Origin of the sequence: Paenibacillus solisilvae (genome assembly GCF_042656405.1) — a bacterium.
GTDB lineage: Bacteria > Bacillota > Bacilli > Paenibacillales > Paenibacillaceae > Paenibacillus_Z > Paenibacillus_Z solisilvae.
The window spans coordinates 57672-114057 of the sequence record NZ_JBHSOW010000018.1 but is presented as its reverse complement, the minus strand read 5'-3'; the positions used below and the strand labels follow the sequence as shown (position 1 = coordinate 114057).

The 56386-nt window shown below is 50.4% G+C and carries 48 protein-coding genes and 3 pseudogenes; 12 read left to right on the top strand and 39 right to left on the bottom strand.

The window, feature by feature from the left end; translation table 11 throughout:
* Window positions 1-556: 556 nt before the first annotated feature.
* Window positions 557-844, bottom strand: coding sequence for a hypothetical protein (locus tag ACFPYJ_RS05945; protein ID WP_379187137.1), 288 nt, complete (start codon window positions 842-844; stop codon window positions 557-559).
* Window positions 845-1045: 201 nt separating this feature from the next.
* Between ACFPYJ_RS05945 and ACFPYJ_RS05940 the strand changes: the two genes are divergently transcribed.
* Together ACFPYJ_RS05940 and kamA are read left to right on the top strand one after the other, a co-directional pair.
* Entirely contained in the window at window positions 1046-2494 is a 1449-nt protein-coding gene (locus ACFPYJ_RS05940; RefSeq protein WP_379187136.1) for a sigma-54 interaction domain-containing protein, read from the top strand.
* A gap of 119 nt (window positions 2495-2613) precedes the next feature.
* Window positions 2614-4056 carry a lysine 2,3-aminomutase gene (gene kamA / locus ACFPYJ_RS05935; protein ID WP_379187135.1) on the top strand — a complete coding sequence of 481 codons (1443 nt, stop codon included), beginning with the start codon at window positions 2614-2616 and terminating at the stop codon, window positions 4054-4056.
* Between the two features lie 154 nt (window positions 4057-4210).
* Here the strand turns inward: kamA and ACFPYJ_RS05930 are convergent, their stop codons facing one another.
* The 7 genes and pseudogenes from ACFPYJ_RS05930 to ACFPYJ_RS05900 form a co-directional block, all read right to left on the bottom strand.
* Complete coding sequence (locus tag ACFPYJ_RS05930; RefSeq protein WP_379187134.1) at window positions 4211-5629, bottom strand: aldehyde dehydrogenase family protein; 1419 nt, start codon at window positions 5627-5629, stop codon at window positions 4211-4213.
* Between the two features lie 21 nt (window positions 5630-5650).
* Complete coding sequence (gene gabT / locus ACFPYJ_RS05925; protein ID WP_379187142.1) at window positions 5651-7012, bottom strand: 4-aminobutyrate--2-oxoglutarate transaminase; 1362 nt, start codon at window positions 7010-7012, stop codon at window positions 5651-5653.
* 15 nt (window positions 7013-7027) lie between these two features.
* A pseudogene (locus ACFPYJ_RS05920) lies at window positions 7028-8353 on the bottom strand (peptidase); the annotation flags it as partial.
* 10 nt (window positions 8354-8363) lie between these two features.
* Window positions 8364-9026 (bottom strand): 3-oxoacid CoA-transferase subunit B, encoded by a 663-nt coding sequence (locus tag ACFPYJ_RS05915; RefSeq protein ID WP_379187133.1) that lies wholly within the window; start codon window positions 9024-9026, stop codon window positions 8364-8366.
* A complete protein-coding gene (locus ACFPYJ_RS05910) occupies window positions 8993-9703 on the bottom strand; it encodes a CoA transferase subunit A (protein ID WP_379187141.1) in 711 nt (236 codons plus the stop codon). The genes ACFPYJ_RS05915 and ACFPYJ_RS05910 overlap by 34 nt, the downstream gene beginning before the upstream one ends.
* Before the next feature lie 17 nt (window positions 9704-9720).
* On the bottom strand, window positions 9721-11073 hold the full coding sequence (locus ACFPYJ_RS05905) for an aspartate aminotransferase family protein (protein ID WP_379187132.1): 1353 nt from the start codon (window positions 11071-11073) through the stop codon (window positions 9721-9723).
* Between the two features lie 36 nt (window positions 11074-11109).
* Window positions 11110-11373, bottom strand: coding sequence for a YokU family protein (locus tag ACFPYJ_RS05900; protein ID WP_379187131.1), 264 nt, complete (start codon window positions 11371-11373; stop codon window positions 11110-11112).
* Window positions 11374-11573: 200 nt separating this feature from the next.
* Here ACFPYJ_RS05900 and ablB point away from each other — a divergent pair, with 200 nt between their 5' ends.
* On the top strand, window positions 11574-12434 hold the full coding sequence (gene ablB / locus ACFPYJ_RS05895) for a putative beta-lysine N-acetyltransferase (RefSeq protein ID WP_379187130.1): 861 nt from the start codon (window positions 11574-11576) through the stop codon (window positions 12432-12434).
* A gap of 14 nt (window positions 12435-12448) precedes the next feature.
* On the opposite strand, the gene rpoN is transcribed toward ablB, so the two are convergent.
* From rpoN to ACFPYJ_RS05845, 10 genes are all read right to left on the bottom strand, one after another.
* Entirely contained in the window at window positions 12449-13774 is a 1326-nt protein-coding gene (rpoN, locus tag ACFPYJ_RS05890; protein WP_379187129.1) for an RNA polymerase factor sigma-54, read from the bottom strand.
* A gap of 144 nt (window positions 13775-13918) precedes the next feature.
* Window positions 13919-14329 carry an extracellular solute-binding protein gene (locus tag ACFPYJ_RS05885; RefSeq protein ID WP_379187128.1) on the bottom strand — a complete coding sequence of 137 codons (411 nt, stop codon included), beginning with the start codon at window positions 14327-14329 and terminating at the stop codon, window positions 13919-13921.
* Window positions 14330-14522: 193 nt separating this feature from the next.
* Window positions 14523-15176: a glycerol-3-phosphate responsive antiterminator gene (locus ACFPYJ_RS05880; RefSeq protein WP_379187127.1), complete on the bottom strand. Its 654-nt coding sequence runs from the start codon at window positions 15174-15176 to the stop codon at window positions 14523-14525.
* 14 nt (window positions 15177-15190) lie between these two features.
* Window positions 15191-16039: a metallophosphoesterase family protein gene (locus ACFPYJ_RS05875; RefSeq protein ID WP_379187126.1), complete on the bottom strand. Its 849-nt coding sequence runs from the start codon at window positions 16037-16039 to the stop codon at window positions 15191-15193.
* Between the two features lie 180 nt (window positions 16040-16219).
* A complete protein-coding gene (locus tag ACFPYJ_RS05870; RefSeq protein WP_379187125.1) occupies window positions 16220-17134 on the bottom strand; it encodes a patatin-like phospholipase family protein in 915 nt (304 codons plus the stop codon).
* A gap of 157 nt (window positions 17135-17291) precedes the next feature.
* A complete protein-coding gene (locus ACFPYJ_RS05865) occupies window positions 17292-18074 on the bottom strand; it encodes an enoyl-CoA hydratase-related protein (protein ID WP_379187124.1) in 783 nt (260 codons plus the stop codon).
* Between the two features lie 18 nt (window positions 18075-18092).
* Window positions 18093-19637, bottom strand: coding sequence for an acyl-CoA carboxylase subunit beta (locus ACFPYJ_RS05860; RefSeq protein ID WP_379187123.1), 1545 nt, complete (start codon window positions 19635-19637; stop codon window positions 18093-18095).
* Between the two features lie 26 nt (window positions 19638-19663).
* On the bottom strand, window positions 19664-20803 hold the full coding sequence (locus ACFPYJ_RS05855) for an acyl-CoA dehydrogenase (protein ID WP_379187122.1): 1140 nt from the start codon (window positions 20801-20803) through the stop codon (window positions 19664-19666).
* 19 nt (window positions 20804-20822) lie between these two features.
* Window positions 20823-21164, bottom strand: a complete 342-nt coding sequence (locus ACFPYJ_RS05850; protein ID WP_379187121.1) for an AtuA-related protein — start codon at window positions 21162-21164, stop codon at window positions 20823-20825.
* 3 nt (window positions 21165-21167) lie between these two features.
* Window positions 21168-22532 (bottom strand): acyclic terpene utilization AtuA family protein, encoded by a 1365-nt coding sequence (locus tag ACFPYJ_RS05845; protein ID WP_379187120.1) that lies wholly within the window; start codon window positions 22530-22532, stop codon window positions 21168-21170.
* Window positions 22533-22941: 409 nt separating this feature from the next.
* Here ACFPYJ_RS05845 and ACFPYJ_RS05840 point away from each other — a divergent pair, with 409 nt between their 5' ends.
* The 3 genes from ACFPYJ_RS05840 to ACFPYJ_RS05830 all read left to right on the top strand — a co-directional run bounded on the left by ACFPYJ_RS05840 (window position 22942) and on the right by ACFPYJ_RS05830 (window position 24708).
* Window positions 22942-23553, top strand: coding sequence for a DUF4183 domain-containing protein (locus ACFPYJ_RS05840; RefSeq protein ID WP_379187119.1), 612 nt, complete (start codon window positions 22942-22944; stop codon window positions 23551-23553).
* A gap of 89 nt (window positions 23554-23642) precedes the next feature.
* Window positions 23643-23927 (top strand): DUF4183 domain-containing protein, encoded by a 285-nt coding sequence (locus tag ACFPYJ_RS05835; protein WP_379187118.1) that lies wholly within the window; start codon window positions 23643-23645, stop codon window positions 23925-23927.
* Between the two features lie 493 nt (window positions 23928-24420).
* Window positions 24421-24708 (top strand): hypothetical protein, encoded by a 288-nt coding sequence (locus ACFPYJ_RS05830; RefSeq protein ID WP_379187117.1) that lies wholly within the window; start codon window positions 24421-24423, stop codon window positions 24706-24708.
* Window positions 24709-25152: 444 nt separating this feature from the next.
* On the opposite strand, the gene ACFPYJ_RS05825 is transcribed toward ACFPYJ_RS05830, so the two are convergent.
* The 7 genes from ACFPYJ_RS05825 to ACFPYJ_RS05795 all read right to left on the bottom strand — a co-directional run bounded on the left by ACFPYJ_RS05825 (window position 25153) and on the right by ACFPYJ_RS05795 (window position 32864).
* Window positions 25153-25998, bottom strand: a complete 846-nt coding sequence (locus ACFPYJ_RS05825; RefSeq protein ID WP_379187116.1) for an NAD-dependent epimerase/dehydratase family protein — start codon at window positions 25996-25998, stop codon at window positions 25153-25155.
* Complete coding sequence (locus ACFPYJ_RS05820; RefSeq protein ID WP_379187115.1) at window positions 25995-26921, bottom strand: SMP-30/gluconolactonase/LRE family protein; 927 nt, start codon at window positions 26919-26921, stop codon at window positions 25995-25997. The genes ACFPYJ_RS05825 and ACFPYJ_RS05820 overlap by 4 nt, the downstream gene beginning before the upstream one ends.
* Window positions 26922-26949: 28 nt before the next feature.
* Window positions 26950-28173: an enolase C-terminal domain-like protein gene (locus ACFPYJ_RS05815; protein WP_379187114.1), complete on the bottom strand. Its 1224-nt coding sequence runs from the start codon at window positions 28171-28173 to the stop codon at window positions 26950-26952.
* Between the two features lie 177 nt (window positions 28174-28350).
* Window positions 28351-29196: a phytanoyl-CoA dioxygenase family protein gene (locus ACFPYJ_RS05810; protein ID WP_379187113.1), complete on the bottom strand. Its 846-nt coding sequence runs from the start codon at window positions 29194-29196 to the stop codon at window positions 28351-28353.
* Window positions 29197-29229: 33 nt separating this feature from the next.
* On the bottom strand, window positions 29230-30177 hold the full coding sequence (locus ACFPYJ_RS05805) for a carbohydrate ABC transporter permease (protein WP_379187112.1): 948 nt from the start codon (window positions 30175-30177) through the stop codon (window positions 29230-29232).
* Window positions 30171-31148 carry an ABC transporter permease gene (locus ACFPYJ_RS05800; RefSeq protein ID WP_379187111.1) on the bottom strand — a complete coding sequence of 326 codons (978 nt, stop codon included), beginning with the start codon at window positions 31146-31148 and terminating at the stop codon, window positions 30171-30173. Before ACFPYJ_RS05800 ends, ACFPYJ_RS05805 begins: the two co-directional genes overlap by 7 nt.
* A gap of 81 nt (window positions 31149-31229) precedes the next feature.
* The gene (locus tag ACFPYJ_RS05795) at window positions 31230-32864 is read right to left on the bottom strand and encodes an extracellular solute-binding protein (RefSeq protein ID WP_379187110.1); all 1635 of its coding nucleotides are present in this window, start codon (window positions 32862-32864) and stop codon (window positions 31230-31232) included.
* Between the two features lie 609 nt (window positions 32865-33473).
* On the opposite strand from ACFPYJ_RS05795, the gene ACFPYJ_RS05790 reads away from it, so the two are divergent.
* From ACFPYJ_RS05790 to ACFPYJ_RS05775, 4 genes are all read left to right on the top strand, one after another.
* Window positions 33474-34598, top strand: a complete 1125-nt coding sequence (locus ACFPYJ_RS05790) for a GntR family transcriptional regulator (protein WP_379187108.1) — start codon at window positions 33474-33476, stop codon at window positions 34596-34598.
* Window positions 34599-35347: 749 nt separating this feature from the next.
* Window positions 35348-36253, top strand: coding sequence for a Gfo/Idh/MocA family protein (locus tag ACFPYJ_RS05785; RefSeq protein WP_379187107.1), 906 nt, complete (start codon window positions 35348-35350; stop codon window positions 36251-36253).
* A 30-nt stretch (window positions 36254-36283) separates the two neighbouring features.
* On the top strand, window positions 36284-37393 hold the full coding sequence (locus ACFPYJ_RS05780; RefSeq protein WP_379187105.1) for a Gfo/Idh/MocA family protein: 1110 nt from the start codon (window positions 36284-36286) through the stop codon (window positions 37391-37393).
* Between the two features lie 23 nt (window positions 37394-37416).
* Window positions 37417-38541, top strand: coding sequence for a mandelate racemase/muconate lactonizing enzyme family protein (locus ACFPYJ_RS05775; RefSeq protein WP_379187104.1), 1125 nt, complete (start codon window positions 37417-37419; stop codon window positions 38539-38541).
* 211 nt (window positions 38542-38752) lie between these two features.
* Here the strand turns inward: ACFPYJ_RS05775 and ACFPYJ_RS05770 are convergent, their stop codons facing one another.
* On the bottom strand, window positions 38753-39493 hold the full coding sequence (locus ACFPYJ_RS05770; RefSeq protein WP_379187103.1) for a phytanoyl-CoA dioxygenase family protein: 741 nt from the start codon (window positions 39491-39493) through the stop codon (window positions 38753-38755).
* Between the two features lie 133 nt (window positions 39494-39626).
* Here ACFPYJ_RS05770 and ACFPYJ_RS05765 point away from each other — a divergent pair, with 133 nt between their 5' ends.
* Window positions 39627-41228 (top strand): response regulator, encoded by a 1602-nt coding sequence (locus tag ACFPYJ_RS05765; RefSeq protein ID WP_379187102.1) that lies wholly within the window; start codon window positions 39627-39629, stop codon window positions 41226-41228.
* 24 nt (window positions 41229-41252) lie between these two features.
* Here ACFPYJ_RS05765 and ACFPYJ_RS05760 read toward each other — a convergent pair whose 3' ends face one another.
* From ACFPYJ_RS05760 to ACFPYJ_RS05750, 3 genes are all read right to left on the bottom strand, one after another.
* A complete protein-coding gene (locus tag ACFPYJ_RS05760) occupies window positions 41253-42131 on the bottom strand; it encodes a carbohydrate ABC transporter permease (RefSeq protein ID WP_379187101.1) in 879 nt (292 codons plus the stop codon).
* A gap of 10 nt (window positions 42132-42141) precedes the next feature.
* Window positions 42142-43002, bottom strand: coding sequence for an ABC transporter permease (locus ACFPYJ_RS05755; protein ID WP_379187140.1), 861 nt, complete (start codon window positions 43000-43002; stop codon window positions 42142-42144).
* A 212-nt stretch (window positions 43003-43214) separates the two neighbouring features.
* Entirely contained in the window at window positions 43215-44993 is a 1779-nt protein-coding gene (locus tag ACFPYJ_RS05750; RefSeq protein WP_379187100.1) for an extracellular solute-binding protein, read from the bottom strand.
* Between the two features lie 208 nt (window positions 44994-45201).
* Between ACFPYJ_RS05750 and ACFPYJ_RS05745 the strand changes: the two genes are divergently transcribed.
* Window positions 45202-46926, top strand: a complete 1725-nt coding sequence (locus ACFPYJ_RS05745; protein WP_379187099.1) for a sensor histidine kinase — start codon at window positions 45202-45204, stop codon at window positions 46924-46926.
* A gap of 104 nt (window positions 46927-47030) precedes the next feature.
* Here ACFPYJ_RS05745 and ACFPYJ_RS05740 read toward each other — a convergent pair whose 3' ends face one another.
* The 10 genes and pseudogenes from ACFPYJ_RS05740 to ACFPYJ_RS05695 form a co-directional block, all read right to left on the bottom strand.
* Complete coding sequence (locus ACFPYJ_RS05740) at window positions 47031-47420, bottom strand: iron chaperone (RefSeq protein ID WP_379187098.1); 390 nt, start codon at window positions 47418-47420, stop codon at window positions 47031-47033.
* Window positions 47421-47789: 369 nt separating this feature from the next.
* On the bottom strand, window positions 47790-50042 hold the full coding sequence (locus ACFPYJ_RS05735; RefSeq protein WP_379187097.1) for a helix-turn-helix domain-containing protein: 2253 nt from the start codon (window positions 50040-50042) through the stop codon (window positions 47790-47792).
* A gap of 102 nt (window positions 50043-50144) precedes the next feature.
* Entirely contained in the window at window positions 50145-51773 is a 1629-nt protein-coding gene (locus tag ACFPYJ_RS05730; RefSeq protein ID WP_379187096.1) for an extracellular solute-binding protein, read from the bottom strand.
* A gap of 29 nt (window positions 51774-51802) precedes the next feature.
* Entirely contained in the window at window positions 51803-52714 is a 912-nt protein-coding gene (locus ACFPYJ_RS05725; RefSeq protein WP_379187095.1) for a carbohydrate ABC transporter permease, read from the bottom strand.
* Between the two features lie 12 nt (window positions 52715-52726).
* On the bottom strand, window positions 52727-53680 hold the full coding sequence (locus ACFPYJ_RS05720; RefSeq protein ID WP_379187094.1) for an ABC transporter permease: 954 nt from the start codon (window positions 53678-53680) through the stop codon (window positions 52727-52729).
* Between the two features lie 184 nt (window positions 53681-53864).
* A pseudogene (locus ACFPYJ_RS05715) lies at window positions 53865-54293 on the bottom strand (M48 family metallopeptidase); the annotation flags it as partial.
* Between the two features lie 105 nt (window positions 54294-54398).
* Window positions 54399-54830, bottom strand: a complete 432-nt coding sequence (locus ACFPYJ_RS05710; RefSeq protein ID WP_379187093.1) for an SRPBCC domain-containing protein — start codon at window positions 54828-54830, stop codon at window positions 54399-54401.
* Between the two features lie 214 nt (window positions 54831-55044).
* Entirely contained in the window at window positions 55045-55263 is a 219-nt protein-coding gene (locus tag ACFPYJ_RS05705; protein ID WP_379187092.1) for a helix-turn-helix domain-containing protein, read from the bottom strand.
* A gap of 10 nt (window positions 55264-55273) precedes the next feature.
* Window positions 55274-55752: pseudogene (locus ACFPYJ_RS05700) on the bottom strand (DUF2975 domain-containing protein).
* A 17-nt stretch (window positions 55753-55769) separates the two neighbouring features.
* A complete protein-coding gene (locus ACFPYJ_RS05695) occupies window positions 55770-56261 on the bottom strand; it encodes a DUF2975 domain-containing protein (protein WP_379187091.1) in 492 nt (163 codons plus the stop codon).
* Window positions 56262-56386: the final 125 nt, after the last annotated feature.

Sequence of the window (56386 nt, the reverse complement as noted above, 5' to 3'; positions counted from 1 at the left end):
ACTCCAGCGAGTATCGTTTGCGTTTTTCTCCCATTCCACACCTCGACCTTTTTATTTTAAGTATACAGATCTTCCATTAAGGCGTGTCTACTAAATAGTCTAACTGCAATTAAGCTCCATTAGGCTCAATTGAGACGATATAACTGTATGGAATCCAGTATAGAGGCAGGCTCAATCGGATGACACTCTTTTTAACTGTATGAAATCCAGTATAGGTCAAGGGTTATCAGATATTTTATGCCAAAGGGAAGAGCAATGATGGCTGGGATGTCTCAAACCATGTATCAACTTACCCTGCCAGTGTTACTTGCATGAAGATATGCTGAAAAAACCTCTTATTCGTATCGTCAACAACGCCGTGGATTTAAGGTTCCACATGAGTATCTTCAGGCAACGACGGACGAAAAAACGGCTGTACAGGTTCGATGACCTGTACAGCCGTTTTTACCGGCGAAGGCGTGATTGTTAAAATTTTAACCCTTTGAGTCAGCCCTCTTTTAAATTCATTTTTCACTTTTCACATGGCTTCACATGCTCATGCTCATGCTCATGCTCACTATTTACCGGCATGCTCCGCAGTTGCTGTATCCAGCATGGATTGCCAATTCATAAAGCCTGTCTCTCTTGCAACATGACGATCAAACAGCTCATCATGAATGTTGTGGATATCATCCCGTGTCTTTACTTGAAAGTTGCCCTTCTCCAGAAACTCCCCAAAACTCTTAAAACTGGAATGCTTGCTCATGAACGATTCATTAAACAAATCGTCTAAAGAAATATGATCCGGATCTTCTTGAATCGATGTTTGTCCTTGTAATTCCTTCAGCAGTTCATCAAGTGGCATTGGCTTTTGCTTTCTCAGATGATCACCCCTAATTCAGTTTATTTAATTCCAGTATACCTAACTCTTCTTATTATTACCAAGATTTCAGTCATAAATGATCAGCACCGGCAGGATGAGCCGCCCGCGGGTGGAATGTTCTTTTACTCTGCCAAGCCGCATAAGGTGTTAGTTGAAGCATCCTTCGTGAGGCGGGTGAACCTAATGTCCGATCAGAAAGATGAGGGAACCCATTATTTTGAGCAAATGCTGAATATCATCGATGTAGGTGTTCATCTCATTGATAAGAAGGGAATTACCGTTTTTTATAATGAAAAAATGGCTGAAACGGATGGGTTTAACCGGGAGCAGGTTCTAGGGAAAAATGTGTTCGACCTCTTTCCTTCCCTGACCAATGAAACAAGCACGTTCGTTAAGGTTTTGCAGACTGGTAAAGAAATCCGTGAAAAAATACAGACCTATGTGAATGTCAGAGGAAGACGGATCACCACGATTAACAGCACCTACCCTCTTATGGAGGACGGAGAAATCATCGGTGCCTTGGAAGTGGCAAAGGATATTACCAGTATTGTTCATCTCCACGACCAGATACTGGATCTCAGACATCAAATCTACGAATCTCCGCAAAAGGATAAAAAAAAAGCGAGCTCTGCCCCCTATCATTTCAGTGATTTAATTGGAAAGAACGAACCCTTTCTTCATACGGTCTCCTTCGCCAAAAAAGCATCACGTACAAGCTCGCCTGTGCTGATATGCGGACCTACCGGCACCGGAAAAGAATTGCTGGCCCAAAGCATACACAATGCCGGGGCCCGCAGAAGCCGTCCGTTTATTGCCCAAAATTGCGCTGCAGTCCCCCACGAGCTGATGGAAGGAATCATGTTCGGAACCGCAAGAGGAGCGTTTACCGGTGCGATTGACCGTGCCGGCTTATTCGAACAGGCTAATGGGGGGACTCTTTTTTTGGATGAGTTGAACAGCCTGGATTTACTGCTGCAGGCCAAGCTGCTGCGTGTTCTTCAAGACGGCATGGTTCGCCGGATCGGAGGGACCCATGAACAACAAGCGGACGTTCGGATCATAACGGCCATGAATATCGATCCGAGAGAGGCGCTGGAAAAGGGGCTTCTGCGCAGCGATCTATTCTACCGGCTCAATGTCGTCAATCTTTATCTGCCTCCGCTGGTGCAAAGAAAAGAAGACATCCCGCTCCTCACGCAGCATTTCATCGATAAATTTAATACGATGTTCAGCATGAAGATCACAGGAATCACCCCGGCCGCCATGAACCGGTTGACCGGCTACCACTGGCCCGGCAACATTCGCGAATTAAGCCATGCCATCGAATCCACATACAATATGATGGAGCTGGAATGTGAAACCATAGACGAACACCACCTTCCCGTTTCTCTCATGGAGAATCAGGCCAAACCATCAGCTCCCGCTCATTTAACACGTCCGTGGAGCGAACCAATTGCGCCTCTATCCACCGGGAGGCTGACTGACAAGGTTAAACAAATGGAAAGGGAAACGATCGCGAATGCGCTGAAAGACCATCAATACAATATCACGCTCACCGCTCAGGCATTGGGCATCAAGCGCCAAGCCCTGCAATATAAACTGAACCGGTACGGCATCCCGAAAAAACCGTAAACCTCGTCCCTTTGGGCTCCGTCATGGGGCTCTTTATTTTTTGGGGATCACGCCAAGCGATGTTGGCATGCTTTTTGCATCTTCATAAGGTGTATAGGAATCCTTACAGGAGGTGCATGATGGAACGACGAGATTGGAAGCAAATTGAACTGTGGAAAGACGTAACGGATGAGCAGTGGAACGATTGGCTTTGGCAGCTGACGCATACCATCCGGACCCTTGATGATTTGAAGAAAGTAGTGAATTTAACCCCTGATGAAGCGGAAGGTGTCCGCATTTCGACGCAGACGATCCCTTTGAATATCACACCTTACTACGCATCCCTTATGAATCCCGATGACCCGCGCTGCCCGATCCGTATGCAGTCCGTTCCCATCTCCGCCGAATTGCTGAAAACAAAATACGATTTGGAGGATCCCTTGTTCGAGGACGAGGATTCCCCAACGCCCGGCCTAACTCACCGTTACCCTGACCGGGTTCTGTTTCTGGTGACCAATCAATGCTCGATGTACTGCAGATACTGCACGCGCCGCCGTTTCTCCGGTCAGGTGGGTATGGGGGTTCCGAAGAAACAATTGGACGATGCGATCGCTTATATTCGCAATACGCCTGAGGTTCGTGACGTTCTGCTCTCCGGAGGGGACGGATTATTAATTAACGACAACATTTTAGAATATATACTGAAAAATTTGCGGGAAATTCCCCATGTTGAGATCATCCGTATCGGCACAAGGGCCCCGGTTGTTTTTCCGCAGCGGATTACGGAGCATCTGTGCAGCATCATTAAGAAATATCATCCGGTTTGGCTCAATACCCATTTTAATCATCCCTTGGAAATGACGGACGAAGCGAAAAAGTCCTGCGAAATGCTGGCAAACGCCGGAGTTCCCTTAGGCAACCAGTCCGTGATTCTGGCTGGAATCAACGACAGCACTTATATCATGAAAAAGCTCATGCATGATCTCGTGAAAATACGCGTTCGTCCTTATTATATTTATCAATGCGATTTATCCGAAGGAATCGGTCATTTCCGCGCCCCCGTATCCAAAGGACTGGAAATTATCGAGTCGCTGCGCGGCCATACCTCCGGGTATGCGGTGCCGACCTACGTCATCGACGCACCGGGAGGGGGCGGGAAAATTGCGCTTCAGCCAAACTACTTGATTTCGCAAAGCCAGGATAAAGTGATTCTGCGTAATTATGAAGGCGTCATCGTCGGTTATCCCGAGCCGAAAAACTATGTACCGGGCCGTGCAGACGAATATTTCAACGAAATCTACGGGATTGGACAGCAGCCGGAAAGCACAGGCATTATTGCTCTCATGAAAGATGAGAAATTCAATCTGGTGCCTGAGAACCTGCGCCGGATCGGCAGAAGAAAAACGTATCAGGAAACACCGGAGCACGCGTCGCTGAAGGACCGCCGGCAAAAGAGGGACGAAATGAAAGACAAGTTGATGAAAGCACAGCAGAAAGAAAAAGCTCCGGCTCCGGCTTCAGATCCAGCTCCAGCTCCAGCTACTGCTTCAGCTCCAGATCCAGCTCCAAGTACAGAAGAATAAACCACCCTTTACACTAAATTTTCTGCACTCGCGCAGCCTCCCAGCGCGGTGGGGAGACAATATTGACGGCGGTCAGCCACATGATACCCAAAAGACCTTACCCGCAGCGCTGAGATTCACCCGCGCGGGTAAGGTCTTTCTCGCATGAACCGGCTTATTTTTTGAAACAAATCAGTTTCATCTCCGTTAGCTCCAAGATCGCGTACTTTACCCCTTCACGCCCGGTCCCGCTTTCCTTCACGCCTCCATATGGCATGTGATCCACACGGAAGGTGGGAATATCATTAATCATGACTCCCCCTACCTCCAGAGCCTCTGCAGCGGCAAGCGCCGTTCGGAGGTCCGGTGTATAAATGCCCGCTTGCAGTCCATATTTGGAGTCATTAACCAGCTGGATGGCTTCTTCTATCGTGGAAACCTTATTAATCATGACGATTGGGGCAAATACTTCCCGGCATGAGATTTTGGCTGCTGCATCCACATGCAGCAGAACGGTAGGGTGAACGATATTGCCGTCTCTCCTGTTGCCCGCCGCGACTTCGGCGCCAAGCCTTACGGCCTCCGTGATCCATTGCAAGGAACGCTCAGCGTCACGAAGACTGATTAATGCGGACAGGTCCGTCTCAGCATCCAAAGGATCGCCTAATTTCAGCTTCCCGGTCTGCTCGGCGAATTTGCGGACAAACTCATCGAAGAGCCGCTCATGAACATAAATACGCTGCAGCGAGATGCACACCTGCCCTGAAAAGGAAAAAGCCCCCGTAACCGCCCTTGCGATCATCGCATCCAAATCGACCCCTTGATCCACGATTAAAGCGGAATTGGAGCCGAGTTCCAGAGTCACCTTCTTGAGGCCCGCCTTATGGCGGATCGCGATCCCGACATCCGGGCTTCCCGTGAACGTTACGGCTTGAATCCGTTCATCGGTCACTAAGCGCTCACCAATCACACTTCCGCTGCCTGTAACTACGTTCAGCGCTCCCGCCGGAAGACCCGCCTGCTGCAACAGCTCCGCCAGCAGCAAAGCCGTTAACGGCGTTTGACCGGCCGGTTTCAACACGATGGTGTTGCCTGCAGCGAGGGCAGGGCCAACCTTGTGGGCAACCAGATTCATCGGAAAGTTGAATGGAGTAATGGCCGCAACGACCCCTAAGGGCTGGCGGATCGTATAGGCGATACGGTCCTCTCCTCCCGGTGCGGCATCCATCGGGATCGTTTCGCCTTGAATCCGCTTCGCCTCTTCCGCAGCAAACTTGTAGGTCGTGATCGTTCTCTCCACCTCAAGCCTTGCCGTCTTTAACGGTTTAGCGGCTTCGAGTGCGATCAAACGGGCGCATTCCTCCTCCTTATCCCGGATCAAATACGCCAGCCTTTCTAATATCGCCGCCCGTTCATGCGCCGGCATACCGGCCATCAGAGGTCTTGCCCCTTCTGCAGCCTCAATCGCACGATCGACTTCGGCTGCATCCGCATACGCAACCTCTGCAATTTGTTCACCGCTGTACGGGGAGAATAAGGGGCGGTACTCGCCCGCTTCCACCCACTCCCCGCCGATAAACAGCTGCTTCTTCATGCCGCATCTCCCCTTTCTCTGTCAGGTATCGCTTAAGCCATTTCTGAGCGCCTGCTCCAGCACGTCTAACCCTTCGGCAAGCTGCCCGTCCGTGATCACCAGCGGACTTAGAATGCGGATCACGTTGCTGTAAATCCCCGCCCCCATCACAATCACACCATGCTGATGCGCATCCTGCAGTACCCGCGCGGTCAGCTCTTTATCCGGTTCTTTCGTTACCGGATCCTTCACGAGCTCAATCGCGCTCATCGCGCCCAAAGTACGGACGTCCCCAATACGATCCAGCTCCTGCTGCAGCCGGAGGAACCGCCCGCTGACTGCCGCCCCGATCTCCGCCGCCCGTTCAGCCAGCCGCTCTTCCTCCAGCATTTCAATTACTTTCAGAGCAGCGACGCAGCCGAGCGGGCTTCCCCCATAGGTTCCTCCGATTTCGCCGATACCGGGCGCATCCATAATGTCCGAACGGCCGGTTACAGCGCTGAGCGGTAGACCGGCGGCAATCGACTTCGACAACGTCATCAGATCCGGTATGACTCCGTAGTGCTCCATCGCAAAGTTTTTTCCTGTCCGCCCGAACCCGGTTTGTACTTCATCGGCAATAAACAGCATCCCGTACTGCTCGCACAATGCCTTCACGCCTTGAACGAACCGGACGGACGGAATCACGAAGCCGCCTTCTCCTTGAACCGGTTCCATAATGATCGCAGCGACCTCTTCGCCAGGAACCTCCGCCAAGAAAAAGTCCTCGAATTGATGCAGGTGATAATCGTCCACCTCATCCTGAGACATGCCATGAGGCGCCCGGTAATAGTAAGGATAAGGCATTTTATACGTATCCGGCGCAAATGGACCGAAGCCGTTCTTATAGGGCTTCACCTTGCTGGTTAGAGACATCGCCATATAGGTTCTGCCGTGAAAGCCGCGCTCGAAAGAGATAACCGCTCTGCGGCCCGTATATTTACGCGCGATTTTCACCGCATTCTCCACGGCCTCCGCACCGCTGTTCAAGAAGAAGGTTTTCTTCTTATGGTCTCCCGGGGTCATTTGGTTAAGCTTCTCGGCCAATGCCACGTAAGGCTCATACATCACCACATGAAAGCAGGGATGCAGGTATCGGTCCAGCTGAGCCTTGAGCGCCTCCACCACTTTAGGAGGGCAGTGGCCGACATTCAATGATCCGATCGCACCGGCAAAATCGATAAACGTATTCCCGTCGACATCGGTGAGCAGCGCTCCCTCCGCTTTGGCCGCAAAGGTGGGAACCATATTAAAGGGCCCTCTCGGGATATGCTCCATTCGCCGCTTCAGCAGCTGCTGTGCATTCGGCCCCGGCAGCGCAGTCTTCATCTCAATACTTGCCGCCCTCTTCGGGTTCAACTCCATCCTCAGGTCTCCTCCGCTTTCGTCAAGACCGCACCAATGAATCAAGGTCAATGCGATCATCTCCCCTGCCTCAAACACATGATCCAGCACAATATGCTCGTTCGGATAGTGGGCGGCCTGCGTAATGCCCGGGCCGAAAACGATGCACGGCGTCTCGCCCAGCTGTGTGAGCAAGCCACCGTCCGTCCCCCAAGGGGAGGCTTCAATAACAGGCTCCTCCTGCCTGACCTCCCGGTATTGCTGCATGAGAACCTGCATCAATTCATGCCCGGGATCGACGCTTCCCGGTACCCATCTGGCGCCGAACCATTCCACGGTTGGCGGATGCGCTTCAAACCAAGGGTCTTTGTCCTTTAATTGATCCATCCACCTGCACATGTCCGCTTTGGCTTCCTCAAGCTTTTCCTCGGGAGCAACGCCCATTCTTCCCTCCAGCTTCACCGTATCCGGTACGGAAGAAGGCCAGCTTCCTCCCTGGATAATTCCGATATTAATCGGGATGGGAATCGGATTATGAGCGTACAGCGGATCGGTGATCCCGGCATTCCGCTGCTCCTCAAGCTCCCGGATATGCTGCACCACGGTCATGCTCTTCTCGATCGCGCTGACCCCCTCATACCTGGTTCCGCCATGGGCCGAGCGGCCTTCGACCTCAATCCGGAACCACATCGAGCCCTGCTGCTTCGGGAAGATGCGCATATTGGTAGGCTCCGGAATCAGAGCCGCATCGGCGGTATATCCCTTTACAATCGCAGCCAGCGTTCCCGCCCCGCCGCTTTCTTCTTCCACGACGCTTTGGACAATGACATCGCCCTTCAGTCTTATTCCAAGTCCCTGGATCGCCCCGACTGCGAGCAGCAGAGAAGCGATTCCGCCTTTCATATCCGTGGCCCCGCGTCCGAACAGCTTCCCGTCCGCCACGCTGCCGCTAAAGGGAGCATCCTTCCACTGATCCAGATTCCCTTCGGGAACGACATCCATATGTCCGTTGAGTATGATCGAGCGGCCCCCTCCGGCCCCCTTCAAGACGCCGGCTACATTGGGGCTGCCTGCAAACCGGTTGCGGGGGGAATAAAAGAAAGGGTGTTTCTCAAGGACCTCCCCATCCGGCTCCCATACCTCAACTTCCAGCCTCATCTCGCGTAATTTATCGGCAATGAGAAGCTGCGCCTCTTTCTCATTACCCTGCGTGCTCGGAATTCTCACCATGTTCTGCAGAAAAGAGATTTCTTCTTCACGGTGAAGCTGCATCCATTGCCGGATGCGCGCTTGCAGTTCGGTATTCGGATTAGGTTCCAAGGGATTCCCTCCTTCAGGCCTGCATGCGCAAACCGTCTCCATTCATGTCCGGCTATGGAAGGTATGAGATATGCTTCGGGAGGATTAAGGCGGCTTCGGTATGCCTCACAACATCCTCTACGGTATAAGGAGACATGATTTCTTTTAAAAGCAATCCTTGATCGGTTACCTCCATCACGGCCATTTCCGTAATAATCAGCTTGACGCATTCCCGCGCCGTCAGCGGCAGGGCGCATTGTTTCTTCACCTTGGATTCTCCCTGGCGATTGACATGATTCATCAGCACAATGACTTTTTTCGCCTTTTGCGCCAGCTCCATCGCCCCTCCAATGCCTGCCACACGCTTGCCCGGCACGATCCAATTGGCTAAATCCCCCCGCTCGCTGACCTCCAGCGCACCGAGTATCGTGATGTCAATACATCCGCGGCGAATCATGGCAAAAGCAATGGAGCTGTCGCAGTAGGAGGCGCCGTCTACGACCGTAATGGGGAATCCTCCCGCATTGCAAAGAAATGCGTCTTCTTCACCAGGAGCCGGGCCCCCGCCCGCGCCCAAAATTCCATTCTCCGCATGAAAAATAACATGGATGCCTTCGGGAACCAAATCCGCCACCATCGTTGGGATGCCGATCCCAAGATTGACCACCATTCCGTCCCTTAGTTCCTGAGCAGCCCGCCCCGCTATTCGATCGCGGTTGTCCTCTCCCACGCCCATCTCCAATTCACCCCTTTGCCCTGTATCACCATATCCACGAAAATGCCCGGCGTTACAATACGTTCGGGGTCCAGCTCGCCTAACGGAACAATCTCATCGGCTTCCGCAATCGTAATTTGCCCGGCCATAGCTACCAATGGATTTAAGTTTCTTCCGCTTTTATCGAATACGAGATTCCCGAAGGGATCGGCTTTTGCCGCGTGGACAATGGCGACGTCAGCCGTAAGCGCCGGCTCCACCAAATACGTGTGCTCCCCGATGGAAACCGTTTCCTTCCCCTGCTCCATGATTGTGCCGACGCCGACATCCACCAAAATCCCGCCAAGACCGACGCCGCCGGCTCGAATTTTCTCCGCCAGCGTGCCCTGCGGGTAAAAGACCACCTCCATCGAACCCTCCTCCATCCTTTGACCGGCATTCGGATTCGAGCCAATATGGGAGGCAATGACCTTCTTCACCCGGCCTGCCGTAACTAAGCGCCCGATACCGATCTGCGGAAATCCGGTATCATTCCCAATGAGGGTCAGATCTTTCGTCCCCATTTGCAGGATGCCTTCGATGATCGCAGGAGGCGTCCCGATGCCGCCAAACCCGCCATACATCAGCGTGCAGCCATCGGTAATGACCTGCAGCGCCTCCTCCAGTGTCCTTATCTTGCTTGAACCGCTTCCAGGCATGTTCAGAGCTGAGCCCATCATATCTCCCCCCTGTCAAATCCGCTAATCTCCTGCAGGACTTCCCGGACCGTTTCTTCGAGCAGCTGCACGAGCAGGTCGATTTCCGCTTCGGTAATGGTGAGCGGCGGAGCCACAATGACGGCATCCCCTGCGCCGTCCACCCCACCTGCCGCCGGGTATACGAGAAGACCTTTGTGAAAGGCTTTGTCGATGATCCGGGAGGTCAGGCCGAGCCCGGCCGGGAACGGCAGCTTGCTGATCCGATCGGAAACAAATTCCACAGCCAGGAGGAGGCCTGCGCCCCGAACATCGCCGATAGGCTCGAATTGCTCAGCCAACCGTTCCAGCCGCGCCAGCAAATAGCTCCCCTTGACCTTGGCGGCCTCGACCAATTGATGTTTCTCCATATAGTCCAGAACCGCCAGGGAAACCGCTGCCGACTGCGGATTTGCGCTGTACGTATGGCCGGACATGATGCTTTTGGATCCCTTCAAGATGGGCTCCATCACGTGATCTTTGACCAGTGCGGCCGCCATCGGCGTATATCCGGCGCTCATTCCTTTGCCCAGAGCCATCAGATCCGGTTCAACGCCGGAATGCTGCATGGCGAACATGGCTCCTGTACGGGCAATGCCGGTCATGACCTCATCGGCGATGAATAAGATCTCATGACGGTTACAGATCTCCTTGATCCTCTTGAAATATCCTTCGGGCGGTACAACAGCTCCGCCTGCAGCTCCAATGACCGGCTCCGCAATGAATGCGGCGATATGCTCGGCCCCGATCCGCTTGATGGCGGTTTCCAAATCATCCGCACACGCAAGCCCACATGCCGGGTAAGTCTTATTCAACGGACAACGGTAGCAATAAGGAGGCGCGACGACAGGGAAATCCTCCAGCAGCGGAATAAATCTTCTTCTTCTAAGTACATGGCCTGACATGGAGAGAGCGCCCATTGTTATTCCGTGATAGCTCATCCGGCGCGAGAGAACCTTATTTTTCCCTAGTCGCCCCTTCTCCTGCCAATGCTGGATGGCAATCTTCATCGCCGTCTCCGTTGCTTCGGAGCCGCTGTTCACGAAGAAAGACCAGTAATCGCCGCCTGGCGCCAAATCACTCAGCTTCTTCGCCAGCCGCTCGGCCGGCTCGCTGGTAAATTGGGAACGGTAAACAAAGGAAACCTTGCCGGCCTGCTCAAGCATCGCATCAATGATTTCCTGAACCCCATGCCCGATTCCCGCCGTCACCGCCCCCGACGAAGCATCCAAATAGGCTTTGCCCTGATCATCGTACAAATAAACGCCTTTACCATATTGAATGGTGGGATAATGGTGATCCAATACCGGTTTGATTAAATGCTCCCGCTTCATAAGGGCACCCCCCACTGATCTGCAGCAGCGCCGCTTTTATTTGAGAAAGATGTTCTTGATCCGGGGAGCCTTCATCAGCTCTTCATAGCGGAATCTGGTTCCAAGCGCAGACACATCATGCCAATATAAGGCCTCTTCAATTTGCTGGGAGACGGCTTCGGTAACATAGGTGAGGCAGTTGGGGCACTCGATCGCAGGGACCTCCAAAATCTCCACCGCGAGCTTGCCGTCCGGCATGATCCAGTAGCAATCCTTGACGCTTTCGCGGGCATCCTCCGTTTCACACCATATACAATTCATATCCTTGCGTCCTCCTTCATATGGGTATAGAACATTGACTGGGCTGCTACATTACGATGCAAAATGGATGCCAACTTGGGATGGAAGGCAGCTGCGCTTCTGCCTTGATCGTTCGCCGCTCGGTGAACCGCCAATTATTTTGCGGCTGCTTATTTTTTTGCAGCAAAAACTTCATGCGTTTGATTAAGGGGGAAGCCAACATGCCGGGGGATCTGCCCTACTATGTGAATCAGGCCGAGAACAGCAGCATTTATCAGATCACCTACTGCCTTGATTTCTTTAACAAAAGATTGAGGGTCGACGACTATCAGGGAAATGTCGATGCCATCTGCAAGCGGACAGCCGAAATCGCCCAAACCCATGCTCTAACCAAGATATTCATTAAATCGCGCGAGAATGATTGGCAGGCCTTTTTATCCAAAGGCTGCATGCTTGAAGGGATTTATAAAGGATATTTTCGCGGAAGCGATGCTTACTGCATGGCGATCTATACGGATCTTGAGCGCCGGACCAGCGATTATTGGATGGAAGAGGATCGAATATTAAACCAGGTGCTCGCTCTCCCCCTTAGGCCGGAGCGTCCCGCAGAGCCGGAGAACTGTACACTGCGGATCGCCCGTACGGAGGATGCCGGGCAGCTCTCCGCTTTATACGGCCAAATCTTCCAAACCTATCCGACGCCGATGAATGATCCCTTGTACGTCGAACAAACCATACGGGAGGGAACCATCTATTATTTGCTGGAATCGCCGGTTCAGCTGATCAGCGCTGCGTCTGCGGAGATCAATACGATCTACTGCAATGCGGAAATGACCGATTGCGCCACACTGCCCGCCTATCGGAATCAAGGACATATGAGATTGCTCATGCATGCCTTGGAAGAGGACTTAATCAGCCGGAATATCACCTGCGCGTATTCGTTATCCAGAGCCCTTTCCGTAGGCATGAATGCGGTTTTCTTCCAGATGGGGTACCGTTATTACGGCAGATTAACGAAAAATTGCGATATCTATGACAAATTCGAGGATATGAATTTGTGGGTCAAATCGCTGAAGGGATAAACCGCCCCCTTCACCTAGGTTCGTTTCCTTCTCACCGAAGAAGCAATGCCGATCTCCTCCCGGTACTTGGTCACGGTCCGGCGGGAAATTTGAATGCCTTCCTGCCTCATCAGATCGGCCAGCCTTTGATCGGAATAAGGTTTTGCACGGTTTTCCCCATGGATCCATTCCTTAATTCTCGCCTTTACACGTTCCGGGGATGTTAAATCGCCGTGGTCCGTCTGCAGGCCGGAGGGAAAGAAGTACTTCAGCTCGAAGACGCCCCATGGCGTTTGCGCATATTTGCCGGCCGTCGCCCGGCTGACCGTCGACTCGTGCACGTTCAATTTATCGGCTATTTGCTTCAAGGTCATCGGTTTAAGACAGGCAGCCCCCTTCCGGAAAAACTCGGACTGTTCCTCTACGATCGCTTGCGCAACACGAAATATCGTCCAACGTCTTTGTTCCAGGCACTTCATGAAGAACCTCGCTGAATGCAGTTTATTGGATAGGAACCTTCGTGCCTCGTCAGGTTCCCGGCTTTCCTTAACGATGCGCTCGTAGTATTCATTAATGGATAGGCGGGGCGACGCGGCATGATGCATCCATACATCGAACTGTTCGCCCGCCTTCTCGACCTTCACGTCCGGAATCACATAGTGGACTTCTGCTTTGTGAAAAGCTGCGCCGGGCCGCGGATTCAATCCCTTGATTACATCGATCGCAGCCTGAATTTCTTGTGAAGACACCTGCAGAGCCGCCGATAATCGATGAATACGGTAATCGGCCACATCCTTAAGATGATGCTGGACTAATAAGGCTGCTAAAGGGGAAGCTTCCGATGATGACTGGACCTGAAGCAGCAGGCATTCCCGCAGATTTCTCGCTCCCACGCCAACCGGCTCAAAGCTCTGCAGGATTCGAAGCGCCTGCTCCGTTTGATCCGGCTCTGCCTGAAGCACGTCGGAAATTTCACTCAAGGAAATTGCGAGATAGCCGTTGTTATCCAGATTGCCAATCATAAACACGATCATACGGCGAACCGTATGCGGGATATCCTTGATGAAGCCGAGCTGCTCCTTTAGATGCCTTTCCAGGGAAACGTCATTCCATGCGGCTTGATGCAGCGGGTCATACACCCGGCCGTTTCTGCTCATTCCAAGGTTATATTTGGGATATCCGCTGTACACCCCCCATTCGTTCCCGGCGAATTCCAGCACCGGGTTCTCATCGAGCTCCTGCCGGACAGCATCCAGCAGTTCCGGTGTCGGGAGCTGGAGGAGCTTGATCGCCTGCCGCAGCTGCGGCGTCATCATTAATTTTGCAGCCTGCTGCTGGACCAATCCGTATCCCGGGCGCATAGACATCACCCCTTTTGTGCTTGTGCTTCTATGTTTATTCAAGGAAGGCATGAATAGATATACAAAAAAGACACCTGCTTCAATTACACAAGTGTCTTTGGGCTCCAGGCACAGGTCACCATGCTTACCCCGGATAATTCGTAATTAAGTCGTCAGCTCTTGCAGCATGCCGGAGCGGGCAAATACGCCGGTGGATGCGATCTCAAGGTCGGTTACAGCCGGCGCGTCTCCCGCTGCGAATGCTGCCTGTACTTTGGCATGAAGATCGTCATAGTTGCCTTGGTGCTCGGCAATGACTTCGATTTTATCCTGCGATTCGTTGAATGCCTTGACCATGTGCAGCTTCGCTTCCTCAACCTTTTCGCCGAACGCGTACCAGTACTTTATGGTGATTTTGCCGGCTGCTGCGGCTGCTGCGGAATCCGTGCTCTCCGTTTTCGCCCCGCTGCTGGCGCTGCCATTGCTGTCATTTGTGCTGTCAGATCCAGATCCGCAAGCCGCCAGTACCACCGGCATAACCATTGCAAGCGAAAGTGCAGTAAGCTTCTTGACCATTGTTCAATCCTCCACCTTTTCTTTTTAAATTAGGCAGGCAGCAAAAAAGAAACCTTAATCCAGCCAGGGACATTGACGTCCGCAGCGGATAAGGTTTCTCCATTACTCCAACCGATTGCTATTTACTTGTCAACATGAATGATACAAGGCGACTATTAACGCTGTGTTATCCGATTATGTAGAATATATAAACTCATCCTGGAGCCTTGAGACTTATATGATAAGCCTGACTTCCTTCTTGCCTGGCAGAGGGATCCAGGCCTGTCCACAGCTCGGGCCTCGATGACGAGATGGCCGTCGCCCCATGACTCAAGCATTCCTGCGCATGACTTTGCTCAACCAATAAGCCGCCGGTAATAATAGGGATAGAGGTGAATGACTTCACCCTGCCGATCATGTCGGGAATTCGGGCAGGCATCACTTCGATAATGTCAGGCTCGATCTGGCAGAGACTCTTGGCGATATTGTCCAGCCCTTCGGTGTCGACGAGGAAGAAGCGCTGAATGGTGATCAGACCTGTTTTCTTCGCGGTTTTCACCACATTGGTTTTCGTCGAAATAATGCCGGACGGCTTGATGGCTTTCGCCAAATATTCGAGACCATAGAAGTCCGTGCTGAGCCCGCCAATCTTCTCGAGGTGCAGGAAGACCGGCAGCTGATGCTCCTTGAACACATCGACGTAGCCTTTTACGACACCGATGTGACCCGTTAAAAGAAAGATGCCGCTTAATTGGTTGCGAAGCGACAGAGCGACTTCGATATGTCTCGGATCTTTGATGGAAGCGATCCTCCTGTGCATGGCGAGACCTTTAAAGAAGGTGTCATGGTTCATCAGCGGGCTCTTCATCTCAGCTTGCCTCCTCACCTTATTTCAGGCTGCACCGCGCTCAGCAGGGGGATAACGAGCTGGCGATCCGCGTCTTTGCCCCGGGCGTCCGGGTTATGGCTGAAATGCTTCATATGCTGATGCAGCAAGGGGGCGTGCTCCAGAACGTCTGCATCCGTAATATCTACTGCAGAGATTCGAATCTCATCTTCCGCGAATTCCACAATCCGGAAGCCGTGCTGATCCAGACAGGCGGATAGCTGCACAAATGTCCAATTGTTCTGCGCTGCAATCGAATCCACATGCGTGTGGCCATTGAAATAGATGCCGACCCCTTTCTTACGGTTCAAAATGCGCCGCATGTCAATGCCCGGATGGATGGAGGCTTTCTCCCTCTCCGATCTTACTGTCGTGTTATAGACGGGATGATGGCCGAAGACAAGGAGCGGCTTCGCCCCGGAGGCTTCAACCATTTCTTCCAGCCACTCTAGCTGTTCATCGTCAATCCAGCCGCCCCAGTCCTCCAAATCCATTTCTTTGGCCGTGTCCAGAAACACCAGCATCGCAGTATCGGTGTCAATGCTGTGATAGCGCTGCTGGCCCGTAATCTCCAGCACTTCCCTTCTCGTCTGCGCATAGAGATCATGGTTGCCCAGCACATGGATAAAATTTCGATCCTTACGCCGCAACAGCCCGTATACCTCCTGCAGCTCCACAGATGATCCGAAATTCGTCAGGTCTCCAAGCGATATATGCAAATCGGCATCCGTATCCAGAAAATGTCCAAGCAAGGTGTGATAGAAAGCAGTCCGAGCCTCAAGCAATCCCGGAATCGACTTATCGATTTCGTGATAATGCAAATCCCCCATCAGAACTAACCTCATCCTTGTTCTCCTCCTTTGTTCATACAAATTTGCCTTCCCTTCTTAGGGTATAGGCCAAATATTGTTTATCCGTTAAATGAGGAAGTAGTTTTTGTAAAGGCGTGTGCAAGGTATGATGGCTGCAAAGCCGGGCATTGGGCTGACAGGGCTGGAGTAATGATCTCAAGTTTCTTGTCCATGTCAGCTTCGAAATTCCTTCACGTATTTCGCATGATCCCAGCCTTCCAGAAATTTACGGGCTGTTTCCTGTCCGGATTGAACCAGAAAATCTCTGTCTTCCCCGCTCAGATCAAACTGAGTGGCCGTTACCTGGCCTGTTGGGATAAATACCGTCCGTATCCTGGCATGTTTGTCCACATGCCGTTGGTCATGGGCTTTAAGCATCGTCTGGAACATGGCGCGGAACATGGAGAAAGGACCATGAATGTCATGAAAAGGGGCTTCCGTAGGTTCGCCTAATAACCGGAATCCGAACGTGGGCCACCGCGGAATCCCTTCTACATCAAAGATCCAGATTGGATAATTGCTGAGCAGCCCCCCATCCAGGATATAATACGGCTCTCTGCTGATCCTCGTCTTGAGCCGGTACGGCTGAAAGAAGTAGGGAAGCGTGGTGCTCATCCTGACTGCGGCGGCAATCGGAAACTGAGAAGGAGAAATCCGGTAGCGCGACAGGTCGTCCGGCAGGACCAGCATCCTTCCGCTGCTGATATCGGAAGCAATAATTTTCAGCTTTCCCTCCGGCAGATCGCCGAAGGTGGATACCCCTTTTTGCCCCAGCCAGTACGTTAGCTTGTCTTCGAGCGGTGTGTTTAAATAGATTCCTGACCGGAATAGAAGCGGAAGCGCTTTACCGACAAGGGGCAAATCATGTATCCATGTTTTGCCGAGCAACCGGGAGTAATCGAGCGTACTCATGATCTCCATTAATTCCCCGGCGCTATATCCGCAGGCCAGAAGCGCAGCCACGACGGAACCGGCGGACGTTCCAGCCAAACGCTGCCACTGGTATCCGCTGTCCTCAAGCACCTGAATAGCGCCAATAAATGCGATCCCCCTAACGCCCCCGCCTTCAAACACAGCATCCGCTTTCATATGACAGCACTCCTTCTTTCGATAGCATTATGAAGAGGAAGAGGAGAGAGGAGAGCTAATAAGGCAGCCGTGTACAGATCGGTCTGTATGCGGCTGCCTATTATACCCAAATGAATGCATCTCGGCAGCCTCAGTGCCTTAGACCCTCATTTTTCGCCTATTCTCCGTTAAAACGAGGCGTGCGTTTGTCTCGGAACGCTTCGAGCGCCTCCAGCCGGTCCTTTGTCGGAATAATGGCTTCATAGGCTTTGAATTCCACATCCATTCCCGTTTGCAGATCGGAATTCAAACCTTTGTCAATCGCATACTTGGCTTGATAGACCGCCAAGGGTGCATTGACAAGGATCTCCGCGGCCAGCCTTTCGCTGATCTCCTTAAGCTGCTGGAGGTCCTCGGCAACCCCGTTTAACAGCCCCAGCGCATACGCCTGCTCCGTCGTAATTTTCCGTGCAGTCAGAATAAGCTCCTTCGCTTTGGCTGCTCCGATAAGACGCGGCAGCCGCTGCGTTCCTCCTGCGCCGGGTATGATACCCAGACTGACCTCCGTCAGCCCCATCTTCGCCGCACGGATCGAATAACGGAAGTCACAGGCTAATGCAAGCTCCAAGCCTCCTCCGAATGCATAGCCGTTTATCGCTGCAATCGTAGGCTGCGGCAGCCGTTCAAGCGCGTTCAGCACCTCTCTGATCTTCATTACGCTTCCGCGTATTTGCGATTCGACCAGCAATCTGCGCTCCTTTAAATCCGCGCCTGCGCAGAATGCCCGGCCCTCACCCTCTATGATCACGACACGGATATCGCGCGGATGGCGTTCAATCGTCTCGAGAATCTCTCCAAGCAGAGCCAGCATGGAATCATTAATCGCATTCAAATCCTTCGGGCGATTGAGCCGGATATAACCGATATGTCCCTGCTGTTCCAACAGCACCGGCTTATTCATCCTGCTTACCACCGCCCCTTAAACCGGATAAACCGGATGCTTTCGCTCTGCGAACAAGGCGCTTTTCGAGGCATAAACCTCAAAGCGTTTGATCAATTCCCTTCGCAGGGATTGGGCGGGAATAATCCCGTCGATGACCATATCGGAGGCCAGCTGATACAGGTCGATATCTTTGCGGTATTCTTCCCGCTTGCCGGCGATGAATCCGGCTCTTTCCGATTCCGGCAGCTCGGCAATTTTATTCGCGTACACGGCGTTAACCGCCGCTTCAGCCCCCATCACGGCAATTTGGGCGGAAGGCAAAGCCAGGCAGCAGTCGGGTTCGAACGCAGGTCCGGCCATGGCATATAAGCCCGCTCCGTAAGCTTTGCGGACAATAACGGAAATTTTGGGCACCGTTGCTTCGGATACCGCAGCAATCATTTTCGCGCCATGCCGGATAATTCCCGCCTGCTCAACCGCCGTGCCCACCATAAAGCCCGGAACATCAGCGAGAAATAAGAGCGGAATATGAAAGGCATCGCATAAACAGATAAATTTAGCAGCCTTATCGGCAGAGTCGTGGAACAATATTCCGCCCTTCACCCGCGGTTGATTGGCGATGATCCCCACCGGTTTCCCGGCCAATCGCGCTAATCCGGTAATGAGTTCCTTGGCGAACAGCTTCTTGATTTCAAAAAAGGAGTTTTCGTCGATAATCCGGTCAATGAAGTCATACATATCAAAGGGCGTGTACTGATTGTCAGGGATAATGTCATTGAGCGTTTTGTCCGAATCTGCAGGCGGCTGCGGCTGCCGGGCAGGAGGTTTTTCCGTGAAATTAGGGGGGAAATAAGCCAGATACTTTCGGGCAAGCTCAATCGCTTCTTCTTCGCTGCGGGCCAAGACATCCCCGCAGCCGGACACGGAGCAGTGCATTTTGGCACCGCCAAGCTGTTCCAGGCTTGCCTTCTCCCCGGTAACGATTTCCACGATGCGCGGAGAGCCGAGATACATCGATGCATTTCCCTCGACCATGATCACCATATCGCAAAACGCGGGAATATAGGCTCCCCCTGCTGCAGACGGGCCGAACAAGATGCAGATCTGCGGGATTTTCCCCGATAGCTTCACCTGATTGTAAAAGATTCTCCCTGCGCCGCGGCGACCGGGGTACATCTCAACCTGATCCGTAATCCGCGCCCCCGACGAATCGACGAGATACAGCAGCGGCACCCGTAATTTATCCGCGGTTTCCTGCATCCGGATCATCTTCTCAACCGTTCTGGCTCCCCATGAACCGGCTTTGACTGTCGAATCGTTTGCAATCACGCACACCGTCTGTCCGTGAATCTTGCCAATGGCCGTTACGACTCCATCGGCAGGCAGACCCTGTTCCATACAGCTTGCAAATAAGGCATCCTCGAGCTCGAAATCCGGATCTAGCAATAGCTTCAGCCGGTCGCGGACGAACCGCTTTCCCTGCTCCGCATTTTTCTCATGATATTTGGAGGCGCCTCCCTGTTTGATCTGTTCGATCTGCTCCTGCAGCATGTCTTTCCCCGAATCGGGTCCACTCTCCATCTTCTACGAACTCCCCTCTGACAGGCTTAACATCCGATTTGAGCGGCAATTACCATCCGCTGAACCTCCGAGGTTCCTTCACCGATTTCAAGCAGCTTCGCATCACGGAAGGCGCGCTCCACCTCATACTCTCTCATGTAGCCATAGCCGCCATGAATCTGGACAGCCTGATCGCAAACCTTCATACACATCTCCGAAGCAAACAATTTGGCCATCGCAGCCTCTTTCTTAAACGTCTTCCCTTGATCCTTCAGCCAGGCTGCCTTATATACCATGTTGCGGGCAACCTCAATGTTCATCGCCATATCCGCCAGTTTGAACTGGATCGCCTGAAAGGCAGCAAGGGCACTCCCGAATTGTTTCCGCTGTTTGGCGTAGCGGAGCGATTTCTCGAAGGCGCCTTGGGCAATGCCCACCGCCATGGCCCCGATTCCTATTCTTCCGCCATCCAGGACGGCCAGAAACTGTTTGAAGCCATTGCCTTCGATGCCCAGCAGATTTTCTCCGGGTACGGCCACTTGATCCAGGACAAGCTCCGTTGTATTGGAGGCGTGCAGCCCCATTTTCTCGTAATGATTCAGCACCGTAAAACCTGGAGCGTCCGTAGGCACGATAAAAGCGCTAATACCGCTCGTTCCTCTGGAACGGTCCGTTAAAGCCGTCAGGGCGAGGTTGCGTGAATAACCCGCATTGGTAATAAAACATTTGGAGCCGTTGATCACCCAGTTATCCCCGTCCAGGACAGCTGTTGTCCGGGTTCCTCCCGCGTCAGATCCGGCATTCGGTTCAGTCAGCCCGAAAGCGCCCAAATATTCGCCTTTACACAGCGGCGTCAGATACCTGGCCTTCTGCTCCTCGGTTCCAAATAGAGCCAGAGGCGCTCCCCCTAAGGAGATATGAGCGGAGTAGGTGATTCCAGTGGAGGCACAAACCCGGCTCAGCTCTTCCACGACAACAGCGAAGCTTACCGTATCTGCTCCGGCACCCCCATACTGTTCAGGGAAAGGAAGCCCCATTAACCCGAGTTTTGCCAGCTTCTCAAAGATTTCAATCGGAAATGCGCCTGTCCGGTCCCTCTCCAGCGCACCCGGGGCAACCTCTGCTTCTGCGAAGTCATGGATTAATTCTCTGATCATCGATTGCTCTGCCGTTAATTCGAAATTCATCGCCCGTCAACCTCTCTATTTATGACTTGGAGAGATGATCCGTATCCCCGATTTCGATTTCCAACCGCATTAAATTGGACGCATAGCATTTGCCGAGATTATCCATTCTCATGGTCGCGGAGCCTCCCCCGTTTAGAGCCTCCTTACACACAAAATTCATTGCTTTAAGGTTCGGCACTACATAACGGGTCACTTCCCCATGCACCAATCCGGCAAAATGCGCCTTGACCCTCTCCGCGCTGACTTCTCTGACCAGCACCTCAAATATGGCCTCGCTTGCCGCAAAAACGGCAATATTGATCGTATTTCCCTTATCGCCGGAACGCGCCTGCGCAACATGCCGAAGCTGAACCCGTGCCATTGCCTACACCTCCAGGACGTTCACATGGACCCTGCTCTCAACGAGGCTCCGCGGAACCAGACAGGACCACATGCCAAGCAGCTCCCGCGGCTTCATCATGCCGAGGAATGCTCCCATTGCAGGAGGACCGCTCAGCATAAGCGGGGGAACCAGTCTGCCGAGCTTGGCTGCTTCATCCCGGCTTCCGGTTCGCACCGCGATGCGCACGTACACTTCATTCAACTCTTCCGCCGGTAATGTCGCCAGCGGCCCGTGCAAGGAATCGTATCCGAGATAATCCGTACGGACTTCGTCATAATGCAGTCCAATCCGCTGTATTTGCTGACGTATGATGCGGTCTGCCGTCTGTGCCTTGGCGAGTGCATCCGGCCATGAATATCCCCAGATGGCCTGCCCGAGCCAGCCGTCCGCATAGCCCATCACCACTTTCAGCGTTTCGGGTCGTTTCGTTCCACGGGCGCCTGTAACACGTACCCGGTTCGGGCCAATATCCTGCAGCTGAACGCCCGTAAGATCCAATACAACATCCGGGCTGACATAAGCGGACGGGTCATGAATCTCATACAGGAGCTGTTCCTTTACCGTATCGACGGAAACAAGCCCTCCGGCTCCCTCCGTCTTGGTAAGGACAAATTCCCCGTCTTCCAAGACTTCTGCAACCGGGAAGCCGATGGTGTCCAAACCGGCTACGGACTGCCAGTCGCCACTGAAGTTCCCTCCCGATGCCTGGCCGGAACACTCCAGGAGATGGCCCATAAGCAATCCTTGTGCCAGCCTGCTTAAGTCCTCTTGTCCCCAACCAAATTCATGGATAAGCGGCGCAAGGAACAGAGCGGAATCGGTCATACGCCCGGTTATGATCACGTCAGCCCCCTGCTGCAGCGCCTCCACAACGGGTTTAGTGCCCAAATAAGCGTTGGCAAACCTAATACGGTCCATGATGGATTCCACATCTCTGCCGTCTTCCATGTGGGCAAGCGTTACCCCTTGGGTTCTCCATTGCTGCAGTTCATCCCGGACATCATCACCTGTTACGACCGCCAGTTTAAGTCCTTTCAGTCCCAGCTCCTCAGCAATCCGCTGCGCTTCAAGCTGGGCTCCGACCGGATTCATCCCCCCGGCATTCGTGATGATCTTGATTCCCTTCTCCTTCACATAAGGGAGCAGTTCCCTCATCGTTAGGGAGATGTCTCCTGCATACCCCTTAGCCGCGTCCCTTTGCCGGTCTTTCTGCAGGATGGCCAGTGTTAATTCAGCGAGACAATCGAAGCAAAGATACTGGATATCCCCCCGCTTCGCCGTTTCAATCGCAGGTAAAATGGAATCCCCATAAAATCCTTGCCCCGCCCCAATGCGTATTTTTTTCATTCGATCCCCCTTTCGAGAGCTCATCATCGTTTCATTTGCTTGCTATAACCATTGTATGGCGCGGCTGAACGCCCTATTCGGTTTTGATTGGCAGCATAAAAAAAGAGCCGAAGGGCTCTCCAATCCGTTAGGCTTTGTTAAACTTTGTTGACCCGAAAAGTAAAATGTAAATGGTCTTGAGATTCAAGCGCAATATTTGCTAATTTCTCTTCTGTGACAAGCTAACGAAATTCGGGCGCAGACATTTTCACAAAATCAATGTATGCCTATTTTTTGGAAATATAGGTCTCAGTCTACCAGATATTGGTTAAATGACCATTCTTCAAAGTGTTTGATGACATAATATAGGCAGAGGATTACCAATTGAAAATAAACGACGCAGATTTTCTGATGTTGGGAGGGATCTTATTTGAAGGACTTAAAAGACCGTAAAAAAAGACGGTGTAAATCTCTCCTCTTGAAAAGAAAAAAAATGGCCGTCAGTAAAATTTGTGCTCCTAAAAGGAAAAATAATCGTAAAAAGCTTAAGGTCATCAGAGGGAAATGTGTACGAAAGAAAGCCGGACGTCATGTTAATGTTCCTGCCTTGCAAGGAGTACAGCCTGCAGATCTTCGAGGAGAGCAAGGATTTACGGGTCCCCAAGGGGAACAAGGGTTACAAGGTCCCCCGGGTCCTCAAGGGCCTCAAGGTACTCAAGGGCCACCAGGACCCTTTCCCAACGTCACTATTATACCTGTAGTTAATAGATATATTTATATTCTGAGCTCAGATTTAGTCTTGACGTCCCCTGCAGCTTTTTCGGCGAATCTGTTTATAGACGACGCTGGAAATATTATTTCCGTTTTTTCAGGCCTCGGACCAAATAGTTTTAATAATCTTTTCATTAATGGGATATTACAAGAGGGAAACGTATATAGCATAAGCCCAAATACATTGACCTTGAACCCCCAAGGCAGCACAATTTATTCGGGCACGCCGATTACTCTTGAGACCATACAATTCATTGCTCAAGTCTCGTAAAAATGGGGCTGGTTACTCAATTAATTGATTCGCCCTTCCCCTATTAAATATTAAGCATCTAATAGACATAGAAAGAGAGGTGATAGAAGATGCCGATTACGAAACCCTTTATTGCTGGTAGAAGGTTTACTTCCACAATAGGAGCAGGGACAGGTACTGGCGCGACGTTTGCGATTGCAGCTACAGCATTCACAACTGACACCGGTGCAGCCGCTACAGTATTCCCAACTTCTCCAGCGTATTACAATCTTTACATTAACGCGATGCTTCAGACTGCCGATACTTCAACAGCTACCACTACGACGCTTACCATTCCAGGTGGAGACGTACTTGATCCTGCAACCCCAATTATAGTTGAGTTTATTGTAACTTAATCCGAACTACCGTATTGCCGGCAGTTATTATGTTCAAAACACCAACTTTTGAGTACATGTCTGACCGGTGTTATTGAGCTAACGGAACAAGATAGCTTAACTACAAACTACAATAAGGCAGCCGAAACCAGCCGGCTGCCTTTTCCACGCTATTCCAGCTAATAGCTTGGTTGGAATCATCTTTTTGAAATCCTGATGACTTTCATGACGGATCATATCCTTATGTATTGGAACTACACGAGGATATATTCTATTTTAGAAATGAAAAGAAAGGATTCGTTTTGGATTTAGGATGGTACCCATCCATGAGTCCAAAAGGTGCGTATACATTATATTTAGTAAAAATAGGTGACGAAGATACTGGACCCGAGTATTGGACCAACCCTATTTTGAAATATCGAGAACTTTAAGCACATATATTCGCAACTGGTTGAATACAATGGCAAATAAGTCGGGTAAAACCATTTCTATTCACATCAGGAGGTTGATCGAATTGCTGAAAGCAGTGTTTGTCAACTTGGACGCAGGGGAAATGGTGCTGAAGCTGGAGAAGGATAGCGCTCCCAAAAAGATTGAGTACAGCAAGTTTGAGCGGCTGGAAATGGTGAAAGAGACGGTGAAAAGGCTGCTCAGGACCGTTGAGGTGAAGGTTATCAAGGTGCATGTCAGAGGCATGGAGGACCCAGTCGTCATTGCCAGCAACAAGGTTGGAGATTATGATTACATCGAGCAATATTTAATGAAGATTGCCGAGAAATATGAGATAGCTGTCGTGCAATAATTGTTATCAAAGTTCGCCTCATCCTGACTTCCCAGCCGGATGGGGCTTTTTTTTGTTCTTGTCATCCGACAGCGGATAGCGATATCGATGGTGGTAAGATTGAAAGCTTCGGCGATAAAATTCAAACAGCGATGAAAAAAATGTAACGAACAAGGACGCTTCCAGGGCTTTTTGCGAAAATGGTGACCTGAACTGCCTGATCAAGATAGTTCAATTAACCGCCTTATTAGTAGGCGGTTTTTTTGGTCAAATATCAACATCAAGATTAAACATAGCCATCCATTAAACCACTTTATGCAGGTAAAGGTTAGGTGCCTTCGGACGGAACAATCCGTTTAACGATGGGAATATAAAAATGCCGCCCATTCACATGATCATGCGAATAGGCGGCATTCTTATGGCTTAGTGTTTATAGCTGAAGACGATTGGGAGAACGGTTCTCCGTCAGGCAAAATCCCGCCAAGTATGCACCGGCTCCCAGCCCAGGACCTCTCTGGCCAGCCGGTTGCTGACCAGCGCGGTATATCCGGAGAGGTCCTCCCTAATATCCTTGATCTCAGGAAAATAGCGTGCAATAAGCTCCGGCGTTTCCACATCGGACAGCGTAATGCCGGAGGTGATGTTCAGCCCCTGTGAGGTTGGAACGTCCGCTTCCAACGCAAGCCGGCATGCCGAAGCGGCATCACGCACATCAACATGGCTGTATAAATTCCGCTTGAAATTGGCGGCATCCGCCTGCAGCCTGCGGACGATATGCGGCCATTCCTGCTCGGAAATGATCGTCGAGAAGCGAAGCGGCACGATCTGCATGCCCGAGCTTCGGTTAAACATCTCCGCCGTCATTTCATTTAATACCTTAGACATCCCGTACGTCTCTTGCGGAAGCTGCGGATGCTTCTCATCCACCGGCAGGTAGTCCGGAACAAAAGGATGCTTCGCCCAATAAAAGCCGTACGACGACTCGCTTGAGCCGATCACCGCCCTGCGCATGCCGAGCGCTTCGGCGGCCTCCAGCACGTTATAAGTCGACATGACGTTGTTGGCAAAGATTCTGCCGTGCGTATAGGTCGTGAGTCCGGGAATCGCAGCGAGGTGGATCACCGCATCCGTTCCCTTGAGCGCGCCATAAGCCTCCCCGGCATCGGTCAGCTGTGCATTCATGTAAGTGCACCTAAGCCCTTCAGGCGCTTTACTGTCAACAACGGTCACTTCATAGCCGTGTGCGATTAAATCCTCCGCCACGCATCGTCCAAGCTTGCCGCTTCCCCCGGTTACCGCGATATGCTTCATACCGTACCCTCCCTATCCTTGCTGCGCATGACCGATATTCCGGGAATGGATAGATCAGCCGCATACACCGAGGTATTAGCGGTTATGTATAAGGTTCGACGATCAGCCCCGCCCCAGCCCAGATTGGCCGCCGGTTCCGGAACAAGCAACACGCCAAGCGCTTCCCCGGCCGGGTTGTACACCCAGATCCCGCCTGGACCGGTAGCATAAACGTTCCCCTCCGTATCGACCTTCATGCCGTCGGGGCCGCCCGCTCCAACCGTAGAATCCATCCGGGCAAACAAACGATAATGGCTGAGCGTTCCCTCAGCAGTCACATCGAACGCGAACAGGTCCTGTGTCGATGAATCATTTACGTACAGGATGCTCTCATCAGGCGAAAAGGCGAGCCCATTCGGGCGGTGCAGACCCTCGTACAGGAGCTCCAGTTCACTGCTGTCCGGGTTCAGCCGGTAAACTCCCTGGCAGGGCTGCTCCTGCTCCGAAGGATCGGACAATCCGTAAGGCGGATCGGTAAAGTAGATCATGCCATCCGACTTGACGACGATGTCGTTCGGGCTGTTGAGCCGTTTACCCCCGAAGCTCTCAACTAGCGTGCGGATCCTGCCGTCATCATCCGTGATGGATACTCTGCGATTGCCATGCTCACAGGCCAGCAGCCGACCGCTGCGGTCCAGCGTCAACCCGTTGCTGTTTCCGCTGGGTTCGCGGAATAGCTGAAGGCCGTCCCGTGAATCCCAGCTATATATTCGGTTCGCGGGAATGTCGCTAAAATAAAGCTTCGCTTGCTCACGGTCCCATATCGGCCCCTCCGTGAACTGGAAACCGTCCGCAATCTTACGGACGGAGGTGCCTTCGGGCACAATCCGGCTCCATTCGGAGTGAAAGCGTAATGTACGCGGTTGTTCCTGATGCTCCGTCATCCAAGTGAGCCTCCTTTTTAATCTGTAATTAAGGGCGTACGATCGTGCCGTCCGCCTTCCGGTCGATTGGATACGGCTTATGATAGATCCGTGTCTTAATCTCCGGATTCACGAGCTTCGCTGCCTTCTCCTCATCGATATCTATGCCCAGCCCAGGCCGTTCATTCGCATAGAGATGTCCATCCTTAAGAACCGCATGCCCTGGGAAGGCTTCCAGCTCCTCTGCCCGGAATGTATTCTCTTCCTGGATGCCGAAGTTCCAGATGGCCATATCAAGATGCATGGCCGCAGCCTGATTGACCGGATCGTTGTCCCCTCCTTCCTGCCATGCCGTGCGCACGCCATAGGCTTCCGCAAAGGCGGCGATTTTGCGGCAGGCTGATATACCGCCCCCTTTGGATACGCGGACACGGATATAATCGATTAACCGCTCTTGAATGAGCGGCATCCATTCATGCGGGCTTGTGAACAGCTCTCCCATCGCCTGCGGCGTTGTGCTCTGCTGCCGAATCGAGCGGAACCAGGCGATCTGTTCAGGCGGGAGCACATCTTCAAGGAAGAACAAGCGATAGGGCTCCAGCCGCTTGGATAGGATCACCGCACCCTGCGGGCTAAGATGCTCGTGCACGTCATGCGTGAATTTGGCCTCCGCACCGAACCGTGCGCGAAGCTCCTCAAACATGTTCGGTATCGCCTCCAAATAGGCCTCTTCGTCAAAGACGGCCTTGGCCGGCCAAGCATTTGCCGGCCTCTTCGCCAGTTCGGCGGGGATGAAGCCGCCGCCGCCATAGCTGCCCAGCTGGCAGCGGACCACCGAATAGCCTTCTTCCATATAACGGGTGATATCCTCTGTCAGCTCACCGATATCCCTTCCGCTTGCATGCGCATAACAGGGCACTGCCGAGCGGCTTGGGCCGCCGAGCAGCCGGTGCACCGGCATGCCGGCTTCCTTGCCCTTGATGTCCCAGAGCGCCATATCGATCGCGCCAATTGCAGTCATCAGAGCGGAACCGTTGCGCCAGTACCCGCTCTGGTACATGGACTGCCAGATGTCTTCGATCGCTCCGGCATCGCGTCCGATCAGCGTTGGCGCAAGCAGTTCCTCGATGACGGCAGCGATTGCGCTTGGATTGAAATAATCGTTCGCCGACCCGATTCCGTACAGCCCATCCTGATCCGTCTCCACCTTCACGATCGTCCAGCTTGCATCATGGCGCGTGCGAATAAGCCTGATCCGATTAATCTTGGTCATTTCACTAACCTCCCGATTGTCACATCTTCGATTTGCAGTCATTCAAGCTTCCACACAAATTAATTATCTCCGCGGGGAGCACCGGTATGGCTGAGACTGCCATAACCGCCTTATTGAGGCGGGACCTTATCGGAAAAAGGCCGCTGCCTCAGCGGCCCAAATCGCGATTATATGTGGCTACTTGATCATATGAACCGGATAATAAGGAGGCACCGGCTTCGTATAATTGTCCCGCGCGAATTTGATTTGGTTAGGCGTCCATTGCGAATAAAACAAGCGGGTGTCATGATCATCGCTAAGCGCCAGCACCTCAGGCACCGTCGCCCAGTTTGTCAGCGGATAGCTCGACGCCCGGGAATGGTAGTTATGCATCGTCCGCCGGCCGTGCGTACAATCCGCTCTTCCGCCCTTGCGCGTGTGATACGTCGTAATATTGTACAGCACTGCGGTGCCGGCTTTGCCCCGGATCGGGACCTCCTGGTAAGCTTCCCCCTGCTTCTCCTTCGCTTCGGCCAGCGTACCATACGTATGGCTGTTCGGTACCAAGCAGAAGGCCGGGCAGCAATCGTGGACATCCGACAAGTAATAGATGACACAGGTATACGTGCTGATATAGGGATTCTCAGGATCGTAGATCTTCCCTCCTATCGTGCCGTAATAGCTGATGTCGCGGTGGAAATTCATCTCGCTGCTGCTCGCCCGATCCGCGGAAACATCCCGGAAATCGAATTGGGCAAAGCGCGCCTCTTGGAGCAATACTTCTTGAATGAGCGGGAAAATCTTGGGATGGCGTATGAATTTATCCATCTCCAGCGGATGCTTCTCGAGGAAGCTGCCTGTACCGACTGCACCTTCTATCGGCTTATGCCAGTGCTCCGGGGATTCTTTCAATGAAGCCTCCACCAGGTTGTTCAAGTAGTCAAGCTCCTCCTGCGACAAAGCGTTCGGAATGACGGCGAAGCCATTCTCCTTGTAGTGCGCCAGAATTTCCTCTTTCGTCGTTTGAACAGCGTTGTTAGACATCGTTTTCAGCCTCTCTTTCACTTTGTAAGATGGTTAACCTTTGACGGAACCAAGCATGATACCTTTCACAAAATACTTCTGTAAGAAGGGATAAACAACGAGAATCGGCACGATTGCGAATATGATGGTTGCTGCCTTAATATTTTCCGGCTGAACGATTAATCTGCTCGAATCATTTAATGTACTTGTGTTCTGCGTTCCCATATTAAGCATGTTGAAATCAATAATGATCGAGCGCAGCACCATCTGGAGCGGCCACTTGCTGTTATCGCTGATGAAGAACAGCCCGGAGAAGAAATCGTTCCAATGCCCGACCGCATAGAACAAGCCGACCGTCGCAATAACGGGTTTTGAGAGCGGCAGGATAACACTCCACAGCACGCGCATATCCGAAGCCCCGTCGATCCGGGCTGACTCCTCCAGACTCTCCGGGATGCTCCAGAAGAAGTTGCGCATCAGGATCAGGTTAAAGGGTGCGACCAGCTGCGGGATAATCAACACCCAAATGCTGTTGAGGAGCCCGATATTTTTGAGCAAAATGTACATCGGGATAAGCCCTGCGCCAAACAGCATCGGGATAATCACGATCCATAACAAGAAACGATGGCCCGGGATTTGCGTCTTCGACAAGCCATAGGCACCCGTTGCCGTGAACACAAGATTGAGGAAGGTGCCCACAACGGTGACGAATACCGTAATGCCAAACGCTTTCAACAGGACTTGTGTATTGAAAATGTATTTATACGATTCAAACGTGAACGATTTGGGCCAAAGCATCATCGGATTCTTGTAGATCTCATGCGCTTCACTGAAGGAAATCGCCAATACATTCACCATCGGCATCAAGGTAATCAAGCCCGCACCGATGAGAATGAGATAGATGAGGCCCTGCGCCCACCATGGATTCGCATCCAAGCTTCTTTGCTTGATTATCTTCAGGTGCCTGGCGGGCTGCGCTGCTTGGGCAGATTGTTCTACCATAATGATTTCTCCCCCATCCTGCGTATGATCGTATTCGCTGTGATGATGAGGATCATCCCTATGATGCCTTTGAACAAACCTACAGCTGTTGCGAGCTCGAATTGCGATTGCAGAATCCCTAACCGGTACACATACGTATCGATGATGTCCCCGACATCATATAAAGCAGGATTAAGGAACATGAAGATTTGGTCGAAGCCGGCATCCAGTATGCCTGCAAGCTGCAAGCAGAACAGCAGGGCGATAATCGGCCTGATTCCCGGCAGCGTAATATGCCAAATTTGCCTCAGCTTCCCGGCTCCGTCAATTTTGGCCGCTTCGTACAGCTGCGAGTCGATGCCGGACAAGGCTGCCAAATAGATGATCGCTCCCCAGCCGAATTCCTTCAGGATCGCCGTTATGACGACAAGTGTACGGAATACGTCCGGATTGGTTGTAAAATTGAATTTCTCCAATCCTGTGTTTGCCAGCACCAGATTGATAATGCCGCTTGGGCCGATAAAGTTGTAGATGATCCCTGCGAATACAACCCACGACAGGAAGTGGGGGAAGTACGTGATGGTTTGAATGAACCGCTTAAACCAGATGTTCCTCACTTCATTCAGCATCAAAGCGAACAGAATCGGAATCGGGAAGCCGAATAACAGGCGGTACATACTGATAATGACCGTGTTCTTGAGAAGCGCCGGAAATTTCTCCGAGGTAAACATCGCTTCGAAGTGTTTAAAGCCGACCCATGGGCTGTCCATGATCCCAGCTATGATTTTATAATCCTTAAATGCGATCGTGATGCCGTAGAAGGGCGCGTAAGTAAAAATGGCAAAATAGATAATGGTTGGCAGAATCAGAAGGTAAATAAATCGCGACTTCCAAATCCGTGTACCCAGTCTGCGGCTTTTGTTTTTCATTCCGTTAGGGTTATAAGGCATCCCCAGGTTACCGTGAGGAGTATAGACGGATTTCGCGCTCATGGAATCACTCCTTTCATCGGAACGTGCCGGCAAAACACTGGAATAGGGCATTTCAGCCGCCCTATTCCAGTAACCGGCCCTTTAATCTACATAGTTCGGTTCGGACTTATCCTTCTGCATTTCATTGACCTCATCGATAATCTTCTGCCCGCCCGCGTCCAGCCATTTCTTGTAGGCTTCCTTATACGCTTCTTTAGTGAGCTTCATGTCCGTCAGGATACTTCCATCTACCTTCGCCATGTAATCCTCCCAAATCTGCGGCCCAATCTCCGCCTGGGTCGGAGAAGTCACGGTCGGATCTTTATAATCGTTGTAAGGCGTTGCGGCATATTTCTCGAACATGCCCTTGTAATATTCGAACTTATCCTGGATCCCTGCGCCGATAAAAGACAGCTCCTGCGCTTCCCAGTCCAGCTTCTCGCTCATCGGATCAATGAACTTGAGCGGTTCGATCTGAGCGGCCTTATAGTCATCTTCCCGCTGCTCATCAGGAATCGGCACTTTTTGCCCTTCCGGATTCACGGTGTACGTCTTTCCTTCAATGCCATATCTTCTGAGCTCGGATCCTTCGGTTAACGTCCAGTTCAGGAACTTGAAGAATTGTGCTGCTTTATCCTTAGCCTTCACATTAATGTAGAAGCCCCGGTCCTGAGGAAACACAACACGCGTTCCGCCCTTCTCGCCATTCAGGCCGGTTAGCGGAGACATGATCTTAATGTCTGCGCTCGGCACAGTCTTCTTCAGCTCGGGATAGAGGGATTGAAGATTTCCGCCAAGAATAACGGCCGCACGGCCGGCTTTGAATTTCGTCTCTCCGAAGGAAGCATCCGGATTGACGCCTGCTTCTTCATCGAACAATCCGCGCTTCTTCATATCCTGCAGCCAAAATTTGAAATTCAGATGCTCCTCCTGCATTTCCTGGGGAACGATCTTATTCGGATCCTCTTTGGAGGGCGCCCAGCCGGAGGCGGAGCCAAACGATGTACCCAAATCCTTCGCCGCCCAGTAGGGATTCGTATTTCCGTGAGTCATCGGCACGATATCCTTGCCGCTGGCCTTAATTTTCTCCAATGCGGATTGGAGCTCGGCAATAGAAGTCGGCTCAGCAATGCCAAGCTCGTCGAAGATATCGGCACGGTAATTGATAAAGAACGGAACGACCGGATAAATCAAGTTCGGGATGAAGTAGATATCCCCTTTATCATCGGCCATCTTATCCCAGATCCCAGCCGGAACCGCGTCTTTTATAGCCGGGTATTGCTCCAGATAATCGTTGATCTTCAGGAATGCGCCTTGATCCTGCAGATCCTTCCAGAATGGATCTACCGGACCCCAGCCCCAGATAACGTCAGGCATATTACCGCCTGCTGCCGTCGTCTTGATGGTGGCGTCATAGTCAACGACGGGAATAATTCTTACATCGATTTCTACATTGCCTTGTTTAAATAATTCCTTCTCATATGCGCCGCCCTTGGTATAGGTGGCAGGTCCCCATGTAGGCCTTGAATAACTGAATTTAAGCGGCCCCGTATCACCGCTGCTATTCCCGTCTTTCCCATTTCCCTCCGTCGCTGCCCCATTTGTGCTTCCCTCTGCTGATGAGCCTGAATTGTTGTTACTGGTACAACCGGTGATTAGACTGAGCAACATGATAACTACGAGAGACAACAATCCGGCTTTCCTCAATTGTTTCTTTTCCGTTTTCTGTTGATCCATGTTCATCCTCCTTAGTTGTGTTCAACAAACTTCCTAGTCACAGCTTGAAGCACCAGCAGAAACGGCTGCACCGCCAAGCAGCGGCATGCATCGCTTCCCAATCCGAAGAACGATAGCCCCCTTATTCGAAATCTGTTCGATTTATGAAATATTCCGGATGCGGAACGTTTCAACATTTCTAGGAATGCGCTTACATTTCGGAAAGAAAAAACAACCTGTTCAGCAGTAGAGAATCAAGGATCGTAGATGAGTACGCTTACACAGATGGTTGGAAGCTGCAGATAAGAAGATGACGGAAAAGCGCGGCGAGGATGTGCAGCATAGACCTTGTTATGCTTGATATATACTTGTAATGCTCAAATATAAACTTATTATGTACTTGGCATGAATAATAGCATTATAGGGAATCAGTTGTAAATGGCGGTTTATCCCCATTTTGTCTGAGTTTAGCAAGAAAACCTGCATGTATTGAGCTGTCTCGTATCAAATGCTCCATTTTCGAACGATATGCGTTATTTTCACCTATTACCCCAGGTTTATCTTTACAATTTTCATACCAACCTATAAGATGTTATATAACAAGTTCAAATAAGACATGGGGTTGCAAAGATGGCAAAAAACGTTCAGCACCTATCTCTCTATGAGCAAATCAAACATCATCTCCTTGCGGAGATCGAGCTGGAGCATTGGAAGCCCCATGACAAGCTTCCATCGGAGAATGAGCTGACCAAGCAATTTTCTGTAAGCCGTATTACCGTTAAGAAGGCGATGTCCGATCTGGTTGAGCAAGGGATCATATACCGCGTCCAAGGGAAAGGCACCTATGTATCCGCACCTGACTCCGGGTCCGCCGCGGGCGAAGCCCCCATTCACCCGCAGGAAACGCAGTCCGTCGCCCTGCTGCTCCCTTTCATCAACAACCAGCATAACGCCCTGCTGCTCAATGGTGTCGAAAGCATTCTCTCGGAAGCCGGGTATTCCCTGCTCTTTTGCAATACGGAGAACTCCATTGAGAAGGAAGAACGCATCATTCGGGAGATGGTTGAACGCCAAGTAGCAGGCATGATCGTCTACCCTGTCGACGGCGAGTCGTATAATCGCGAAATTCTTCAGCTTACGCTCGATTCATTCCCTCTTGTTGTTATGGACCGCTATTTGCGCGGAATCGACACGAATTGCGTATGTCCGGATAACTTAAGAGGCGCCCAGGAAGGCGTCAACTATTTGATCTCTCTCGGGCACCGCAATATCGGGTTTCTATCCACGGTAATTACCGGCACCAGCAGCATAGAGGACCGCTTAGCGGGCTACGAGAAAGCGCTGGCGGAGCACCATATCCCGATCGACCGCCGCTACCGGTATGTCGATATTGAGCTCGGCGAACCCAAACCCATCAAGGAGAAAATCCGCGATTTTCTGGAGCGGAACCCCGAATTGACGGCGATCTTCGCCATTAACCCGGGACTTGGACTTCAGGCCATAAAAGTGGCTTCGGAGATGGGCATTCGCGTGCCGGAAGACCTGTCCCTTATTTTTTTCGATGATTTCGAGTTCTCTGAATTCTACACCGTAAGGCCGACCTTCATCAGCCAGGAGGAGAATGTGCTCGGTAAAGAAGCCGCTAAGCTGCTCATCTCCATCATGGAGAATCCGGAGCAGGACACGCAGAAACTGTTCTTCCCGCCGAAATTAATCATCCGGGAATCGACCGCGAAGCCTGGCAGCGGCAGATAATGGTTCCTTGACGAATCGGCTCGTTAAAAGGCGAAAGGCTGTCCCAAATCTTAACGAAAATGGGGCAAACCCGTATTGCACTTGTGTGAACGACTTGCAGCATTCGCGGTTTAATTCTGCATGGTGCGCAGCTCCCGGCGCGTGGCAGGCCGATAGGTGTCGACAGTCAACCGCATGACGCATGCGCATCGTTACTGGATTTTTACAACTTTTTCGGGCTTTAGATGCACGAACGAGCGCTATACTGGATTTTTACAGCTATTTCGGGCTTTTAGATGTACGAACGAGTACTATACCGGAAATTTCCAGTTATAAATGCCAAATTGGGCTCCAAAAGGCTCATTTGGGGCGATATAGCTGTATGGAATGCAGTATAGAGACCGTTTTAATCGGATGGAAGTCTTTTAACTGTACGAATTCCAGTATAGGCTGGGGTGTAACCAGTATCTGGTGCTAAAATGGGGTTGCCCCTAAGCCTTTATGGCTTTTGGGACAGCCCCTTTTGGTATGAACAATTCTATAGATTATGGGGTCGGTCTGCTGTTAGCTGCAGCTCCGCGGCTGAGCGCCCGATTCGATTTGCCTTTATTTGTGTAGAGGCAATCGATTCCCTGTCCGTATTGGACCGACAGTCGTTTTCGGCAAAAATTCGATGAATTTCTACAAAGACACCGCAAACTGTAACCGTTATCATCAAACTGAATGGCCATCAAGCGAAACTTAAAACGTATTTTAAGGAGGGGAATGGGTTGGTTCAACCCTTAAAACTCGGAATGCTCGGACTTGACACTTCTCATGTCTCCGCGTTCGCCAAGCTGCTGAACGATCCAACAGATCCGTACCATGTTCCCGGAGGCATTATCACGGCCGCGTATTCCGGCGGTTCCAACGACCTGGAAGCCAGCTTCAAGCGGGTCGACGGGTTTACCGAGGAGCTCCGCGGACGTTATGGAGTCACGATCATGGAATCTCCGGAACAGGTTGCAGCGCATTGTGACGCCCTGTTCATATCGAGCGTAGACGGCCGCACGCATTACGATTATTTGAAACAAATCGCCGAATACGGGAAACCGGTATTTGTCGACAAGCCCTTCACGATCAGCAGCGAAGAGGCGAAACAGATGTTCGAGCTTGCGGGCCTCCACCGCATCCCGATCATGAGCTGCTCGTCGCTGCGTTATGCGGACGCGCTGACGGAATGCTTGAACGCCTGCAAACAGGAAGAGATTATCGGCGCAGATACATACGGCCCTATGTACACAGAACCGACCCATCCGGGACTGTTCTGGTACGGCATTCATTCCGTTGAAATGCTGTTTGCCATCCTAGGCAAACGCTGCCTGCGGGTGAGCGCCCGCACGAATGACGATCACGACCTGATCACCGGTGAGTGGGAGGACGGCAGAATCGGCACCGTAAGAGGCAACCGCAGAGGCAACGGAAACTTCGGAGCGCTCGTCCACTGTCTGAATACGACCAAATTTGCCGATGTCTACGCGTATCCGAAGCCGTATTACGCCAGCATGCTGGAGAAGATCATGCGTATGTTCACGGAGGGAACCTCCGAGATCGATCCGGATGAAACGATTGCGATCATCCGGTTTATTGAGGCTGCGAACGAAAGCAGGGAGACTGGAAACACTGTCAGCTTGTAATAGGCTGCTTTATTGAGGAGGAGAAAGTTTATGACCCCTAACAAATTTGGAGTCGGCATTATCGGCTGCGGCGCCATTTCCGGTTATCATGTCAAAGCCTATGCCGAGTTTCCTGAATGTGAATTGAAGGCCGTCGCGGACATTTCATTGGATAAGGCGCGTCAGCTTGCCGCTTCGGCTGGAGACGGCGTCGAGGCATACGAAAGCTTCCAGGCCCTGCTGGCCCGGGACGATATCGATATCGTCTCGATCTGTACGCCGCCCTTCGCGCACAAGGAGACGGTCATCGCATCGCTTCTGGCCGGCAAGCATGTGCTGTGCGAGAAGCCGTTCGCGCCTTCGCTGCAGGATTGCGATGAAATGATTGAAGCAGCCCGGAAGACTGGCCGAAAGCTGGCCGTGACGTTCCAATACCGGTACCGCAAAGACTTCAACCAGATGAAGCGCATCGTCGATTCAGGCGTCATGGGACCGCCGGTCTTCGCTCAAATGAACGGGCTGTATTGGCGCGGCGACGATTATTACAACGTGCCTTGGCGCGGAAAGTTCGAAACGGAATGCGGCGGCGTGACGATGAACCATGCGATTCATCCGTTGGACGTTTTCCTGTGGATCATGGGGGATCTGCAAAGCGTGACTGCCACTGCCCACACAGTCGCCCACCAAATTGAAGTCGAGGATATGTCGACGGCGACCGCCACGTTCAAGAACGGGGCGACCGCACAGCTCACCTGCACCTTGAATTCGGTCAAGCAGGACATCTCGCTGACGGTATCCGGCAAAACGAAGGCAATCGGCGTAACGGGCGCCTTCTCGGAGCAGCCGCTATCGTACCATGCGGTCAAGGATAACGGCGGCGGGTTCTCCATACCTGACCCGGAAGGGGCTGCCGAGCTGCAGCAAGCCGCTTCCGAAGTTACGCATGGAACGGAGGATCATACGGGACCGATCGGCGATCTGCTCGCCGCCATCCGGGAAGACCGCGAGCCGGTCGTGAACGGTCTGGAAGGCCGCCGTACCATTGAAGCCATTACGGCGATTTACAAATCGGCGGCTGCCGGTACGAAGGTGACGCTGCCCCTGGCCAAGGATGATCCTTGGTATACCACAGACGGAATATTACGGAACGTGAAACGCTGACCAGCGACGAAAGAGGGATCGGTATGTTGATATCGGAAGTGAACGTATACCCGCTTGAAATTCCATTCCGCGGCGAGTTTCATATTTCAAGAGGAAAAGTGGGCGGAGGAAGCGCCAAGCGAACCGTCGTGCTCGTCAAGATGACGGACGAGGACGGGAACGTCGGATGGGGGGAAGGCTCGCCGAGCTATCTCTGGTCTTCGGAAACGATCGAGAGCGTCGTGTCGACGCTAAGGAATTACTTGATTCCTGCGATTATCGGAGCGCCCGTCGATGATATCGACGGGCTGCACCAGCGCATGGAACGCGCGACCGGACCTGCCGTGTCTACAGCCCATCCCATTGCCAAATGCGCGCTCGACACCGCCTTGCACGATCTGATCGGACATAAGCGCGGTTTGAATATCGCTCAATTGATAGGCTATCAACGCGCAGATAGCGTTGCGATGAGCTGGACGGTAAGCGCCAAATCTTTGGAGAAGGCGGAAGACGCAATTCGGGAAGGGCTGGACGCCGGATACGCCCACTTCAACGTGAAACTGGGTGTGGAGCCGCGTTATGACGTGCAGCTGTGCGAACTGGTTAAGAAGCTGGCGCCGAACTCCTTTCTGTGGGGGGATGCTAACGGAGGCTACACGCTCGCGCAGGCATCCCGGCTGATCACTTCCCTCGAAGATGCGGGACTCGATCTCATGGAGCAGCCCTTCCCCTCCAACCATTGGAGCGCATGGCGGGAGTTCAAGTGGCGCACCAGCATTCCTCTCGGCGCCGATGAACCGATATTATGCTCTCGCGACCTGATCGAATGGGTTCGTCAGGATTTGATCGATGTCTACGTAGCCAAGGTAACGAGGACCGGCGGGTTGTTCCCGGCAAGGCTTAGCTTGGAATTCGCGGAGCATGCGGGACTTACGACCGTGTTCAGCGGTCTGACGGAAACCAGTGTCGGTCTGGCCGCTCATCTGCAGCTCGCCTGTGCGTTTGGCAACCCGCTCCCGTGCGCTTGGAACGGACCTCAGTTTCTGGCGGATGACGTGACGGTTGACCGTTTGCACGTAGAGAACGGCAGGCTGAAGCTCCCCAGCGGTCCGGGACTCGGTGTCACGATTGATGAAGAGAAAGTTTCGTATTACAGCGTAGAGAAATAAGCCGAAGGTTGGCCATTCATTTCCAGCAGAAGGCCTGTCCTTCATTCGAATGGGAGTCAATCGGTTAGGAACCCGCCGCTTGCCGATAGTATCAGCGATGAAGATGCTTGAGTAAATAAATAATGCGTTGGCGAGAGAATTGTTACTTTCTCAACCAACGCATTAAATATAAGGACCTCTGCAATCCTTTCATCCACCGCATGTTCCTCAATTATGGCAGTTGCACCCACTCCTCCGCCCCGACCGGACAAGATTTGTAGTATTTCAACTGTCCTCCCTGAAGTTGTGGATTACCTGTCGCGTTATAACAAACGATGAACGAACGGCGGTGATAATCCGATACATTCGCAGCGGAACTGTGCAAGAGATTGCTATGAAAGAACAGTGCCGAGCCCGGTTCCATCTCAGCGTGCACAAGATCAAGCATCGACTCCACTTGATTGATGCGGTTCACATCCGCTCCGGTTTGTTCGCCTACCCTTCCATGCTCCAACCTGCCGAGCTTATGGGAACCTCGAAGCACTTGTAAGCATCCATTCTCGCGGGTGGCAGCGTCCAGCGCAATAAATACGCTTATCATATTCGGATAAATAAACCCCTGATCGTACCAATAGCCATAATCTTGGTGCCACTCCCAAGCCCCGCCGGAATGTGCCTCTTTCAGCATTACTTTACCATGAAAAAAGGCTGCGTCTTCACCTAATAGAATACGCACTCCGTTGACCAACCGAGGGCAGATAGAAACATTGGACCACATATCAGATCCGAGTTCGTGCCATATAGAAAGTCTTGCTTTTCGACCCGAACTGTCATTACTGCTATACATAGAAGAAGCCACTCGATCTCCGCCTTCCACTTCGCGGATCATTCTATCAAGTTCCTCTTTGGAAAAAAGCTTATTCACCAACAAATATCCGTCTCTTTGATAACGAGCCACTTCTTCATGCGTCATTAGCATTTGAATCCTCCTCGTAGAAGTTGAGTAACAGAAATACATATTTCAGCAAGGTTTCATTCGAATAAAGGTATTCACGCCCGCGAGTCGAAATTATGGATAAATATTGATCAACCGGAGGCGATTCTGCTTGTTTCAATTGATGATTGTAGACGATGAACCGGATCATGTCGACAGCTTAGCTGACAACATTCCTTGGAGCGATCATGATATTCATCACGTGTTCAAAGCTTATTCCGGCGACTCGGCCATTGAGATCATCCGTACCCATTCGGTGGATATCATTATCTCGGATATCCGGATGCCAGAAATGTCCGGTCTTGAATTGATCGAAAAGATTCATGCCGTCTCGCCAAAAACAAGATGCATCATTCTAACGGGGTATTCCGATTTTTCGTATGCGCAGCAAGCCATCAGGAACAAGACCGACGACTATTTACTGAAGCCGATTCGTTACGATCATTTGGTCGCATCCGTTCAGAAAGTGATGGACTCGATCAAACGGCAATGGGAAGAAGCTAGTTCCTACCAAAGGGCAATCTACACGCTGCAGGAGCATATCCCTGTGTTAAAGGAAAAATTACTGTTAGAATTAATCAAGGGAAAACGGTATTCCCGGGAAACGCTGCAAGCCAAACTGAAGCTTTACGACATTCCTTATCAAATCGACGACCTGTTTTGCTTCATGCTGATCCGGATGGAAGACAGTTTTACACCGTACGATATAAACGGGCTGTCCCTTCTGGAATATGGCATTTGCAATATTGCTAAGGAGACGTTTGAAAATCATTTTGACATCTGGCATACCAAAGATGAATTTGATTACCTTGCTTTCCTAGTGAGATTCAATAATGGGGACCGGTCGAAATACCCTCTTCTGGAAGAGAAAGCGGTACAGCTGCAAAACAACGTCCACACCTTCTTACATTGCGACATATCCATCCTGTTAAGCCCTAGCGGCACGTTCCCCGAGGAGGTGCGGACTCACTATCAGACTGCAATTTCCGGAATGATGAAGCATATCGGTAGCGAAAACGGACTATTCACGGCCATGACGGAAACATCCGGACCTTATCCGGTGCAGTATATGAAAAGCTTGTATGATCCCCCCACGCTCCATCATTTGCTGGAGAGCGGTGGCTGGGACTCAGCTGAAGAAAAGATTGAACGGATTTGCGGTGAATTGAATTCGGCTTATGAGTCAACGGAGCTTATTTTGGAGGCGTTCTTTGTCATCTCATCGGCATTCTCCTATATTCTGCATAAAAACAACCGCAAGTTTTCAGACCTCCTCGACGAGGATTATATGCGAACGATCAGCAAGCTGCCGGCAATGTCCATACAGAAGCTGCAAGACTGGTCACTCTATGTCCTCCATGAATTGATCGAGGTTCTTAACGCAGAGAAGAATGATCATCGTGCAGCCGTCATCAATAAAGTTAAGGAATTTATCGGCCAGAATATGATGAAGGATCTTTCCCTGCAGATGCTCGCAAACCATGTCTACCTGCATCCGGTGTACTTGTCGAAAATATTCAAGCTCGAAACCGGCGAAAAATTAGTGCTCTACATTTCTCGTGTCAAAATGGGACATGCGGCTCACCTGTTGAAAACCACCGATTCAAAAATTTTCGAGATTTGCGATGAATTGGGCTACTACAACAGGTCTTATTTCATCCAGCAGTTTAAAAAGCATTACGGCCTGACCCCGCAGGAATACCGCAAAAATTAGAACTTGGACATTCCTCCCACCCTACTATTCCTTCACCGCGCCCAACACAATGCCCTTTACGAAATATCGCTGCAGAAACGGGTAAACCAACAGTATGGGCATCGCTCCGATAAAAATTTGCGCGGCTTTGACAGTCCGGTTAGAAATGTCTTGCAGGTTTTTCGGATCGAAGTTCATTTTCGTAAAATCCTGCTGTACGATGATCGTCTGGAGAAAGGTCGCCAAAGGATAGTTATCCGCCCTCGAAATATAAATCATTCCGTCGAACCAGGAGTTCCAGTGGGACACCATTGTAAACAGCGTCAGTGTCGCAATGGCGGGTGTAGAGAGTGGAATAAAAACGGTAAGCAACGTTTTGAAATGTCCGGCCCCGTCGATGAGCGCGGCTTCCTCCAGCTCTTTGGGAATCGTACGAAAAAAATTCATCAGCAGGATCAAGTTCCACACATTAACGACACCCGGCAGAACCAGCGCCCAAATCGTATTCATCATATGCAGATTTTGAATCAGAATATAGCTAGGGATAATTCCTCCGCTAAACAGCAAAGTAAAAATAAAATACCAGGTGTACACCGATCGCCCCTTCAGCACTCGGTCATCTTTGGATAGGGCATAGGCAGACAGGGTAATAAAGAACATACTGAGTACGGTGCCGAGAATCGTCCTTTCTCCGGAAATGATCAAAGACCGGAGAAAAAACCGGTTATCTATTGTTTTCGCATAAGCATCCATCGTGAAATCGATCGGCCAGAAGTTCACCAGGTTTGCTCCGGCAGGTGCCGAGCCGCTTAACGAAACGGCAAGCACATGAATGAGCGGCAGTATGCAGAGAAGCGATAGAGCAAACAGAAACGTGTAATTGACGACCGAGAAGGCTTTATAAGATTTCGTTTTATAATACATAGCACCCTCCCTAGAACACTCTGTAGTTGGCAAATTTATAGGCCAATCGGTAAGAGAGGATGATCAGCAGCATCCCAACAACCGACTTGAACATGCCGATCGCCGTGGAGAAGCTGAAGTCCCCATTTACAATGCCCATCCGGTACACGAACGTGTCGATAATATCGCCTTTTTCATAAACCATGGGATTGTACAGGTTGAAAATCTGATCGAATCCGGCATTCAGAATGTTCCCGAGTGACAATGTGATGACGACGACGATAATCGGAATGATGGAAGGAAATGTGATATGAAGTGTCTGCTTCCACCGATTCGCTCCGTCCACCTCTGCTGCCTCGTATAAAGCGGGATTGATTCCCGCTAATGAAGCAAGAAAGATAATGGTGCCGAAACCGAACTCCTTCCAGATGTCGCTGAGAATAACGGTAAACCGAAACCAGTTGCCGTTCCCTAGAAAGAAGATCGGTTCAATGCCAAACCAGCTGCTGAGGACCCGGTTTATAAGCCCTCCGTCAACCGATAATAAATCGATCAGAATACCGCCAAGGATAACCCAAGACAGAAAATGAGGCAGATAAACAAGTGTTTGCACCGTCCGTTTGAACACCGCTTTACGCATTTCATTCAGCAGCACTGCAAAAAAAATGCTGGCGAATGTAGTGAATACGATTTTCAATAAAGCGATTAAGAAGGTATTCCAAATGACCTGTTTGCTGTCACGGTAATCGAACATAAATTGAAAATGAGCCAGTCCAACCCATTCAGACTTTATGAATCCAAGCCAAGGCTTGTAATCCTGAAACGCAATGACCAGTCCAGCGATCGGTACGTAACTGAACACGAAAGTAAAAAAAACGGCAGGTAGCAGCATAAGATGCAACGGCCATGCGTTTTTATGTGTTTTTCTTTTTCTTTTCCATTTTATTTGAGTACGGATTGCCGTTTGGCTTGAATTTGCCGTCATATCGGTTTGATTCGTCACCATCGTTCCGGACCTCCTCCCTTCCTGCGCGTTCTAGTTAAAGCATGGGCCGGGCAATGCCGAAAGTTTCGCCCAGCCCATACTACATGACGTTTATCCTGTTATTGCGAGACGGATTGATACCATTCGTTCACTTCTTGGGTCACCGCATCTCCGCCAGTAGAATTCCATTCATTCACAAACGTATCGAATTGGCTGACCGGAGCGTTTCCGAAAATAATTTTGCTGAACGTTTCCTGTTTGATTTTTTCAAGAAGCTCCCACTTCTTCTTCATGGTCGGTGTAGGTGCTCCGTTGAAGACATTTACTTTAGAGGCCTCCGCCTGCTCTACGATTTTTCCGTAACCTTGGACCTGATCCTCCGGATGGTCTTTATAAAACATGTCGTTGGGCGTTGTCAGCGGTTCTCCTTTGTAGCGCTTAATCATCGGCTCTACGCTGGCTTCCGGTATGAGCGGCATTTCCCAGAACAGGAAATATTTCTTGGCATCGATGTAGCCGCCTGGAATATCCTCGTTCTTTCTGGAAGGTTGACCGTCCTTCATAGCCCAGTCATAGTTCTCGAAGTAGCCGTGCTCAAACTCGCTGCCTGCCCTTGGAATCGCCAGGTTCTCAAACAAATAGTTCATATAGACGAAGAGCGCTTCAAGCGTTCTAGGTTCAATATCCTTGTTGATCAGGATTGCGTAGCCGCCTTGAACCGTGCCGTTGCGTCCCGCTTGGCCGTCCGGCCCTGTCGGAATATTGAAAGGCTTCATCTTCGCCGTCGGATCATTTTTGACAAGATCCGGGAACGGATACCATGGGAGCCACTGCGGACCGGCAATCATGCCGATGTTTCCTTTGCTAATGACTTCGGCTACTTTGCCCCCATCGTACAATCCCGTATCTCTAGGTAAAAAGCCTTTATCATACCACTGCTTAAGCTTCTCCAAACCTGCTTTCATTTCCGGCTGAACAGAGCCGAATCCGACTTTACCGTCAGCGGTCATATTCCATTGTTCGGGAACAACGCCATAGGCTCCGAAAATCCAAGATGCATTGCCGATTCCGTCGCTCAAACTCGCCTTCGGCGCGATGACAAGGCCGTACGTGTCTTTCTTGCCATCGTTGTCCGGATCTTGATTCGTGAACGCATCCATAATATGTTCAACATCGTCCATCGTTTGCGGAGCCTTTAGATTCAATTTGTCCAGCCAGTCCTGCCGGATCCAGAGTACCGGATCGGAACCGTAGCCGTAGCTTAAGAGAGGTATGCCGTACTTTTTACCGTCTTTCTTGAAGGGGTTCCATGTATAGGAATACTCCTCCAAAGCCTTTTTCCACATCGGGGCTGCTTTCTGTTCGAATTTGTCTCCGATGTCCATAAATTTGCCGGAAGAAATGAGGTCCTGAGCCAAGTTCACATCGAACACAATCATGACGTCAGGCATTGGCTCATTGGATGAGAGCGCAAGTCTCAATTTCGTCTTGTAGGCATCGTTCTGATCCGTTACCGACCACAAATTTTTGATGTTGATGCCGAAGCGTTCCTTCGCCCACTTCGTATGCACGTTGTCGTCGACATTCTCGCCGTCTCTGAATGTCACGCCGGGAGCGACGCCCCTGACAGTGGTGATAGTTACTTCCGGATTGAATTTCCCGGTTAAAAGGCCGTCAACTACGGTTGCGTTCTCTTCTGTCTTGTTATCCTGCGTCTTGTTATCCTGCGTACCCACTTCGTTAGCTTTCGTATCGGTACCGTTGTCCGTCAAATCTCCCGTTTGTTCGGTGCTTGAATTCTTCTGTTCGGCATTATCGGGGAAACCACTGCAGGCCGTAAATAAGGTCATAGAGCTTAATAACAAAACGAGAACAATGATAAATGGCCTTTTACGCATACCCTCACTCCTTCAAAATCGTTATCGAACAGAACCTATTCTTATAATATTAAAGCGCTTACAGCATTAATAGTTCAAATTTTCAATAAAGTGTCACTATTTAAAGAAGTTGCCTGCTCAGCCTACCTTACTGTGCTTCAGCAGGAAGAAAGGAACTAACGTCGAATGATGTGAGGAAGCGAATGAAGCGGTCGGGGGCTGTACGTCTATGAAGGAAAACGCGAAGCACTTGAATACGTTCCATAAAGTGAACCTGATTATTTTTCTGCTGCTCATCCCGATTAATATCCTCTACTGGTTTTCCAATCAGGCGAGCATAGATGTAGTGAAAAGCGTGCAGAAGCAATCTGGTCTTAACCAAATGATCTATTTGGTAAACCAGCTTGACGGGAATGTGAACCAATTGTCTAAAGTGCTGGTGACGTTAAGCAGTGACCCGAACATTATCGATTTTGCCTATCTCGAGCGGTTAAAATCTTTCGAGCAGATGGAGCTTGCCAATACCATTGAGAGAAAACTAATGCTGCAAAGCGTATCCAGCCCATTTACGAACCATCTCAGCGCTTATTCCATCTCTGCCAAGCAGGCCGTGGGCACCTACCCCCAAGCGGAATTCAACAGTCTCGATTTGCTCGACTCCCTTTCCGAGGCGTGGAAATTCAAGAGAAATACGGGAATCGGCGAAGACTGGCAATATTATTTTGAACGCTTCCTGTTCTCCCCTTATTCCCGCGGCAACCAGTTGGACGATACGAACATCATTCTACGGGCGAGCTTTTCTCCCGAGAACATCCGGAAGATGATTAATGAATATACGAATGGGCAGCAAACCGAAGCGTATTTCTACTCCCAGGGTCATGCCCCGATCATGGGACAAACTGCTGATAAAACGATGGTGGAGCAGCTTACATCCATCCTGAAAGCGAAGTCGATCCCGGATGCCGGAAGCCAAATCATAAAGCTGCAAAATGGAAAATATGTGGTCCATTACGTGAAATCCAAAACTTTAAGATGGTATATGATCGGATATACGCCCTTGGATCATGTTCTAGAGCCGATTACGCGAAACCGCGACTTATTCTACTTGTCGATCTTTCTCCTGCTTGTAACGGGAATCGCGGCCTCCTTCATGCTTTACAGGAACGTTCAATTGCCGATAAAAAGGCTGATCTGGGGGGTTAGCCAGCTCAAGCAAGGAAACTATGCCGTCCGGATCCATGGTAAAAGCAAAAATGAGTTCGATTTCTTAATTGGCAGCTTCAACGATATGGCGGAACAAATCGAGGAGCTTATTGAGAACGTTTATAAGGAAAAGCTGCATTCGCGTGAAGCCACTTTAAAACAGCTTCAGTCGCAAATAAATCCTCATTTCTTATACAACTGTCTGTTTTTCATTCAAAATATGTCAAGGTCCGGAAACGACGAAGCCGTGGAAGCTATGGCTTTGAGTTTGGCCGAATTTTTCCGCTATACGACAAGAGTGGACAAACGTACGGCTCCTCTTCGTGATGAGCTGAAGCTCATCACCAACTATTTAGTCATTCAAGAATTAAGGATGAAACGGCTTCAGTACACGATCGATATTTCCGAGGAAATGCTGGATTTGGAGCTGCCCTGTTTGTTTCTTCAGCCTTTCGTGGAAAACTCCGCCTTGCACGGCTTCGAAATGAAGAACGGCCCTTGTATGATCATCATTACGGGAACAATCCACAATGAGGAGAAGAAAATAGTCATTGAAGATAACGGAAAAGGGCTCACACAGGAGCAGATTGAGCAGCTTAACGAGAAAATCCGTATGCCGCTGAATAAGGATATGGGCTATGCGATATGGAACGTATATCAAAGGCTTGTATGGGAATTCGGCGATAGCGCAGACATCCTGTTCTCTTCATCAGAATTGGGCGGTATACGAGCTGAAATTCACTGGAAGTGATAAAGGGCGCCGCTTGCCTGTATTTTCAGCGATGATCATGCATGCAAGCCGGGGGTTCCGTCGATTTCAAGCTTGGAAGGTGATTTCGCAAGTTATTTGGAGTCTTAGTTCTTCTTTTTAATTTTGCTAGCTGCCCGTTCAATATTCTCAGCAGCTCTAAATTTAACGATCTCGCTTATTAATTCATAAGGCAGCGGCTGATCTAACGGAAACTGTATCGATCCTTTTGCCCCTTTATAGTTCGATAATTCATGTTTAAATGCCTGTATTCCGCTTGGAGCCGGATAAAATCCGATATGATTCTTGTAAGCGGCAAAATGCACCAAATTTCCATGCAGCGCAAAAGTGGGCATTTGATAGCTTATCTTTTCCTGCGCTTCCGGTGCAGACTCTTTTATCACTTGTCTTACCTTTTCAAGCAATTCCTGGACCTCGGGAGGGAATTTCGAGATGTATTCATTAATGGAATCCGAAGTCATTTTGTTTTTTTCCATGACTTGTCCTTTCATTAACCCTTTTAATAAGCAGTAGGGAGGATACGTTCAGAGAATCATAGCTGCTGTTCAGGGGCGGAAACTCTATTGACTCCCGTATTGTTGCTTATCTTCATGATAACAGAATTGGAAAGAAAGGAAAAAAGAGCCGTACTCTTTGGGTAAAAGAGAACAGCCCCGTTTGCATACACCTCGATTGAATTTACAGCTTCGCCAAAATTGCCAAGCAAGTACTGCTTTGTCTTCGCTTCTTCGTATTCGCTTCTTCGTATTCGCTTCTTCGTATTCGCTTCTTCGTATTCGCTTCTTCGTATTCGCTTCTTCGTATTCCCATGCTCAGTTGGCGTTTCTTCGGCCTAATCCAGCCCTTTAAGCGTAATGCTTATCCGATTTCTGCGTATATTCATTCGGCTTGATTCCCTCATAACGGACAAAGGCACGCTTGAACGAATAGACATTCTCGTAACCTACGCGGGACGCGACTTTGTCGATCTCGCAAGGCTGCTCCCTAAGCAGCTCCTTGGCCCTCTCCATCCGCAGCCGGCATAAATAATCATAGAAATTGACGCCTGCCACCTCCTTGAACGTCTTCGATACACCGGATACCGACATCTCGAATATAGCTGCAAGCGTCTTGAGCGACACGTCCGTTTCGGTATAATTCATCTTGACATAGTGAAGGAGTTTGCCGCCGATCTCCATTGCCGACGGGGTGTTGGAATATTGGATCCGTTCACATATGACCGTCCCCACTTCGAACACATAACCCCACATAGGCCCGATATTCTCCGTATCCACCCGGCTCCCGAACTGCTTGGCATAGATGCCCGCATCGATGTTGAGCTCGGTGAGTACCCTGAGCATCGTTTCGAGCAGTAAGGAGACGAGCCTGATGATGCTTGCCGCGGGCAGGTTGCGCCGCTCGTTCTCCGCTCTGATCTCGCTTAGAATATGGATGGATGTATCCAGGTTTCCCACTTTCAAGTTATTGATCAGCTGGACTTCCCAGTCCGTCGGATAATAATAGTGGACCTCCGGGTGAACCGCTTCCTCCTGCCTTTCCTGAACGTGCCCGCGCATGAAGACCGCCATCTGCAGGCTTTCATTGGCCGCGTAATACGACTTGCTGATCCCGATCAGTCCTTGCTCGACCGCGCCGTGCCAAATGTCGGGCTGAACCTGACAGGCCCGCTCGATGCCTGCCGCTATATCTGATGCGATGCGCCCCATCACCTCATGGTCTGCGAATGGCTGCGCCAGCGATACGATGATGGCTTTGTCCGCATCCGTCACTTCGAACAGCTCATAGTCCAGGGAGCAGCGCTTGAATACTTGTTCGGCGACGATAATGGTAATCAACTCGATCTGCTGGATCCTGGCGATATCCGTGCAATCGTGAAAGCTGTCAAACCGCAGCAGCATCGTGCAATAATACATATCGTTGGTATAGCCGACTCCGAATTTCCGGAAGTCGACCATCTGCTGGTCGGCTGTAAAATAGCCCTTCAGCAAGCGAAGCAGCAGGTTCGAGCGTGCAGCAAGCTCATAATCGGACACCGCCCGCTGGAGCGATTGATTCTCATGAATCAGCTGTTCAAATGAATTCTCGATCCGGTTGTATTCACAGCCGGATCGTGCCGGCTCCGCATCCGGATCGTCCCGCAGCGCAATGGAGAGCTTGTTCAGCAAAGCGGCAAGCGGACGATAGCTGATCTTGGCCAATCCGTAAGCGGCCAAGGTACCGACTACGATAGAGATGAGGATGGCAAGGAGAGAGCCGACCAAATTTTTCACTCCGATCAAACTGTCGTCGTAATAGGAGATCGTGTACTGCCAATCGCTTGCCTGGGAGTTGATCTTAAGCTCGCCTTGTGTTCTTTCTTCTCTACTCGGATCGCTTAAGCTGCTCCTAACTTGCTTGTAGACGATTGCATCGTTCACAGAGATGGTGAAATCAATGGAATCGATACCGCCAAACCGGTTCAAAAACTCGGACAGATACGCATTATCGATGAACAGAACCAGCGTGGCCCGCGGATGGCCCACAACCTCCAAGCTCTGCAGAACGGGAATGACCTTCTTTACGGTTCCCCAGGCACGGACGGATATCGGCATGCCGATATCAAAGAAACGGTATAAGCTGACATCATCCAAGAGATTTCGCTGCACGGCATCATCAAACACGGCAACATCCGAGAAAAAGTCATTCTCGGCATAAGAACCCCATGGCGTCAACACCAGATGCTTCTCGGGATAGATGACCGCCCCGAAGGATACGATGTCCAGCGATCCGATCAGGTTTTGAAGATCCTTCTTGATATCCAGCATGTTCAAGACATCGAAGTCCTGGTCGAATACATTGCTGCTCTCCATCCTTTTCCGAACCCATGACTCCTGGCTCAGCACTTTACCCGCGTTTTGCAGCTCATTCAATTTGTTGTCCATGAGATCCGAGGTCCGCTGTGCGTCTGTCATGTGCTTCTCATACAGCCGATCCTGCTCTTCCTTCACGTTACGATGCATGTTAACCGTGCTGAACACCAAGATGGGAATCATCAGAATTCCAAAATAAGACAAGAACGTCTTCTGAAAGGTGCCGCTTGCCAAACGCCACTTGAGCATGGTAAATTCCGCCTCCCTCAATCGACCGCTATGGGCAAAGGGCAAATCGGACCTGGAACGGGATCTGCCCCTTGCTCATGAATTCATCGCGTGCTCCAATTGTTACTGGATGCTGTTATACCGGTCAAGCAGCTTCTGTTCGATCTCGATCAGCTGATCCAGTCCGAGTTTCTTCAGCTCGGCGATATATTGATCCCAATCGTCAAGTGAGCTTTGACCCAGCGCCAGCTTCGTGGCCAGCTCCGTGGAGTACGTCGTCAGATTGGTTAAGATTTTGGTCTTGGTCTCCAGCTGCTTCTCATCGGGAATGGACAGGTAGTTGTCATTTGAGCTTACATAATAGGGCTTGTAGGTAAGAATCTGCATTTCATTGTCGGTCTTCTGCTGAGGAACACGGGACAATTCAAATTCCAGGTTCGGGAACTGGACGCGCGGGAATACCGTGCCGCCGTACAGCAGTGCGCCCTGGACCTGCTTCGATTTGGCCAGCTCCTGATCATTGCCGTTGTTCATGAACGTCTTGGCGCCGTTCTCGTCTAATTTATAGGTCTGATCTTTAATGCCCCAGTAAAGCAAATCGGCGTATTCCTTCGAATAGACCACATCGAAGAATTTGATGGCAGCCTCAACGTCCTTGGCATCCTTCGTAATCGCGTACTTCTCCCACACCAGATAAGGAGGCTCGATTTGGGCGGCCGGGGTAATGCCGTCAACCGCTTTCAGAGGCATCAGCGGGAGATAGCTTCCACCGCTCTGAACGTTCAGCTCCGACCACATTTCCAGATTGTAGCTATTGAAGGAGGAGATTTTATTTTCGATCATTTTTTGTTCCCTTTGTTCGCCGTTCGCTGCGATCAGATTCGTATCGAGGATGTCTTCCTTCACCATTCGCTGCAAATACCGGAAGTAATCCTTGACTCCCTCCTGATACCACGGGGAGACGATTTTTTTGTTCTCGACATCGACCGCTGTAATGTTGGTGCCAAGGCCGAACCACTGGGCGATCGATTCCGAGAAGGAGCCGGGATTGTAGAGAAGCACCTCATCCTTCTGGCCGTTGCCGTTCGCGTCTTTCTCGCGCATCAGCTTGAGCGTATTCAGGTATTCATCGGCGGTGGTGGGTACCGGGAGGTTCAGCTTGTCGAGCCAGTCTTTGCGCAGCAGCATCGTTAAGGAGACAGGCGCGGGCTGCTTGTCTTGGTACAGTTTTTTGTGAAGACTGCTGAACCAGTACATCTTGCCGTCAGGGGACGTCGTCGTCTTCTTGGCGAACGGGAACTCCTCTTCATACATCTTCTTGATATTACCGTTGCTGTATTTCTCAATAAGCGGATTCAAGTCGAGCAGCGCCCCCTGCTTGGCCAGATTAAGCACCGTCGTATTATCGAGCGCGGAGATGTTTACGATATCGGGCAGCTTGCTGCCTGAAGCCATTCTCGTCTTGATAACGACGCTGTACTGCTCACTGGGAACCAGCTCGTAATCCAGATTCAGCCCTGCACCGGTCAGCATCTTGTCGAGTTCCGTCCACACGGGATATTTCGCCCGCTCATCGAACTTGATGAACCGGCTCGTGCCGGCGGGACCGAGCAGCCGAAGCTTGCTGAGCTGCTGTCCGTCTGCGGAGGAGACATTGCCCTCTTCATTGTTGCTGCCGCAGGCGCTGACAGTCACGGTTAAAGCCAGGGCCACTTGGCATAATAAGAGCTTTTTCATCCAATTTATCTTCATAGATATCCTCCTTGAAAATGGGTTAAGGCCTATTCCTTCAACGAACCGAGAAGCGCCCCCTTGATGAAATATTTCTGAAAGAAGGGGTAGGTGAAGATGACAGGCAGCGCAGTGAACACAATAATCGAATATTTCAGCTGTATGTTCGACAGAATGTTGGTCATGGCATTGTGGGAATCTTCCATCGTCATGGCTTTCAGGTCTACGGTCTGCTGGACGATGACACGGTACAGATACATCTGCAGCGGATGCAGCTTCTCGTTGGGCAGGTAGACAAGCGCGTCGAACCAGCTGTTCCAGATCCCGACGATGCTGTATATGGCGATAACCGCCATAATCGGCTTGGATACGGGCAGAATGATCCGGAAGAGAAGCTGCCAGTGGGAGGCGCCGTCCATGAAGGCGGACTCCTTCAATCCCTCCGGAATCGACATAAAGAATGTCCGGACGAGGATAATGTTCCATATGCTGACCGCGCCGGGGATAATGACTGCGAATACCGTATTATAAAGCCCCAGATTGTTCACGAGAAGGAAGGACGGAATCAGGCCGCCCCCGAAGTACATCGGGATAAGCAGATAGGCAACGACCCATTTGCGCCCATTCAAATGGCGGACCGTTAACGGATATGCACCCAGCATGGCCGTAAGGCAGTTCAGAAGTGTACCGCTTACAACATAGATGATGGTATTGGAATACGCCCACCACATCTGCTTGTCCTTGACGATCAGCTCATAAGAGCCGAGGAAGAAGCCTTTGGGATACCAGAACACGTTCATCGCCGCTACCTCGCTCGGCGAGCTAATGGACATAATGATGACCAGATAGAACGGATACAGCGTAATGAGACAAACCGCAAGCACAATGGCATAAATGATAATATCCACAACGGTCGAGCCTTGCCGGATGGCGTTCGGATTTTTTCTGACCCAGGTGCTCATCGTACTCCTCCTTTACCACAAGGCATAATCAGAATATTTGCGGCTCAGCTTGTTCGCCACGAACAGCAGCGAGATATTAATCAGGGAGATGAACAGTCCGATCGCCGTTCCCGAGCTGAAATTGCCTCCCAGGAGTCCGTCGCGGTACAAATAAGTTCCGATGACATCGGCAGTCTCGTACAGAATCGGATTGTAGATCAATAGGATGAATTCGCTGTTCGCCGTCAGCAGATTGCCGACTGCGAAGATAAGCAGAATGAAGATGGTAGGCCGAATGGAGGGAAGCGTAATATGTATGATCTGCTTGAACCGGTTGGCTCCATCCATCTTTGCCGCTTCGTACATATGGGGGTCGATCGACGATATGGCCGACATATACAGAATGCTGCCCCAGCCGAAGGACTTCCAAATGGTCGTTATCGTATAGATGGCGGGAAAATAGCCCGGCTCGGTATTGAGCGAAAGCGGCGAACCGCCAAACAGCTTGATGATGGCATTGATGATTCCATCCGTATTGATGAAGGATAAGACCATGCCCGCTACGACCACATTGGAGATGAAGTGAGGCAGGTAGCTGGCTGTCTGCACGTACTTCTTGAAGAAGCCGTTCCTCAGCTCATTCATCAGCAGCGCGAACAGGATCGGCACCCAGAAGCCAAAGACGAGCGACAGGAAGCTGAGCGTGAACGTATTGCGCATTAAGCGCAAGAAATACGGACCGCTAAAAAAGTTGGTAAAATGCTTGAAGCCTACCCAGTCCACAACCCCGCTAAGGGAAATGAACGAGTTTCCCGGGGAGTAATTCTGAAAGGCGATGACGATTCCGTACATCGGAATGTAGCTGAACACGAAGATATGCAGCAGCACGGGAAGCATGATCAAGTAGAGCTGGATATTCTCCTGAAAGCGAAACGAAGGTTGTTTTTTCGACTTTGCATTCACTTTCGTAAGCGCAACTGCTTTCATGTAGGTTGAAGTCTCCTCTCCCAATATGATGACGGTTCATCCGGGCCCGGTTCCGTACATTTCATGGTAGAGACTCCCTCATTAGAAGGCAACAAACATTTTTTGAATGCGTTCGCAATTTTTTCGCGTTGCAATAATAGGGTCAAATCTGTTTACAAAAACAAAAAAAAGGCAGAATCTCTGCCTAATCGAGCGGGAATATCATGATCAACTGACCATAGGTTTCTAAGTACGCCTGCTTCTCTTTGTAGTCCGGCATTATGCTTCCCACACGTCTCCAGAAGGAGCGATCATGGTTCATATGAAGCAGATGACACAGCTCATGGATGATGACATAGTCAATCACTTCGACAGGAGCCATGGCTAAACGATAGTTAAACGTAACCTTCTTACTTGAGCTGCAGCTGCCCCATTTGGTCTTCGACTCTACGACCTCAATGGATTTCGGTTTGACTCTCAGCTGTGCTTGATAATCTTTTATCCGTTCGCCAACTATTTTCTTACAGCTTGAGAAATAGAACTTCTTGAGATTCTTCTTGCGTTCTTCTTCGTTTAAGCCGCCGGTTTCTATTAACTCATGAAGAGAATACGGCTTGCCGAGATAGAGGAACTTTGCGCTGCTTGTGTCTGACATAGCCACCATCGTTTCTGTATTGTTGGGCATTAACGCAGCTCGTCATTCTGGTGACGGCTTATACCGCTATCGTTAATGAATCAATCACTTCACTAATGCCGCCCTCAAAATAACCCCATACTCCAAATAGCCCTTCAAGCAGGTCAGCATATAAACCCAGCCTTCTTTATTATCCAGCAGTTGGCTTACCAGATCCTCATCGGTTTCCGTCCAGCCGCGCTGATCGACTTCAATAGTTGTACTCACGTTGTCTGGCTCATTCAGCGAAATCGTAACCACATGCTCGGTTCCAGCCCACTTAAACACAATTTTCTTATTTATCTCTATTTTCAAGACTTCGATATCTACCTGCGCATCATATTCTTCATATCTCAATGTAACCGTCCTGCCTTGTTCTAATCTTGCTGAATCTGATGAGAACCAGTAATTCGACATTTTCTTAAGGTCGATAAAGGCGTCAAATACTTCATTGACCGGTTTTACGATTTTAATTTTCGCGTTTACATGGAGCTCCATATTGAATCAACTCGCTTTCGGAGGATTTATGTCGGATAGAATGCAGGTCATATTCTGAAAATCAGGGAATCATAGCGCTTTATTTTATTATCAATAAATTCCGTGATAAGTGCAATGCAGTAGTGCGTGGCGCGAGGCATAAAAAGAGGCCGCCCATACCATATAACGGATTCCCTTTTGAGGTGCAAACATTGCAAATCACAGTTGTCTGTTTTTATTGAGTGTCCTCATCGCTTTTGTACTCCAAAATATCACCCGGCTGACAATCCAAAGTCTTACATATCGCTTCTAATGTTGAAAAACGAACCGCTTTTGCTTTCCCATTTTTCAGAATGGAAAGATTCGCCATAGTAATTCCAACCCTCTCAGAAAGCTCCGTTACGCTCATTTTTCGTTTTGCTAACATCACATCAATATTAGTAATAATTTCCATATCCTCCACCTCAGACCGTCAAATCATTTTCTGATTTTATGTTAATCGCTTCTTGTAGAAGCCGTTGGAGGATAGCAGCAAAAACGGCGATAACCAACGAAGCAAAAATGATGATGAGCCCCATTAATCCAATAGGAGGGTCAACTTTCTTCGCTATAAAACGAAAGAGTGGCAAACCTAATACATACAAACCACTGATTGTAATCGCACAGCACTTTATGTTCTTTAACGCCTTTACAGATAATTCCGAGAACGCTGCGTTCTCGTCAATGTACCGTAAAAGATTGAAAGCCTGATAGAGAGCAAAGTAAAAAGGCACAGCCGCTCCATACATCACGATGAAAACGAGATATTTCATTAGGGCAATATTTGGATACAATTTTGCTGCGAAATTCGCCATATGGGGCACTAAAAATATGCACAAAGCAAGAACTGAGATTCCTATAAAAATACAGCTAGCTTTAAAAAGAGTGTCGTAACTTGTTTCATAAAAAGTACCTCATTAATTAAATTTTCTCATTTTTTGACTTAATATCTGGGACATTTTTTAATGGCTTTTGAAGTGCATCCACAATGGCTGCGATGATACTAGTTGCTAAAATACCCATTAGACTTAGTGATATAGGACCTGCTGGGTCGTCTCCTGTGATTTTAGCAAGCACCTTTAAGCTTACTATTCCTAACAGAATGAGGAAAATGACTGTAAAAGCACATTTTTTTATAACCTTCAAAGATTTAAGGGATAATTCAGAGAAAGCATTGTTTTTTTCGATATAGGTTAGTAGTTTAAATGCTTGATGCAACGCAACAGAAAACGTAATACAGAATCCATATGCACATACTAAAAAGGGGATTAGAAAATAAGCCGTATCTGGATGTACCTTTGCATCTTTAATGGCTATCTCAGGCAACCAATAGATACATAAAGCCAGCATCGCAATTCCAATCAGAAAAATAATTACCTTTAAGAAAGTAGTTGAACCTTGTTTAACCTTCATTTAAAGCACCTCACTGATTTAATAACAAAATGACTTTAACACATAATTTATTGTTTTGCAATAAATTAATATCGTTTTTAATTATATTATTATTGTTATTGTTATATCCTTTTAATTTTGACAAA

What these genes read in the sequence shown, in the direction of transcription:
- kamA (WP_379187135.1), top strand. Translation starts at nt 2,614, where the DNA reads ATGGAACGACGAGATTGGAAGCAAATTGAACTGTGGAAAGACGTAACG.
- ACFPYJ_RS05850 (WP_379187121.1), bottom strand. Translation starts at nt 21,164, where the DNA reads ATGGCACGGGTTCAGCTTCGGCATGTTGCGCAGGCGCGTTCCGGCGAT.
- ACFPYJ_RS05820 (WP_379187115.1), bottom strand. Translation starts at nt 26,921, where the DNA reads ATGACGGAGCATCAGGAACAACCGCGTACATTACGCTTTCACTCCGAA.
- ACFPYJ_RS05710 (WP_379187093.1), bottom strand. Translation starts at nt 54,830, where the DNA reads ATGGAGCTCCATGTAAACGCGAAAATTAAAATCGTAAAACCGGTCAAT.
- ACFPYJ_RS05750 (WP_379187100.1), bottom strand. Translation starts at nt 44,993, where the DNA reads ATGCGTAAAAGGCCATTTATCATTGTTCTCGTTTTGTTATTAAGCTCT.
- ACFPYJ_RS05835 (WP_379187118.1), top strand. Translation starts at nt 23,643, where the DNA reads ATGCCGATTACGAAACCCTTTATTGCTGGTAGAAGGTTTACTTCCACA.
- ACFPYJ_RS05755 (WP_379187140.1), bottom strand. Translation starts at nt 43,002, where the DNA reads ATGCTGCTACCTGCCGTTTTTTTTACTTTCGTGTTCAGTTACGTACCG.
- ACFPYJ_RS05695 (WP_379187091.1), bottom strand. Translation starts at nt 56,261, where the DNA reads ATGAAGGTTAAACAAGGTTCAACTACTTTCTTAAAGGTAATTATTTTT.
- ACFPYJ_RS05795 (WP_379187110.1), bottom strand. Translation starts at nt 32,864, where the DNA reads ATGGATCAACAGAAAACGGAAAAGAAACAATTGAGGAAAGCCGGATTG.
- ACFPYJ_RS05780 (WP_379187105.1), top strand. Translation starts at nt 36,284, where the DNA reads ATGACCCCTAACAAATTTGGAGTCGGCATTATCGGCTGCGGCGCCATT.
- ACFPYJ_RS05790 (WP_379187108.1), top strand. Translation starts at nt 33,474, where the DNA reads ATGGCAAAAAACGTTCAGCACCTATCTCTCTATGAGCAAATCAAACAT.
- ACFPYJ_RS05875 (WP_379187126.1), bottom strand. Translation starts at nt 16,039, where the DNA reads ATGAGGTTAGTTCTGATGGGGGATTTGCATTATCACGAAATCGATAAG.
- ACFPYJ_RS05815 (WP_379187114.1), bottom strand. Translation starts at nt 28,173, where the DNA reads ATGACCAAGATTAATCGGATCAGGCTTATTCGCACGCGCCATGATGCA.
- ACFPYJ_RS05860 (WP_379187123.1), bottom strand. Translation starts at nt 19,637, where the DNA reads ATGGAGAGTGGACCCGATTCGGGGAAAGACATGCTGCAGGAGCAGATC.
- ACFPYJ_RS05810 (WP_379187113.1), bottom strand. Translation starts at nt 29,196, where the DNA reads ATGTCTAACAACGCTGTTCAAACGACGAAAGAGGAAATTCTGGCGCAC.
- ACFPYJ_RS05805 (WP_379187112.1), bottom strand. Translation starts at nt 30,177, where the DNA reads ATGGTAGAACAATCTGCCCAAGCAGCGCAGCCCGCCAGGCACCTGAAG.
- ACFPYJ_RS05775 (WP_379187104.1), top strand. Translation starts at nt 37,417, where the DNA reads ATGTTGATATCGGAAGTGAACGTATACCCGCTTGAAATTCCATTCCGC.
- ACFPYJ_RS05730 (WP_379187096.1), bottom strand. Translation starts at nt 51,773, where the DNA reads ATGAAGATAAATTGGATGAAAAAGCTCTTATTATGCCAAGTGGCCCTG.
- ACFPYJ_RS05915 (WP_379187133.1), bottom strand. Translation starts at nt 9,026, where the DNA reads ATGGGCGTGGGAGAGGACAACCGCGATCGAATAGCGGGGCGGGCTGCT.
- ACFPYJ_RS05845 (WP_379187120.1), bottom strand. Translation starts at nt 22,532, where the DNA reads ATGAAAAAAATACGCATTGGGGCGGGGCAAGGATTTTATGGGGATTCC.
- ACFPYJ_RS05870 (WP_379187125.1), bottom strand. Translation starts at nt 17,134, where the DNA reads ATGAAAGCGGATGCTGTGTTTGAAGGCGGGGGCGTTAGGGGGATCGCA.
- ACFPYJ_RS05735 (WP_379187097.1), bottom strand. Translation starts at nt 50,042, where the DNA reads ATGCTCAAGTGGCGTTTGGCAAGCGGCACCTTTCAGAAGACGTTCTTG.
- gabT (WP_379187142.1), bottom strand. Translation starts at nt 7,012, where the DNA reads ATGGAGTTGAACCCGAAGAGGGCGGCAAGTATTGAGATGAAGACTGCG.
- rpoN (WP_379187129.1), bottom strand. Translation starts at nt 13,774, where the DNA reads ATGCGCCCGGGATACGGATTGGTCCAGCAGCAGGCTGCAAAATTAATG.
- ACFPYJ_RS05940 (WP_379187136.1), top strand. Translation starts at nt 1,046, where the DNA reads ATGTCCGATCAGAAAGATGAGGGAACCCATTATTTTGAGCAAATGCTG.
- ACFPYJ_RS05800 (WP_379187111.1), bottom strand. Translation starts at nt 31,148, where the DNA reads ATGAGCGCGAAATCCGTCTATACTCCTCACGGTAACCTGGGGATGCCT.
- ablB (WP_379187130.1), top strand. Translation starts at nt 11,574, where the DNA reads ATGCCGGGGGATCTGCCCTACTATGTGAATCAGGCCGAGAACAGCAGC.
- ACFPYJ_RS05905 (WP_379187132.1), bottom strand. Translation starts at nt 11,073, where the DNA reads ATGAAGCGGGAGCATTTAATCAAACCGGTATTGGATCACCATTATCCC.
- ACFPYJ_RS05930 (WP_379187134.1), bottom strand. Translation starts at nt 5,629, where the DNA reads ATGAAGAAGCAGCTGTTTATCGGCGGGGAGTGGGTGGAAGCGGGCGAG.
- ACFPYJ_RS05725 (WP_379187095.1), bottom strand. Translation starts at nt 52,714, where the DNA reads ATGAGCACCTGGGTCAGAAAAAATCCGAACGCCATCCGGCAAGGCTCG.
- ACFPYJ_RS05760 (WP_379187101.1), bottom strand. Translation starts at nt 42,131, where the DNA reads ATGTATTATAAAACGAAATCTTATAAAGCCTTCTCGGTCGTCAATTAC.
- ACFPYJ_RS05770 (WP_379187103.1), bottom strand. Translation starts at nt 39,493, where the DNA reads ATGACGCATGAAGAAGTGGCTCGTTATCAAAGAGACGGATATTTGTTG.
- ACFPYJ_RS05740 (WP_379187098.1), bottom strand. Translation starts at nt 47,420, where the DNA reads ATGGAAAAAAACAAAATGACTTCGGATTCCATTAATGAATACATCTCG.
- ACFPYJ_RS05880 (WP_379187127.1), bottom strand. Translation starts at nt 15,176, where the DNA reads ATGAAGAGCCCGCTGATGAACCATGACACCTTCTTTAAAGGTCTCGCC.
- ACFPYJ_RS05720 (WP_379187094.1), bottom strand. Translation starts at nt 53,680, where the DNA reads ATGAAAGCAGTTGCGCTTACGAAAGTGAATGCAAAGTCGAAAAAACAA.
- ACFPYJ_RS05855 (WP_379187122.1), bottom strand. Translation starts at nt 20,803, where the DNA reads ATGAATTTCGAATTAACGGCAGAGCAATCGATGATCAGAGAATTAATC.
- ACFPYJ_RS05825 (WP_379187116.1), bottom strand. Translation starts at nt 25,998, where the DNA reads ATGAAGCATATCGCGGTAACCGGGGGAAGCGGCAAGCTTGGACGATGC.
- ACFPYJ_RS05900 (WP_379187131.1), bottom strand. Translation starts at nt 11,373, where the DNA reads ATGAATTGTATATGGTGTGAAACGGAGGATGCCCGCGAAAGCGTCAAG.
- ACFPYJ_RS05945 (WP_379187137.1), bottom strand. Translation starts at nt 844, where the DNA reads ATGCCACTTGATGAACTGCTGAAGGAATTACAAGGACAAACATCGATT.
- ACFPYJ_RS05865 (WP_379187124.1), bottom strand. Translation starts at nt 18,074, where the DNA reads ATGAATAAGCCGGTGCTGTTGGAACAGCAGGGACATATCGGTTATATC.
- ACFPYJ_RS05745 (WP_379187099.1), top strand. Translation starts at nt 45,202, where the DNA reads ATGAAGGAAAACGCGAAGCACTTGAATACGTTCCATAAAGTGAACCTG.
- ACFPYJ_RS05885 (WP_379187128.1), bottom strand. Translation starts at nt 14,329, where the DNA reads ATGGTCAAGAAGCTTACTGCACTTTCGCTTGCAATGGTTATGCCGGTG.
- ACFPYJ_RS05910 (WP_379187141.1), bottom strand. Translation starts at nt 9,703, where the DNA reads ATGCCTGGAAGCGGTTCAAGCAAGATAAGGACACTGGAGGAGGCGCTG.
- ACFPYJ_RS05705 (WP_379187092.1), bottom strand. Translation starts at nt 55,263, where the DNA reads ATGGAAATTATTACTAATATTGATGTGATGTTAGCAAAACGAAAAATG.